A 57,338-nucleotide genomic window follows, 5' to 3' on the forward strand; every position below is an offset into this window, starting at 1 on the left:
TACTATTTTTACTATTAAGCAGTTTAGTTGAAAAAGAAGGAATCTAAATGTTTTTGTATAAACTGTCAGCTATAAGGAGGGAGTAAAATGTCAGAAACAACATTACTGTCTAAGACTATTGTAGAACTTGATGAACTAAAGTTAGTAGGTTTTCGAGTTTTGTGTTCTGATGACCAATATATAATTGAAATACCTAAAGCATCATTGCGTTTGAGTGAGCATATTAGTGAAATTAAACAGGTTGTCAATCCATCACAACATTATGGTGCATTTGTTGTTGAAGTTGAAACTGCCGAGAAAGATGGTTATTGGGTTTGTGTTGAAGTAAAAGAGTTTGAGGATATTCCATCTGGTATGATAACACTTACAGTCCCTTCTCAATGCTATGCTGTAACAAGACATAAAGGTGCAAATTATAAAATAATGAACTCATATAATGATTTACATAAATGGATTGAAGATAACAACTATTCAAGACTAAAAGATAAATGGCATTTAGAAAGGTATTATAGTTGGAATGATACAGAAAATGTAGATATAGAGCTTTTTGATACCATAAATAAATAACCTTACTCAACTAAGGGTGCATTAAAATACGGAATTTCAAACTTATTGCCGAATATGTATTTATAACCAATTAGTGGAGAGGTTTTATGTGGCTCTTATTTGGTTTTTGGTTTTTATCTTGAATGTCTATCAGGGTATACAAAAAACTCCAGAAAACCTGATAGTTAAACAAGAGTGAAATCATAGTGGACTAAAACCTTTGAAACCAACTCCATATATTGGGATTGCAGATTATATGGGTAGTGTCTACTCCCAGTAAATTCTAATTTAAAGTTTGAATTGGGTTGGGAGGAAAAAGGAATGAAGCATCATAGTGAAACTGTTTTCAGAATAACACCTCAATAATTCTTGGACAATAATTCTTAAATAATTCACCAATACTTGGCTTTTTGTTCAACAACGGGTGTGTTAGTTGCAGCAGATTATCTGAGGTAGTCTCATATTAAAACATCAGAAAAGTACGGACATAAAGGACAAACATGAATAAACAGCTAAATTAAGAGTCGCAATGGCAAGCTTATTTTGTGCATCAGGAGTTATAAAAACACCCGTATGCTACTAAGACAGGTTTAAACTTCAACGTTATAGATCGGCAAATCAATAACTTCGCCCAATAATTTTATTTGTTCAATAATGTCCCGTTTAACATCCTCATTATTACACCTTGTATATTCTGAGAACAGATAGCCAAGTTCATTTAAAAATATAAAATACTCCTGATGATCTTTCATACCATTCCACGCTCTCTAAGCAAAAATTTAATACATTATACCCATTACACATTAAATAAAACAGGGAAAAATTAACCAGTAAGTATTGAACACAAGGGGTTCTTACTACTTTCTTAACCTAACGGGTGCGTTCGTATTATTATAGTTCATCCAGAACTTTCTAGTTGAACTTTTTTTATTTCAATTTAAGCTATCAGTAGCCAGGGTAGAACGTACGGGGGCGTGGGACATAGATCTCGTCAGCTAAACTGTTCACCCCCTACTTGTAGAAATATGTTTGAGGCTGGTTGTGACTTAGATCTCGTATAACAAGCGAAGCTATAATACTACTTGGAGGAAAAAGGGGTTACTGGTAAATATGCAAAGAGGAGGAGAAAGAATGAACCCAGTTGTGGGTATAGATATTGCTAAAGGAGAAAGTGAAGTTTAGGCTTTTTTAGATAAAGGAAAGCCCTATGGAAAGAATTTTTCAATTAAGCATACTCATGAAGAATTAGATAGGTTTGTCAAAGGATGAGAAAATCATTTGTTGCGTGATATTGTTGATGGTGATGTAAGAAACCACAGGTATAATCCCTGTGGGTTTTTTGCATTGTTTAAACATCCATATCGTTTAGAAAAAACTAAAAGGATTATTTACTTTTTTCACTAACCTATTGTTAAATGCTCAAGTCAATTATAAAGGAGGGCCTTTGTTGGAAGAGGTTTACGTTTTGAAGGAGATAAATATTTTAGATTCTGGTGAAAAAGAGTTTTTTGTAGATGTGTATCACAGTTTACTCGCAGCAGAGAATGACCTTGAAATGCAAATTCTTGAAAGGATTTCAGACTATCAAGCAAGAATAGAGTGGCGTGATGGAAATGAAGTGAAACTTGTCGACCAGGAGAAAAATATTTACTTGTTTGACATTCAATACAAAGTAATTAGATAAATAATTGTAATCACTTGAAGTCGGGTGACCGCATGTTCCCTGGTAGGGGTATTATACGACTTCCGGCACCAAGGTAGCAAAAGAATCTGGCTTAGTAGACCCAAATTACGGCAATAAATAAACTTATTTTTATGGGGTAAAAATGACAGATCTAGTTGGAAATTTTGAAGGAGTTAAGGTATTTCCTGTTTGGCACACATCTATTGTAGGCATATTCATTTTAGGTTTTGAATTCGGCATCTCCAGTTAATAAGAACTAAGAATTTAATCTTTGTGTATTTTATTAACAAATATGATAGAATTTAACTATTAATTTAATTTTTAATTTAAACTAAGGAGAATGTCTATGAGATTGTGCTGCGGGTTTTGTCATGTTGAATTGGAGGATGATGACGTTGTAGTTTTGGATGAATTCAACTTTGTACGGCATGAAGAGTGTTTTGATTTACCCAATCATTTAATTAAAGGAATAGATACACTTGATAATATTAGGAGCCGGTTTGGCCTGTTTGAAAAGGAATATCTTCATTGAATTCATTTTTTCTCAAATAGAAAAACGCACAAAAATAAATAATATGCCAGCCAGCACGTATTGAACTCCAATTTAAAGGCATTAATTTGGTTTATTAGCTAAACTGATTTGAAAGTACAAATGGCTGTTATAATTTACGTACTAATTCTGTTATGTCATTCTCACCGTCATAAATAACTTTAACAAGTTCAGCATCATAAAAATACCCAGATTTCCTCCTCAATAATTTAATCCACGTAAAAGCTGCTAAAGCCGCTTCCTTATCAGGATTTTCATTGAATTTTCTTTTATGTATAGGAAACGGTCCTCTTTGCAATGAGATTGATCCATTCACCCTTAAAGTAACTTCAATATTAATTGTCATTAAACATCATCCTAAAATCATAATTAATATCTCATCATTATAACATTATACGAAAGTATGTTCTTATTTATAAAGTTTTTTACTAAGAAAACCGGGGTTATTTAGATTTAAATACATAAGGCATAAAGAAACCCCTTCCTCCTGAAGGGGTTAAAAAGTATATGATAAAAGTTAATCTTCCCAAACATCGGCCATAAGATCGTCAATCTCTTTTCTCAGTTGCATTGTTTCTTCTTTAAGAACTTTTACGTTCTCACCTGTTATTTCAACTACATCACCAACTGCAGCTTCATCAGGGAACATATCCTTAGGGAAATCGAATGTTTCCCCGCTGATCTCAACCACAACAATATCACCCTCAAATCGGTCAATGACTCCCTTACGCTTTTTACTCATATTATTTCACCGTCTTTACTGTAATTGTCTTGCCATTCGAGGTAAAAATAATATTTCCGCTTTTATCCGTTCTATAAATTTTAGTCTTAACAGCATTCAGCCTTTTGATGGTTTCCGCTGTTGGGTGCCCATATGAATTTTTGCCTACACTGATAGCCGTGTAAGTAGGCCTGGCAATGCTTAAAAACTTGGCACTGGTTGAAGTATTTGCTCCATGATGTCCAACTTTTAACACATCTACTTTGGATATTAACTTTTTAGCCATCATGTCATTTTCCGATTTGAATTCGGCATCTCCTGTTAATAAGAACTTTTTAGCTCCATGCTTAACCATTAGTACGCCACTCCAGTCGTTTAAATCAGACTGTGCGTATGTTTTTACAGGAGCAATAAATTTTATTTCTGTATTCTTATCTTTATCAGGAATAATGACACCGTTTTGTGCCGTTTTTATGGTCAGCTTTTTACTCTTAACTGCAGTAAGAAAGTTTTTAAATGCTTGTGTGGTATGAGACACCTTTGGTGCATAAACAGATTTAACATTAAATGCTTTAATTACCTCATCTAAACCACCAATATGATCAGTTATCTAGACGTAGCCTTATATAATCATTGATATCTCAATGTTTTCACTCTGTATACATATGTACAAAGTTAATGCACCCATTAGTTTAAGTGTAATTATTCACAATCAATAAGTTATCAAATTGTATGCCAAGAAAAAAGCCGAAGTTCCTATAGGAAGTCGACTTTTTTGTCCATGTGGATACAAAGCATTAAATATCAAGTTTACGGGTACCAATCCATTTAACCATTTCAGGATCTCTATGAGAAAAGAATAAACTCTCTTTGGTGTCTAACGTTGTGATTCGTTCCATATCCTCTTGGCTTAAATCAAAGTCAAAGATATTGAAGTTTTCGATGATTCTTTCCTTACGGACAGACTTTGGAATTGAAACAACTCCTCTTTGTGTCAGCCAGCGTAAAACCACTTGAGCAACGGATTTATTATACTTTTCAGCTATGGACACTAGAGTTTCATTCTGGAACATGTTATTTTTTCCTTCAGCGAATGGTCCCCAAGACTCTATCTGAACATTGTTGTCTTTCATGAATTGAGCACTTTCTTTTTGTTGGTTGAAAACGTGTGTTTCAACCTGGTTAACCGCAGGAACCACTTCATTATGAATGATTAAATCAATTAGGCGGTCTGAATGGAAGTTACTTACTCCAATAGACTTGATTTTTCCTTCACGATATAACTCCTCCATCGCACGCCATGATCCAAAAACGTCGCCATAGGGCTGATGAATTAAATACAAATCCAAATAATCCAGTTGAAGTCTTTCCAGTGATTTTACGAATGCTTTCTTTGTGCTCTCATAACCTGCATCCTGAACCCAGAGTTTGGTAGTAATAAACAATTCTTCTCTCGGAACACCACTACGTTTGATTGCTCTTCCCACTGCTTCTTCATTTTGGTAAGAGGCAGCAGTATCTATCAGACGATATCCTGCCATGATAGCGTCATAAACAGCTTGTTCACATTCATTTTGATCTTGAATTTGAAAAACCCCAAAACCTAAAATAGGCATCTCAACACCATTATTTAAAGTGACTTTTTGCATATAATATCCTCCTATTTATCAATATAGAATGTCTGTTATTTACCTACCCTTTTTGCGTATTCCGCCGGATAGCGATCTCCCAAAATCTTAATCTTCGAGAGGGCTTGGTTCAAATTAGTTAGCTCCTCCGTTGTCAGTTCTACTTTCACTGCACCAAGATTTTCTTCCAAACGCTCTAATTTAGTGGTTCCAGGAATTGGACAAATCCATGGTTTTTGTGCGAGGACCCATCCAAGTGCAATTTGAGCAGGCGATGCATTTTTCTCTTCCGCAATAGTTTTTATCAAATTAACCAAACCTTGATTTGCTTCAAGATTCTCCGACTTGAAGCGAGGAACAATGCTGCGGAAGTCAGAAGCGGAGAATGTTGTATTTTTATCCATTTTCCCGGTAAGAAAACCTTTTCCTAACGGTGCAAATGGAACAAAGCCAATACCTAGCTCCTCAAGCGTAGGCAAAAGTTCTAGATCGGGAACTCTCCACATCATAGAGTATTCACTTTGAATAGCTGTCAGCGGCTGAATCGCGTGTGCACGACGAATCGTATCGACCCCAGCTTCAGAAAGCCCCCAGCACTTTACTTTCCCTTCCTTTATCAGCTCTTGTACTAGTCCCGCTACTTCCTCGATAGGAACATTGGGATCCACCCGGTGCTGATAGTATAAGTCAATGCAATCTACTCTGAGACGTTTAAGTGAACCCTCCACTGATTGCCTAATATGCTCGGGCTTACTGTCTAGCACTTGCTTGCCGTTTTCCATTTTAATACCGAATTTAGTAGCTATAGCCACATTTCCCTTAAATGGTTCAAGTGCTTCACCTACCAACTCTTCGTTTATATATGGACCATATACTTCAGCTGTATCGAAGAAAGTAACGCCACGGTCAACCGCCGCATGAATTAGAGAAATCATCTCTTTCTTATCGTGAGTCTGACCATAACCGTAGCTCATTCCCATGCAACCTAGTCCGATTGCAGAGACCTCAAGACCAGTATTACCTAATTTCCGTTTTTGCATGACGTATCTTCCTTTCTCACTCCCTTGAATCGTAGGGATCCGGATTCTAGTACACCCATAATAAAGAATAGCTTGGGTATCCTTATTATGAAACAACCAAAAAAACATGTGATATCTCAATCTTCTCAAATGATTGCCTATTTTTATCATATCTATTATACAAGTTAGAAATATGCTTTATAATAAACTAACTACAATAAGGATAGGGGAGATTTTATGTCTCAACTTATTTATAAACAACAGGAAGAGCTTGCCGATTTAATTAAGGTATATTCCATAGATGATGGTTCTCGACAAACAGCTATTCCCGGTCTATTTTTCTCCCGTTTTTCTAATGCGATAGGACCAAGTCATGGAGTTCACAATACTTCTTTATGTATTGTGGCACAAGGAAAAAAGGAGATATGGTTAGCACAGGAGCGATATGAGTACAGTCCTACGGATTACCTCATCACTTCTGTTAATTTGCCGATTACTGGTCAAGTAATGGAGGCTTCATCTGATATTCCATATTTAGGTCTTAAACTTGAATTTTCACACGAACAAATCTTGGAGGTTCTTCGCAACTCTGATTTAGCATCTGTATCAAAAGAAAAGACCGAACGTGCTATGTATGTGAACAGTATAAATTCTTCCATGCTCGATGCGGTAATCAGGTTAGTTCGTCTACTGGACAGCCCAGAAGATATCCCGGTAATTGCTCCTTTATTCATAAAGGAAATCCTATACAGGGTTCTGCAGGGGAAACATGGAGGAATGCTTAAACAAGCTGCGGTACAAGGCAGTTCTACCTATCGAATTAGAGATGTTATTGAGTACATCATTAACCATTATGATGACTCCTTTCGATCAGAAAAACTTGCGAATCTAGCCAATATGAGTGTTCCTTCGTTTTATAGGTACTTCAAAGAGGTTACCGGTATGAGTCCTATTCAGTTCCAAAAACAACTTAGACTACAGGAAGCCCGCCGCTTGCTATTGTCTGAATCAACAGACGCTGCTGATGTTTCATTTCGTGTGGGATATGAAAGTCCGTCCCAATTCAGCCGTGAGTATTCACGTATGTTTGGATTTCCACCTATAGAGGATATAAAACGCTTCAGGGTAAAAACATGAATTTATGTATAAAAAGTGCATTAAATCATACCTATGGATTAATGCATTTTTTCATTCTGCCCTCTGTATAGACCTTTTCCAATGCCTTTAGGCAAACAGTAAAAAAGCTGCCGAAGCAGCCATACGTTCTTCAACTAACGCACCCATTAGCCATCCATGAATCGCACAGATCAGCGATTCACCACAGAGAATGAAAATAGGTTGTGCAGACTATACTGTTTAATGCTGGAGAAGAAGGTCTTTGAACTATGGTGCCTTAGAGCCCATCCGTTAGTCTGACTCCAACGACCACGGTGTACCACCGACTGTCGCACCCTTGATGGGTAGCACTCATGGGAGATTAATCCTAATTCTGGTTGTTGCTCCAGCTGCACTTATTTTACTCCAACGAGAAGGGCCAGAATATTCAAGTCATGTACGACCAATTTTATATCTAACTTTCATGAGGCCCAGCCTCTTTTTAAAAACTTGTTTTTCTGGGTCTATTTTTGTATGCCTTTTTCCAGTTTTTATTTTCATGGGAGTTTAAGTGTAATTTTTCACAAAGAGATCCAGTCATCTAGTTGACGACAATACAAATAAGTCCTTTTCCATATATAACTGATTTAAGCTATTTCTAAAATATTTAATTATGTACAACGTATTATGTAATGAAGAAGAAGCCTCAAAAAAATGAGGCTGCCTCAGTACACCATTCTTTTATTAGAGTTCCTGAATGGTTGGACGAATTATCATCTCATTAATCGCTACATCTGATGGTTGTTCAATAGCAAATGATACGGCACGAGCAATGCTTGCAGGCTCGATACCAATTTTACTATCCTCAACGATTGCAGATTTTAATTCTGGGTCTGAAATGGCTTCTAGTAATTCTGTAGAAATAGTTCCAGGAGAGATAATGGTTGTACGAATATTGTTGCTAGCCTCTTCTATACGAAGACCTTCTGTAATGGCTCGTACAGCAAATTTTGTGCCACTATAAACTGCACTAGCAGGGAATACTAAGTGACCAGCAATCGAGGAAACGTTAATGATATGTCCTTCTTTTCTTTCTCTCATAGACGGAAGAACAGCGGCAATACCATAAAGTACACCCCTGATGTTCACATCAATCATCGTATCCCATTCATTAATTTTTCTCTTATGAACAGGTGATAGCGGCATTACTCCTGCATTATTGACCATTACATCAATGTTTCCCAACTCTCTAAGAGTATATTCCGCTAACTCCTCCATTTGTTCATGGGAGGCAACATCCGTCACTTTATAAATAGCTTGACCGCCATTATTTTGAATCTCTTCTTGTAATTTCATTAATCGTTCTTCTCGACGAGCCGCCAATACCAACTTCGCACCTTTAGATGCAAGTTCTTTTGCAGTAGCTTCTCCAATCCCACTAGAGGCACCTGTAATAATGACCACCTTATCTAGAATATTAGACATATTAAATAACATCCTTTCTTAATAAAAAAGTTGTAAAATTATTCTTCGATTTTAAACCATGGACCTGATGCTTGAATTACATTCCAAAGTTTTTCCGGAAGTTCAAGCTCACTAGCCTTAGAAGCCTTTATAGTTGTATGAATCTCAGATTCTTGTCCGCTTTGAACCTTTTCAACCCAGTCGGGATTCATGATCAACCCATGACCAACCGCTGCTAAGGATAGACCCTTAGCTAAAGCTGTTGCAACATCATCTGGAGTAACCATAGAACCAGCAGCCATTACAGGAACTCTGCCGTTTACATGTTCAACAATTAATTCAAGGTACGTTTTTTCATCTTGACCGTCGACTGGTTTTGAAAAAAGAGCATCAGCCAATGAAGCATGTACATAATCAACATCTGCTTCAATAAGACGATTAATTAACTCATAGGTATCTTTCATTCTCAAACCGCCTTCTTCATGTTCGTCAGGAGATATTCTGTATCCTAAAATAAACGGTTTTGTTGCATGTTTTTTAATGACATTTTTCATTTCTTGAATGACTGCAAGTGGGAAACGTAAGCGATTTTCTAGAGAGCCACCCCATTCATCCTCACGTCTATTGAAGAAAGGAGAGAAGAAGTTCTGAAGTAAAAATCCGTGTGCACCATGAATTTCAACCCCATCAAAACCAGCTTCAATGGCTCGTCTTGTTGTTTCTCCAAACTCATGAATTACTTCCAATATTTCATCGTGTGAAAGTTCCCTAGGTAATACGGGAGGAGCAAATGCAGTAGCTTCAGTCTCTACAGCACTAGAACTAACCACTTCACCATCTGGAGTTAAAGCCGGCAGTGCTTTGTTACCTGCATGGAAAATCTGTAGTAACACAGGTGCTCCTCCGCTTTTCGCTGCATTAGCCAATTTACGTAGACTCGGAATAAATGTATCGTCATAAGCTGCGAATTCATTCGTAAAACCTATACCGTTTGGTTGTACATGCGTACACCCTGTTATAACTAGACCTACGCCATTCACTCGCTTTTTGTAATAGTTCACTTCATCATCTGAAATAGTGTAATCGTCATTACTGGACCAAGTGGTCATAGGTGCCATAACGACTCTATTTTTAAGGGTGATTCCATTTTTTAATGTGAAGGATTCAAGTATGTTGCTATATTTTACATTCATTTTTTAACCTCTTTCTAAAAAATAGTATTCATCTATCTAATTTCTCTTTGTAAAGGATTTATAACCTTCATGGGTGCAAGAACAGACTACTCCTTATAGTGCACTCTAAAGCAAGTATTTTTTTATTTCGACCGGTGTCTGTAAACGGTGGATTAAAGAAACGCAAATAAAAAAAACAACTGGCAGCTTAATTTTCAGAGAAACAGTCTCCTAATTCATTTTCATAAAAATTTATTTTATTATCCAGATGTTCTAAACTTTGACGAAGCTCCTCCAAATCTTCCAATACTTTTTTGCGATGATTTTTAAGTAATGTTAACCTGTCTTCCATTGTTTCATCCCCACCATGTCCCCACATGGCAAATTTTTTCATATCTTTTAGTGACATCCCTGTATTTTTTAGATGGAGCAATGATTCAATCCATAATTTATTTTCATCCGAATAGATTCTGACATTGTTCTCGTCTCTGTTTACTTTTATTAATCCTTCTTTTTCATAAAACCTTAATGTATAACCGCTTAACCCAACCATTTTAGAAAATTCTCCAATAGAATATGCCAACATACTTACCTCCATTAACTCTGATCTGGCTGTTTTCACTTCTTTTACTTTGTGACTGTGACACAAAGTAAGATTAATACTTAGAGTTTACTCTAAGTCAAGAGAATTTAATCCCTGCATATAACGAGTTAACTATCTTTTAAAAACTATTTCGTTCTTCGTATTGGCGAATAAAAAGGAAAACTCACCAATACTACGAATTTCCCTTTTTGAAATTAGCCTATCCCTTCTTCAAAAACTCATCTGCTCTGTTAGTAAAAAAAAAAGCCACCCTATGGCAGCCATGATCTTAAAGTAATGCACCCGTTTAGTACAATATGTACAGTCGGTATTTTAATAGCTCTACAGAACAGTTTTATATATAAACAATTTACTTCTCAACTTTAATTATTAATTGAGAGATATAAGCACAGACCATAAAAGTTACGAAATAATAGATTGCAGCAATTATAGGATGTTCCCAGTGAATAAAAAAATCCGATATAGTGGTAATAGTTGCACCTAAAAATGCTGTTAATATCATTTGTGACCATTTCATTTTTGATTTAAACTTCCTCATAGTCTTCCCCCCGGGTTCTTATGAGATCACTATATATTAGGTTATACATAGGTGTTATTGCATTTATTATCATAAACTTTCCTTACATAGTTTTAATTCCAATTATACAATAAATACTGAATGTTCTGATATCTAATTAAACAAACCTATCCGTTAGTAAAACAACAAAAAAGGGCTGCCGAAGCAGCCATCCAATCTTAATTACGGACCTATTGTTCAATGCCGTTAATCCGTAAACGATTTATTGTTCCAAACCCTTCTCATAAATTAGTCCCCGTAATTCTTTAATTCTTCTTTTATCGAAAGGAGTTCTTCTTCTAATTGCTTTATTTTTTTGTTTTTTGCAGCCATTAAAATATCTTTGCTCTTATTGGTCATTTCAGTTTTCATCTGTTTGGGGGAGGGAAGTCCTTCTTGCTGCTCTCTTAATTGTACTATCCGCTCCCGAACATCTTCATTTTTATATAGATAAGATTTTGACACACCTGACGCATCAGCAACAGCATTAAAATTGATTTTTTCCTTATTTTTAATCATTTTTTGAACGGCTTGTTCAACCTTTTCTAGTGAAAGCCGCTTCTTGATTTCAGCATGTTGCTTTAAACCATTTGTATTTCGTTTTACGTCAGTTGCCACTTTTTCTCTCCTCTCTGGTATATTCCCTGTTTTTCTTTCCGCCCAGTTGATGTACAGACCCTTTTTTAATTGACTCGTATATAGGCTCCAACCGTTTTAATTTCTCTTCGTTTTTATCAACCCAATGAGGTCGATTAAGTGTTTTGCCTTTTTCTATAATTTGCTTCGTATCATTGATTTGTTTTTCGAACTCGCTGGCAAAATCAGGTGTTGTGCAGAAGCTCCGGCAGGTCAAACATGGATTGATTTGAGTAGGGCAGGGCTGCTTAAGCGGCTTCGTACAATAACCCAGATCCATTCGCACGGCGTCTAAATTATGCCTGATATATTCCCATTCAATGATATCTTCTCTTTCAACATCCGAAGGGTTTATTTCTGCAGCCGTCCCGGATTCGTTGATGCGAAACAGACCTTTTTTTGTCACTTTTTCCCAGGATTCCCTTAGTGTCGTATCTAGGATTCTTGCATAAGCCAAGGTCATTTCGGGTGAGCTATGGGCAAGCCATTTTTGAAGATGGATAATATTCATGCCATTGTTTATCATTTCAACGGCTTTGGTATGGCGAAACGCATGATTACCAAAACGAAAGAGATTGCCTTCGTTATCCACAATGTTATGCTTTTTTGCCAGGACATTTAATGCCGCTGAAACATCTCGGCTAGATGGCGGTCTTCCCATACGCGTGCCGGAGAAACGAACAAAAAGATACTTTTCAGGGTTATTTGTTTCGTCACTCTTGCTTTTCGTTTCTTGAATAACGGTTGCAACCACTGCCGCCACTTCTTCAGTAATAGGTACTCTATGATTCAAATTTCCGGTCTTAACGATATCCCCGCATAAATACCAGCCGTCATTTATTTTCTCTAAACATTTATCGTACCGGAGGTTAGAGATATCCGATATTCTCCAGCCGGTGGCTCTTAGAAGCATAACCATAGGAATATAATTAGTTGGTTGTAAATTTTGCAAGTTCGCTTCTAATTGAAGTAAAACGTCTTCCGGTATATATTTAATATCATCTTCCTTTTTGTTGTAAATTCTTGGCATGTCTTCTGGGAAAATCAATGTGTACGCAGGCTTTATGGGTGCCTCAGTGTATTCTGCACGTTGAATGTATTCAAGCATCGCCCGGACTGCATTTAGCTGAGAATTTTTTGTTCGATTTGATAGACTTTGTCCAACAAGATGAGAGACGAATTGCTCAATATCAGCACGAGATAGCTGTTGCAAATCAGACCAATTCGGATGAATCTTATGAATGAATAACATAAAGCGGCGAACTGCTCTTAAATCGTGAGAGCAGGTACCTTGAACAAATCTCGATAATCTTATTTTGAGGTATCTTTTCACCATTGGCTTAAATGGTTTGGGAATCTCTTCAAAGTTCAGTAAATGGTCCGAGTGATTAGCCGCTATTTTTGCACCAGGAATATTGCGGCAATCCCATATATCTTTTTCGAATTCATCTCTGTCATCATAAAATTTAAAGATGAAATTATAGAGCTGGAATAATACCGTCAGGTATGCGTTTCTTTGTTTACCACTACCGGCTTTAATGCGGTAATCTTTTTCAATAAGGTAGGTGCTGTATTGGAAGGTTGCTTTTTCGAGGTCAATTGAATTTATACTCTTTAAACCGGGGTAGTACTGTTCGATAAAACCAGAGAATTGAACGAGACTTGTACCATATGTGAAAACACTGTCGATTTTCAGCAGCTTATTTGTCAGTGCATACGCATAATAAGCCTTCAGTTCTTGCCTGATATAAACGTTTTGTACCACCAAAAATTTGCATTGTTTTCTACGAGATAGTTCAGGATCTTTCTCCAGAAATTCACCGAAAAATGGGTCGTTAATATCCCACTCATCTTTTTTAAAACTACCAACAAGAAGTGCCGAAAATTTATTAACTCTTTTTTGCTCGTTTTCTGCAAACAAAAACTTTTCAATCATCTTTACACTCCTTATTTTTGTTTAGTCTTAAGTTCGCTTCAGTTTTTTCCCATTCTTCTTTAAGCTCTTCATCATCCACATGCATATAGAAATTCATCGTAGTTTGAATATTTTTATGCCCAGCCCGCTTCATTAGGTGTTCGTTTTTCCAGCCGGCTTTTCTTAATTCGTTTAGGGAAGTATGCCTCAGCATATGGGGAGTGATCTGAACACCGGTTTTTACTTCTAGGCGTTTGAATAACGCAATGACCGAATCATAATCCAAAGGCTGGTTCTTTTCATTTCCGGACAGTTTGATAAATACATGATTCGTATCCACTTCATCATCGTGAATCTCGGCTATGTATTCAAAATACAGATTCATTAAATCATCAGAAACATCTACTTTTCTTTCGCTTCCAATAGTTTTAATGCTCGCACCGTTTGCTAACTCTCCGCGATTATTAATGACAATCCGCTTACTATCAATTTCAAAATCCTCAAGCCATAAAGACAATGCTTCTCCTATTCGTATACCACTTTCCCACAAAAGCTGTATTAAGAACCGATCTCTTACATTCGAGCAAGCATCAATGATTTTGACGACATCATCTTTTTTTATGGTTTTAGGTCGAGATTTCGGCACCTTAACTTTGAAAACGTTGGCAGTATAAGTTTTGCTTTTGTTTATGTGGTATAAGAAATCACGAAACCCCCGTTTGGAACCTGAAATTTGAGTTTTCAAATTCTTAGATAAGCTGAGATTGAATTCTTCATGCCTCATCAGATAATCATAAAAATTAGTTACGGTGTTTAAGATAGTATTAATGGTTCTTGGTTTTCTGGGCTGTGATTGGGCAACCAACGACGTGACTTTATTATCTCCATACGGATTTTTCAACCAGCTCATGAACTGAGCCATATCATCTATGTTCACTTTTTGAAATTCAATTTTTTCTTACTCCATGAATTCAAAAAACAACTTTAAATGGTAAGAATAAGCACGTAGGGTGTTCCGAGCTGAATTAGTCATGTCCTTAAACTGAAGAAATCTTAATACGATTTCTACCGGATGACCTTCTGTGTTAACGAGCATATATCGGATTTTGCCATTGGGCAAAACAACTTCTTCCACTCTCACCAAACTCCCCCTTATCAAGTTACAGCCAAACAAAGAAACATCGATATACGTTGTTTACTGTGTTCACTATGTATAATTGATAAAGTTATTAAAATATCCTTTATTAAAAGACAAAAAAAATAAACATATTTTTTCTATGTTTACGTTGTGGATAATGAAATTAGAGAGTCCAGTTATGATCAGCATCTGGATGAGTAGAAACAACCGCTGTGAGTGTGGAAACCTTTTGTTTTTTTAAGTAATTTACTACAGCAGTTCCAGACTTTCCGGCATCAACTAATACAGTCTCCCCAGTAGGTGCCTTTATGAAAATGGAATCCCCTTGCCCTACGTTTATGACATGAACCGAAAGGGTGCTAGTAGCTGCTTTGGTATATGACAGCCCTCCAAGCAGGGACACAAATAGGATAAAACTTAGAATAATATTTATTTTTTTCATTTTTCTTCCAACCTCCCGAAATAAAGTTACCACGCTTGATTAGAACAGGCTATACAAAAGTTGTGAAAATGTTTAGTAATTTTTTACATTTTAAAAAATATACTAATAGTCATGCTGCTAAACTAGTAAAATAGTATTGGTAAAATAATTACAGATAGGGGATTAATGGATGAGAAAGATTATTTCATTCTGTGCAGTCATTCTTATTTTTTTTCTAGCTCAAAACACTACATACGCCCATCCAGGTCGGACTGATGCAAAAGGTGGTCATACATGCCATACGAACTGTGCAAAATGGGGGCTGCAAAATGGGGAGTATCATTATCATAATGGTGCAAGTTCCAGTTCGAGTAGTTCATCTTCTGATGATTCAAGTTCTGGTAACTCAAGTTCAAGCTCCAATTACTCCTTCGATAAAGATTGTTCAGATTTCTCCAGCTATGATGAAGTAGTGGAATACTGGAATTCTAAGGGATACTCTGCAACCAATGATCCAGAACGCTTGGATGGATGGGGAAATACGGTGGATGATGGAATACCCTGTGAAGTCCCCAGTGATTACGATACGAGTAAGATAAACAATAGTCCTGCTCAAATGGCTGCCAAAGAAGAAGCACAGGCAGAGAAAATAGCTGAGCAAGATAAAGCCAAAGGACAAAATGCAGGGTATGCAGCTGGATTAGCATCTGGTAAAAAAGGTGCTTCCAGCAATTCTACAACAAACGGTTCAGACGCTTATCAAGATGGTTTCACTGAGGGATATGACAAAGGATATAAGGAAGGAAGCGAACTACTTTCGACACAGAAAATAGCAGCTACCGATGAAGGATACAAGCTGGGGATGAAACAGGAGAAGATCTCAATACCTCAAAAATATACCTCTATCCAACCTCTAAAGTCTTCCTTTCAAGATGGTTTTAACCGAGCAAGAGCAGCAAAGGATGAAGAAAAGAAAAAAGAATATGCGGCTCAAGGATTGAAGGATGGGAAAGCTGATAAATTAAATGTCCCTAAAAATCTAAAATTTATAAATGCTTATGAACAAGGATACAACAAAGGACAACAAGAATTAAAAGCTATTTATGTTAAACAAGGATACAATGGAGCCTTTCAAATGATTACATATAAAAAGCCTAATTTTAGTGTTCAAAAGTATGTGGATTGGTATAAAGCGGGCTTTAAGTCTAATACAAAAGTAAACACAATCGCAGATGCTGCTTATCAAGCTGGATTAAACGGTGATGCTTATAAGGTCCCAGTAAAGTACTCGAATGCAAAGCCAATTTATAAATACAATTATGAAAAAGGTGCAAAGGATCGAAAACATAACCATCAGACGGCTGGCGGGGTGATTGGTCTTGGTTTGTTCGGGTGGCTTGGAAGACGTTTCTATGTTGCAAGCAAAATGATTAAATAAGGGGGCTTAAAAGATGGGCGTTTATCAGAAGGTATGCTTCGCAGTGGAGGATATCTTTGTTAGAATCCTCTCAGGAAAACAAGATAGAGAATCAGTGAAAAACAAGGTACGGACTTATCGAGGTAATAAAGCCGCATATAAAATCCAGAAAAAACAGGATCGCCATTCGCGGGTTCAGGAAAGAAACCAGGCAGTCGAAGCACAAAAAGAACAGGAGAAACAGCGGGTATTAGCTATGCTCTCTCATGTAGTGGATGTCCAAAGATTAAATTACACCCAATACGAGTTCAACGAAGTGAAACGAAAACCTGCGTTCTTTAACTCATTGCGAACCAACATCTTTGAACAAGGAGAACAGGGCCTCACCTTTGTACATTGTGAATTCGATAAATCCAAGAACAAGGAAATTAAGGGTTATCTTATTATTACCAATAAAAGGGTATTGTTTCTTGATGACAGGCAAACTACGGTTCAAAAATATCGGTACCAAACCATTCGTGATATCACATGGTTTAAAGATGGAGTATTAGAAAGAGGGCTTTATATTCAGTATGGGGTAAAGCGGCTGGAGTTTGATGAAATTTACGATTCTGCTCAAATGAAAAGAGTCGGGAATCTAATAAAGCAATTATCTACTCAAACAGCGTAATGGGCTCGCTAGTTATAACCTTAAGGTATGAAAATATGTATTAATTAAGCAGCCATCAGGCTACTCTACTTTGTCTACAGAAAACATTTACTTGGTTATTTCCACACACATGCTTTTTCCAGCCCTTCCCACTGGTTGGATATTTTTGGACAATATGTTAATAAAAAGCACTAAAGAGAAGAGGAAGAGGAAGAGGAAGAGGAAGAGGAAGAGGAAGAGGAAGAGGAAGGGATTTAGGAATATTCCTAAATCCCTTTCCATTTGAAAACGGTGCATAGTTAGAGAAAGTATGGCTAGTTAGGCAGCCTTTTGTCCATGAGTCAAAAAACGAACCGTTCGGACTATTTGCCATGTTAGCCATCAATTAGCATGAAAAAGAAATTTATTAATTGGATAAGAGTGATCTTAGCAATACCACCAGACTGAAAGACTGGTTTAGATTACATTTCAATAATTATCTTTAAGTGGAAGTAATAAATATAAGGATTTTAAGTCAAAAAAAGAGAGCCTCTAGGACTCGTAAAGGCCATACTTCAAAAAGTGTTCAATTCCTCTTTCAAAAGTACTAAGAATAAAATCCGCTGCTTCTGGATTAGAATAATCTAATTTCCGGTACAGATGTTGTAATCTTTCAAAGCGTAAAGATAGGTTGTCTGTACTGCTTTCTGTTAGGGCTAAAGGGAATATGACCAATTTCTCTTGAAGTTTTTCCAACGTAGGAAGGTCAATAGTGTCTTTTTTGCCAGTCTCGAACTGACTAAGCCAGCCTGCCGATACCCCTAATTCTTTTGCAAAGTCATTTAATGATATTCCTTTACTTTCTCGAAGAGATCTTATGCGGTGTCCCATATCTTGAAACATTCTTTTCCTCCACTCCGGTAATTAAATGGTTGGGATGTCTAGAATGTCTATTTCTATATGTACAAACTGTTCTCCTTCACGCAGACAGAATTTTTGCCTCATTTATTCAGATGCTTTGACACTAGGGGACCTTGCCCTTTAGGGTCTCTATCCCATGTTCCATAAGTAACCTAGACTTCCTGGATGAACATATTCATTTGTAATAAGAATTCACTTCAGGCTTTGCATATTTAAAGAGTCAGTTTTCTATATGTATTGAACCATAAAACAAAGAGGAAAGGGATGGATGCTTAATGCAGTACTATGAAAACAGATGTAGCCCATATTGAAGTAGAGATAATTATACCAAATTTAAAAAGGATCGGCTTTTTCTTAGGTAATTATACTGGCTCTAGGATTGTCCCAAAAGAAATTACTTTGGCTAGTATAGAGCAAAATGTATTTTGGTTTATTAACGGGAAGTGAAATTACCGTGTGTATATTCCTAATAAGGAAATATGATCTTTATCGACCATAAATCAGATGTCTACCATTAGTAAGCATTTTTAAGGGCCGCTTGTGAGCAGCCCTTTTATAAATCCAACAGCTCAATGTTAAACCCAACTTTATATCTTGAATCATTTAAGAATATAGGTAATCAACAATAAGTTTTTGATATTTGTGGTACTCAAATGGCAAACAATCACTATAATTACTCAGTCCTTTATACTTTTATCCGCTGTGTTTCGTTTCTTGTGTAACTTTTTCAGATAACCATCGATTTAAGATAATAAATACAATATTATTATTGAATAAATAATCAATCTCTTGTATTAACCAATGAGGACCTAAAAATGGACGAATTTCTAACCCACTTATATCAGATGCATCGAAGTAACCTTGGTGAAAATGGGCAGATCTAATTGAATCATACAACTCACCAATTTTCTTTCCTTGTCCCTGTGAATAGAACGCGTCTGTTAATGTCATTATAGCGTTTTTATTATTGCTTTTTTGTCTATATGGCTTTGAAAGTGCGTCAAGAGCAGCAAGTTGGTAAGAAGCTCTTACAGTCCTCGACTTTCGACCTGCGGTTAAAGAAATTTGAAACATTCGTGAAGCGTTTAAAAATGCTTCTTGTTCATCTGTTGGAAGACTATAATATGCTCTAAACAACTTTCTAATGGATCTCGGAAAGCGGAGCGTTTTTTGATTTAGTGTACTCTCAATATATTCTTTGAGGTCTTCACTAAAGGTTCCAGCTTTTTTGGGGTCTTTAATTGGCATCGATTTTGGGTACGGCTCGTTATCGTGAAATCCAAGTTGGAAGCGACCATGCTCCTTCTCAGAAAGAAGAACCCATCGGTTATCATACTCAATTTTATAAAACCCAGTGTTCAAAATAACTGATAAAATTGATGTTACTTCCTTTGCGAAAACTTGCAATCTTGAATGGGCATGGGAGTAATTGATTCCGTCTATATCCATATCTAGGTAAATATAATTTTCACCCATAAAAGAACCTTGTCCTTGAGTAGCGGGTGAAATTCTAAAATTTGAAATATAATACGCACCATCAAGAGGTAGACCGATATATCCAAAACGAACTCTAAAGAAATGTTTTTCTTTTTTCTGACCCGTTAACATAGCAAACGATTTAGATATTGCTTTGTTTAAGTATTGAATCAAAAGATTCCATTTCGTTTCACTAATATTAGTAGAAACCTCCAAATCCAATAGACTACCTTTGATCCAGTTTGTTGTAAACTTCACGGGCACCTTAAAACCCTCTGGTAAACTTAATGTCATCTCATCTATGTTTACAAAATGATCTAAAGAATGAACTTCATCATCTATAAAATGGCCACTTCCACTCCATCCGTTTGTTGTAAAATCTTCAAGGTTTTTGTGAAGGTAGGATAAGAATAAATATTTCATATCTTCATCCAAATACTCTAGCTCCTCTTTAATTAAAACAGTCTTCATAATTATTATTTCCTTCCTTTTGTACTTTATAATTGCAAGATCTTTTGGGTATATTCGTCATGAATTAATCCAATTACCTTTAATATGTAGTTATACTTCATTAACCCTCCTCGTTAAAGGTATAGTAAAGTGATTACTATGCGTAAAAATATAACCTCGCTACTGTCTAGGTAGCGTGAGCAAACACGGAACTTTTCGACGATTAGTTTTGGGCTTATTAAAGTACAATTTCCTAGATCCTGAGCAAGGGAGAAGCTTATTCCACATAGGGAGATTGATTTAATTCGCTAACGTTGAATTTTTGCAATTAAGGTTAAATTAAATAGTAAGTTGCAAAGCTAACAAAATATAATGACTTCAAAGAGGTCCTAAGGTGTTGATTGTTCTTATTCGTTATCCCTTGGGGCAATTTATTCAGGAAGTTGGCCATTTAACAGCCATGATTTCCTCAATCATTTTATTAACCGTCACAGGTAATAGGACAAACTCCCATATTCATACCTTGTTTTGAGGTGATGAAGATGGCTAAGGAAATAAAGTTCATTTATCAACCCACCCCAGGTAAAGAAACTAATGAGACCGATGTTAAGAGTGTTCACTTGATCTTAGCAACTTTCCTCGTTAAGAAAGCCTTGGAAAAAGCCGCCACCAGTAAGTGAGCGGTTTTTTTCATGGTAATTTATTCTCCCCATATGTAAAAATCTATAGTTCCCCTATACTTTTAATATCGAAGTCAGTATTGAATATAATTGAGTAATCTTTTTTCTAAGGAGCTTTTTATTATGATAGGTATCTATATACGCGTAAGTACGTTAAACCAGGCTGAGGAAGGATACAGCTTAGATACACAGGAAGATTTATGTCGGAGACGTGTGAAAGAAATGGGATATCGACCATCAGACATAAAAGTATATAGAGAAGAAGGGAGAAGTGGTGAGGACATTGATCGGCCTATGATGAATGAGTTACGTAATGATACAGCTAATGGCGTGATTAACATGGTCGTCATCACTGATCCAGACCGTTTAACCAGGGATTTGACCGATAAATTAATAGTCTGCAAGGAATGGGACCGACAAGGTGTTGAAATTGTCTTTATTGACACAGATTATCAAAATACACCTGAAGGACAAATGTTCTTCAACATGCGTTCTGTATTTGCTCAGTATGAACTGGCTCAAATTCGTAAACGTACAACGCGTGGACGCCTTCGAGCAGTTGAAAAGGATAAAAAGATAATGCCAATGAGAGTCGCCCCTTATGGCTATTATTACAAAGAGAGTGAGCTTTTCATCAATGAGGAAGAAGCGAGGTTCGTGAAGAAGATTTACAAATGGTACCTTGAAGGTAAAACGTTAAGAGAAATAGGCGAGCTACTTTCAAAAGAAGGTGCTATTCCAAAGAGAGCGGAGAGTAAAAACTTCAGTGCTTCCTCCATTCGAAGGGTACTTACATCAGAAATTTATATTGGAAAATATGTCTATAACAAACGTGAGACAAAGAAAGTATGGGGAGAAAGAACAGCTGCAGGTAAACAGAAGAAAACATACAAAATTAGAGATGAGACTGATTGGATTACGGTAAATGTTCCTTCCATCGTCGATGAGAAAACTTTTGCATTGGCCCAACAACAAAGAAACAAAAATATTAAGAAACGTGGAAATGTAAAGTTTGACTATTTATTCAAAGGAATGATTCGTTGTAAACACTGTGGACGTATATGGGAATGCACAACTTATAATGGAAGGGAAAATAAAAAAACAGGTGAGAAAAAAAAGTACGGAGTCTATAGGTGTCCCAACCTGAATCCTAAGAGATATGGTGATGGTATTGAAAAATGTCCATCTAAGAGTATTAGAACCGATGTAATGGAAGAATTTATTATGCATTTAGTTTTATCCACTTTATCCAACCGGGACGTATTTATTGAAGCAATCAAGATGCAAGTATACAAAAAAGACGAAACTCTAGACCGAACTATTGAGGATCTCAATAAGCAATTAAAAAAGAAAGAAGATGAACGGGATCGTATTAAGAGAATGTTTGTCGTAGCCCAGGTCATTTCTGAAGAAGAAATGTTAAAAGACATGAAGAAGATAAATGGGGAAATAAAAGTAATTCAAGATGAATTAGAGATGTTAAATTTTAAAAAAGAGAAACAAGAATCAACCGAGATAACCGAAGGATTTATTAATGACGTTTTATCAACCATTAGCAAGTTGGTTACAGAGGGAGAAATGACATTTGAGGAAAAGCGTGAACTTATAGAGCTTCTAATTGAGGAAATTAAAATTGATGCAACAAACGAGGTGGTGGAAATCGGGATAGCAGGAGGATTAAATGACATTGTTTCAAGTTCACAATATCTTGACAATGTGTGCCACGAGGCGCAGATTGTGTTCGATCAGGATATTCCTTGCCTCACTGTTGCCTTCAGCCATCAGCATCAAATATTTCCGTTCGTCCTTAGAAGAGAGGGGCTGGGGAAATGCATTATTTTTGACGTAAGAGACTAGGACAAAAAACTCCTTTACCATATAACTGATTGCAGTAAAGATTCCCGGCATTGTAACACCTCCGTTGATTTGGGCAAGGGCCTATGAAACATGTGTATGTTTTGCCTGCCTTGTTCGTGTCTGTACGTATTGTTTTATTTTATATAAGGGAGCTTGACAGGAAAGAGTGAATTAAACTGGTACCTGTAGGTAGGACACTCAAAAAAAGTGTTCAACCTACTGGTGTTTTTATATACTTGAATATCAGAATACGGGAATTAGGGGACAACATCAGTAAAATAACTTTTTCACCTCAAGAGATACACGCACTTAAAAAAAAATTCAAATGTATAACGTATCAGCGAAAAAATCTATTATACAGACAAATTTAAAAATTGATTTATAGACGAATACGAAGCCGGCAAACTCCCTCGCCAGATCTTCGAGGAGAATGGCTTTGATGTGGATGTTATAGGAATAAGACGAATTGAAACGGCAGCCCACAGGTGGAAAACAGCTTACAAAAAGAATAGGCTTGGCTGGGCTTACGGATACAAGGAAATCTGCTTCGGGCAGACCCTTAAAACGGGGAAGTAATAGAGAAGCAACAGGCAAGGATTGAGCTTCTAGTATGACCTTGGACATCGCTACCCGGACGATCCATAAATTAATAAACAACAAGAAAGTTATGCTTCATGAAGAAGCCTTTATTCACTCGGATCAGGGAAGCCACTTACACTAGCCCCCGTTTCCAGAAGCTTTTAAAGGAATATGGCCTGGGTCAGTCCATGTAGCGGAGAGGAAACTGTTGGGAAAATGCAACTCAGGAAACCTTCTTTGGCCACCTGAAGGATGAGGTAGATTATAAATCGGCAAGAGCGTTGAATGGATGAGATTATGTTGCGGTCATTGTCATGTTGAATTGGAAGATGATGATGTAGTGGTATTGGACGAATTTAATTTTGTTCGGCACGAAGAAGGTTACGATTTACCCGACCACCTAATTCAGGGGATCGATACGCTTGATAACATTCTAGAGCGTTTTGGCCTCTTTGAGAAGGAATATCTCCATTAACCTAAAATAGTTTAAACAGACGGTAATTTAAATAAGATCTAATGAAAGAAGAGGGACTACAAAAAGTCCCTCAAGTTTCATATTGTTTGGTCCACACTATTTTGCAATAAATATCAGTTCAGTTACTCTGAGTGATACAATGAATTTTTTGCTCTATATAATCATTTGGCTAATTTTTATTATTTAAAATCAGGTATTTTGTTGATAATCTGGTCTGCTTCCGCAGTCTTTTTTTTATTGGGCAGAAATATGATGATATCGGCTTGGAACCTGAAAAGGACTAACGAAACACTACTGTTTCTCTAAGACTTGCTGAACACTGCTATATGCTTCAATATCTGAAATATTGATTCCTAACTGTACAGCTGTTTGAGCCAACGCTGGTCTAATACCAGAAATGACAGGAGATATTCCTAATAATTTTAATATATCCCTAATTTGAAAAATGTGCTGAGCAACGAAGGTATCAAATACATTTATTCCTGACAAGTCGATAATTAACGTGTGGATGTTTGATTTCGATATTTTTGGTATCACATTCTCCGTAATGTAGGTTGCCCTGGTTTCATGAAAATCGCCAATTAGGGGTAAGACCGCCATTCCTTTTTTGATGGGTACAATGGGTGCAGCAATTTCCAACATTTCCTTTTCAATGGCCTTTACTGATTTTTCAGTGATTATTTTAGTGATTTTAGTGAAATCACGGATGAGCTCATCAAAAATATAAACAATCTGGTCGTTTACAAAATATAAATCCTCTAACGGAAAGTCATTAGATTCACACCTTTTCCGAATTTCTTGTAACAATCCTATTCGAAAACCAAATAACAGATCTATCAGTTCAGTTTGGGTGGTCCCGTCTTCCAACGAGTAGTGAGTTATTGCAAAGTCAAAGTTTTTGTTTTTTTGTTCTGATTTTCTAAGCCTGAAGTACTTTGAAATATGGTTGATAAGTGCGACTAAAAAGTCTTCATATTTATTGATATCTCCAACTTTCTTATCTAATTGTTTTTCAAGACTGGGTTTATCAATAAGAGAAGAAGCGATCTTTTTTTGATCGGCGTATAAACAATTCATGACCTTTTCTAAAGTGCTGACCATGATATCTCTCCTTTAAATGGACCAAAAAGTTAAGCAAATATCAGAGAATGACTTTTGAATAAAAAAGTTAATTTGTTGTGTTATAGCTTCTGGAATAAACGATAATTGATAGGTATAATTCCATTTACCCATGTTCTAAAGCCTAAAACTTCTCTTGGAGTACCTGGTGTAAAACGGTTAATGGATGATTTTTTTATTGATTCTACTGTCGGGGTTGGAACGACCGTTATAGGAAATAATCGTTATGTTTGAAAAAAGGATCAGACAATGAGACACCCTGTCTGATCTTTTTTATATCCGCAATAGAAGTGTTAGGGTTTATACAGGGATATCCGCTGAATTACAATGACTTTCGTTTACCATTACTTTACAGAGGAGATTAGAACCTTTTAGTAGAATTAATTAAAGTTCAGTTTATAAATTAAAAATGAAATACAGGTAACTGATTGCAGTGTAAGGGCTAAAATTATCACCAAATTGAATTAAAGGAGAACTAATATGATAACCCTTGCCGAAAGAAACGATATGATTACCTACGTCACTCAAAACAAATCCCTTTTTGAAGAGAGATTATTATCAAAAGCCGTTAATGTCGCGGGTAAAATTAAAGAAATTCTCGATAAAGGAAATATTGATTTACTCCATAATGCTGGGAAACTAGTAGTGTATATAATTGAACAAAACGGTGATGACTTAATTGCTTTAGGTAAAAAGCAAGGAATCGCCTGGGCTAAACATGCACTAACACTACATTTAAAGCTAGAATGGGTACAAGCAATCCGACGTACCCTATGGAGTTTCCTTGAACAATATTATAGTGATAATGATAAAAATTTAGACTTTTTCATACTAGAAAAAGAATTTAATGATCAGGTGGATAAGTTCCTAAACACATTGGTTATCAGTTATTCCAACTATAAAGACGAATTGATCAAATCCCAAAGACAAATAGTTGAGCATTTATCCGTTCCGATTATCCCGATAAGCCAAAGTATTGCTGTCTTGCCTCTCATAGGCTTTATGGATTCCTACCGTATGCACATCATTGAAGAAAAAGTGTTAAACGAAATATCCCGTTTAAAGATCCAAACCCTTGTCATGGATTTATCTGGTATTGCAGAAATGGATTTAGAGGAAATCGTTCATTTCCAAAAAATCTTACAAGGAATTTCAATGATGGGTTGTAAAGCGGTCATTACAGGATTACGTGCGGACCTTGTAAGGAAAATGATCCATGCTGGTGTTTCTTTTGAAAACAAGGCGGAGACGAAAAGTACTTTACAGCAGACCTTACAGGACTACTTATCAATAGAACACTTAGTATAAGAATGAATCTTTATTAAATAGATTTGAATTCCAACAACACAGAATGAAAGAAGGGACTAGTAAAGATCCCTTCTTTTTTTGGTGAGATATTTTTCATGATTATTGGGTCATCCTTAATTCTTCATAGGCATCTATAAAGCTTTTATAGGTATATTCTCGTCTCTGGATTGATTGAGGTAACAGGCGCGAGCAGACGAAACAAGTCGTATGAAACAGGCGAATAAGCTTTATTGTATTGGTTAGGTAAAGGGGAATAATTATTTTAATAAGTCTTTTTGGATCATAGTTAAGGCATATTAAGAGAAATCTATGCCATATAGATAGAATTTCAAGTGCGATTTGACTTTGGGAACCGACTCCGACTATGATTATTTAAAAAGCTTATTTTCTCAAAAAAGTGTGGGAGGGACTAATATCACCATGGTTTTAACTGTTTCAAACCACATAGCCGAAAACGCGGAATCGTTAGCATTAGAAATCGTTAACGGTGTTCTGGATAGGATGAAATTAGAAATACCTAAAACGGAAAAAGAACAAGCGATAAAGATGTATGTTGATTTTATAAATTCTTTTAGTGATTCACTTTTTAACGAGAATGAGGGAGTGCCACAATCACTGATTGATTGGAGTAAGAAGAACGCAGCAGGTCAGGTATTTCCAGGAGGGAAAATTTCAGAGATCATGGTACGTTATCCCCCGACCAGGGAAGTCATTACAGATTTGTTTACAAATCTGAGTATAGACTTTGGTCTTACAGTAAAAGAATTTGGATTTATCATAAAACAAATAAACCGAATATTAGACATTAGTCTGAACGAAACGGTTTTTACTTTCGAACGCCTATCCGAAGAATATAAGGAATCCACACAAAGAGAAATGGCTGAACTTTCAGCACCGATTGTATTGGTTAAACAAGGTGTAGCCATTGTTCCATTAATTGGTTTTATAGATTCTTATAGGGCGGATTATATTATGGAGAAAGTCATTCCTAAAATTGCTGAACAACAACTGCATACGGTTATTGCCGATTTTTCTGGCATATTGAGACTCGATACAGAAATCGCGCGCCATCTCCATCAGATTGGACAAATGCTTGGTCTGCTAGGGATTAAAACATTAACAACAGGTCTGCGTCCGGACTTAGCCCAAACGGCTGTAAATAGCGGCATAAATTTGTCTGTACTCCATACATTCGCAAATGTTAAGCAAGCACTGGAAAGTATTAAATAACCGCATTTTTACTAAGCATCACTTGAAAAAGTGATGCTTGTTCATGTTTCCAGACAGTCTGAAACGGTCAATTAATGAATGAAAGAAGGGGCGAGTTATAGTCCCTTCTTTTCAAGTTGCCGTGTTCTCTTTCCTGATTATTGGGTCATCCTTAATTCCTCATAGGCATCTAGAAAGCTTTTATACGTATAATCTCCATACAGGTTCTTATTGTTTTTAAAAAATAATTCCATCGTCAGGTCTCTGGCTTGATCGAGGCAGCAGGCGCGAGCAGACCAAACAAGTCGTATGTAGGATAAGAAGTACTCTTTTTTTAGGGCTCCCCCATGATTAACGGTCATCATTCATACCTCTCTTTTTTAAGCACATTTTAAGCAAGGTTCCTTTATGGTTTGAATAAGATGGGACACTTCACTTTTATTTGTAAGAGCTTGATTCTCATCATATTTCCAGGTATCCTTACGGCCCTTTTCACTCTCATACTGACGAAATTTAGGCATTTCAAAAAGTACATATCCATTCACCATCATGATTTCTCCTTAAACCAATAAAGTTGATCCATAAATCAAGAAAAATTGATTTAATGCTGAAAAAAATTAGCAGGAAGGTGGCTTGAATACACAACAGAGTTCATGGGAAAGAAGATGGTCAACTTCCTCTTGGTTGATTTGGTAATAACTCCATGTTCCTCTTGTTTCTTTGATAAGGATGTTGGCATCAAGCAATATCCTTAGGTGGTACGATAACTTGGATTGAGCCATATTATCCATTAGAGGGGCTAAATCACATACACACATTTCTCCCTTTTGTGTGAGAATATGCATGATTTCGAGTCGCTTAAGATCTGCCAGTGCTTTAAATTTCGCTTCGTATTTCGTAAAAAACGTTTTCATTGAGACGTCTTGAAGTGGAATTTCTTGATTCATTTTTTCACCTTTTCTTCATCAAAACTTCTTGATGAACTCATCTTATATCCATTATTTTCATATGTCAATCTTAATATCTTATGAAAATGATTTGTACATTATGTCCTCCATCCTCTATTTTTTATAATCAAATTTTTTTGATAAAGCAGTTGCATTTAGAAAATACTGCTAATATACTTAATTCATCAAAAAAAATTGATTTATAGGTTTTTACCCAAAAGCTTGTGAACGAAGGAGAAATCGAAAAGTATTTGTTCAAACCAGATGAGAAATCATTCGTGGAATAGAACCAGTCAAAATGAAGGCTCATGCAGGGAAGAATCGGCTACCGTCGGGCAGCTAACCTAGAATAAACGATTGAAGGTATATAGGAGATGCTTTAAAAATGGATCACATAAATATTCGGAATGCTTCTCAACGTGACATTGAAGAAATCTTAGCCATATACAATGAAGGCATAAGCGATCGAATTGCCACACTGGAAAAAGAAACGAAAGATTATCCCTATATGATGGACTGGTTTAACAAGCATCAGGATCGATACAAAGCCATTGTGGCGGAGAACGACGGAGAAGTAGTCGGATGGGCAAGTTTGAACGTCTACAATGCACGTGCGGCTTATAAGGGAGTGGCAGACTTGTCCGTCTATATAAAAAGAGGATACCGCGGAAAAGGAATAGGAGGTAGACTGCTCACCTCCATTGAAAACCTGGCGCGGGAGAATGAATTTCATAAGATCGTCCTCTCTACGTTTCCCTTTAATGAATTAGGGCAGGGCCTATACAAGAAAAAGGGATTTCGTATCGTAGGAGTGTATGAGAATCAAGGGATGTTAGATGGGCACTATGTCGATGTAATGGCCATGGAAAAATCTTTAATCTAGGAGGGAAAAAGTAATGAACGAAAGCAGACAGCAAACACTTCCAGTCGCTATTATCGGAGGAGGTCCCGTAGGGCTTGCGGCAGCGGCCCAATTACTCACAAAGGGGGAGGAGTTTATCCTTTTTGAATCAGGAAGCTCCATTGGTTCAAGCGTGCTTGAATGGGGACACGTCCGTATGTTTTCACCATGGCATTACAACATAGATCGAGCAGCAAAGGAGTTTCTGTTAAAGTCAGGATGGTCTCCGCCGAATGAAGAAGAACCGCCGACAGGACGTGAACTCGTAAACGACTATCTTCTGCCTCTAAGCCATCTCCCAGAGATGAAAACAAAGATCTACCTCAATGCGAAAGTCGTAGGGGTCGCGAGAAAAGGACTGGATAAACTGAAAACGGCCCAAAGGGAAAATGCTCCTTTTCAGGTGTATGTGGAAATAGACGGAGAGACAAAAGTGTTTGAGGCAAGAGCCGTTATTGACTCGTCTGGAACCTGGAGACATCCAAATCCGATCCTTTCCAATGGGCTTTGGACTAAAGCAGAAAAAATGCTGGAAAACCGTATCTATTATGGTATTCCGAATGTAAAGGAACTGGAATCCCGATATAAAGATAAAGCCGTCATGGTAATCGGCAGCGGTCATTCCGCCATAAACGCTCTTCTCGAATTGGCGGATCTAAAAGGAAAGTTCCCTGAAACTCAAATTTACTGGGCGATGAGAAAAAAACGGGTCCAAGAGGTATATGGCGGTCAGGAAAACGACGGCCTTCCAGCCCGTGGGGAACTCGGAATCAAAATTCAAAAACTGGTGGATACACATCAAATTAACATTCTTACCCCTTTTTATATCCATGGAGTGAGTGAGACTGACGGAAAAATCATTGTAACAGGGGACCTTAAAGGAGAGGAAGTATCCATAAACGGAATTGACGAAGTGGTCGTAAGTACGGGTTTCAGACCAGACACACGTTTTTTACAGGAAGTAAGGCTGAGTACCGATCCTGCGGTTGAAAGCGTAGAGGCTCTTGCGCCGCTGATCGACCCGAACATTCATAGCTGCGGTACGGTTCGGCCGCATGGGGAGGCTGAACTTCGGCAGCCTGAAAAGAATTTCTATATCGTGGGTATGAAAAGCTACGGCCGTGCCCCGACCTTCCTTCTCGCAACTGGATATGAACAGGTCCGTTCTGTGGTGGCCTATTTGACAGGAGACTTCGAGGGGGCAAAAGAAGTTCAATTGGAGCTTCCTGAAACAGGCGTTTGCAGGACCAATCTTGCAAGCTGCTGTGAGCCTAGTAGTCCTGCCCAGCAACCAACAAGCTCCTGCTGCGGAGGGCCCGTTAAGATTGAAATAACCCGTTCTTCCTGCTGCGGATAACAAAAGAGACCAGTCTGTTTGAACTGTGCCCCAGTTTACGGACAGTTTAAAAAAAGCACCTAAGCTGCTAATAAATGGCCTCGGTATTGTACCGGGGTCAACTTTTTCACCTCAAGAGATACACGCACTTAAAAAAATCCAAATGTACAAACGTATCACAGCCAAATTTAAACGTTGATTTACTATAAAGTTTTTATACGTATATTCTCCATACAGATCCTTATTGTTTTTAAAAAATAACTCCATCGTCAAATCTTTGGCTTGATCGAGGCAGCAGGAGCAATCAGACCAAACAAGTCGTATGTGTGCTGGCAGCGGCTGAAACTGTAACCCTCTATATTTTTGGATGATTTTCCTATAAAATGAAATAAAACTTAATGAATGATAAGAAATAGAGATAGACCGAACTCGGGGTGGCAGAATGAATATCAGACAGAAAAAGATGTTGGAACTATTAGCGGGGAAACAGCAAAATGAATACCTAACCATCCAAGAGATGGCATCTGTGCTGGGTTGTTCCGAAAAAACCATCCGAAATGATTTTAAACAGATCGATGACTGGGTGAAAGACGAATATCAAGCGACTATTATAAGGAGGCCGAATATAGGAGTTAAGATCGATATGTCTGCGGAAGGAAGAAAAAAACTGTTGAGCTACCAGGAACAGGGACACTCCCATCAGGCAGAGGATGATATCAACCGAAAAGCAGAGATTGTCGTGCAGTTGATGGGAACCAAAAGCTGGACCATCCACGAGCTAAGCGAAAAGTTTTACGTGAGCAGACATGTGATCAAACAGGACCTGAACGAAATTGAATCCTGGCTTGAGCCGTTCGGCCTGACGATCGAGTCGAGAAAAAAAGTGGGGATTCGGCTGCTGGGCACCGAAAAAGACAAGAGAACGGCGCTTATGCGGATTCGTCCATGGATACAAGGAGAAAAAGAATCCTGGTTTACAAGGTATGAAGTCGAAAAAGCGGAGCAGCAGGTAAAAAAGATTGAAAAAGAATTGAAAAGGGAGTTTTCAAGAGAGTCGGCAGAAAATTTAAGATTTCATCTTTTGATCATGGTGAAAAGGATTAAGGAAAAACAGAGAATCATCCTGTCGCCCGATCAAATGGAGAAGGTGAAGAGGAAAAAAGAATATGAAGTGGTGAAGACGGTTATATGCGAACTGGAAAAACCCTTTGTGATCAAGTTTCAGGAAGAAGAAATCATGTACTTCTTTTTGCATGTCTTGGGAGCCAAAACAAAGAATGCAACTGTCTTGAACCACAAGGAAATCCCTCCTAAAATCCATTCCTTTTTAACAGACCTGATTATGAATATGTCAGAGCTGACCCAAATCCAGCACAAAGAAGACGAATCGCTTGTTCATAGCCTGGCGGTGCATATGGAGTCGGCGTTTGAGCGGATTGAACATGCTCTGTATTATCATAACCCGCTCTTATCTGACATTAAGAAAACATACCCCTATACATTTGATTCCCTTTTTCATGTCGTGAAGGAGTTAGAGGAAAGTGTTGGTTTTGAGTTTCCTGAAGATGAAATCGGCTATCTCGTTCTCCACTTTGAAGCTTCAAAGGAACGTCTAAAGAAGATTGACGGGAAAAACAAGAGGGCAGTTGTGGTCTGTTCCCTGGGAATTGGGATGTCCCAGCTCCTCACCACAAAAATGGAAAGGAAGTTCCACTCCCTGGATATCATCAAATGTGTCGGGGCGGAAGATCTGCAGGAAGTGGTAAAAAAAGAACATCCCGACTTTATCATCAGCACCATTCCATTGCCTCATCCAAAGATTCCAGCGGTCACCGTTTCCCCTTTATTGCCGCACCATGATGAAGAGAAACTGAAAAAATTCATCTCAGAACTGGAAAGTGTGCATATTTCCGAGTTTTCCACCTTGAAAAAGCTTGTGGATCAAAATATGTTTGTGTTTAAAGAAAGTGTAGAAAGTCCCCGTGACATCATCGAGTGCCTGTATAAGAAACTCAAAGAAAACGGGTATGTGAACAGTGAATACTTGTCTGATGTCGTCGAAAGAGAAAAAGTGGCTCCTACCACTATTGGGGGAGAAATAGCGATTCCCCATGGCCATCCGAAAAATGTCCTGAAAAAAGGAGTGGCCGTGGCTGTATTGAAACAACCGATTCAATGGAAGCGCGAGATGGTTTCGATGGTCTTTATGCTGGCGATTAAAGAGTCGGATGAGGAAACCAGAGGATTATTCGAAGAGATCAGTTTCCTTGGGGAGAACAAAGACATTCGGGAAGAATGGAAAGCATGTGATACAAAAGACGACTTTTTCCGCAATTTGCGGTAAAAAGTCGTCTCTTTTTATGCCGTTTTATGCCGTAGTATACATACAAGGACATTACAACAATCATCAAAGTTGAACTGGGAGGTGATGGAACATGCTTCGATCTAGGCTGACGGGCGAAATGGTCCAATTTATACCACGTGCAAAAAACTGGGAAGAAGCCATACGAATGGCTTCAGAACCCCTGTTAAAACACGGATATATCGAAGCGGGATATGTGGATGCCATGATTTCGAATGTGAAGGAGCTTGGACCGTATATTGTACTCATGCCGAGAGTGGCCATGCCGCATGCACGGCCTGAAGATGGGGTCCGTAAAATGGGAATTTCCCTTCTGATTACAGAAGATGCGGTTTTGTTTGAGGGAGGGAAGTCTGCCAATGCATTCTTTGTTGTAGCGGCAGAAGATGCAACCTCCCACTTAACTCTATTACAGGAAATATCCGATCTATTGTCTGACGAAGAAAAAATAACAAAACTTTTAGGGGCTGGAACCTACGAGGATCTGCTCAACTTACTTTAGGAGGAACAAAAGATGAAATTATTAGCGGTATGTGGAAATGGGTTAGGAACGAGCTTTATGCTTTCACTCAATGTCAACAAGGCCATGAAAGAACTAGGAATCGACGGAGACTGCAAAAATATGGACCTTGCAAGCGCCAAAACAGAGAGTGCAGATTATTACATCGGTTCCCCTGAAATCATGGAACAATTGGAGGATGGCCGTAAAAAAGTGATCCCTGTCGTCAATATGGTGAGCCTAAACGAAATCAAGGAACAGTTAAGGAAGCATATTTTGGAGGTGGAATAATATGTTTGACTTAATAATGAAAGACATTCTGGGAACTCCAGCCATCCTGGTCGGGCTATTTGCCTTGATTGGGTTGCTTCTCCAGAAAAAAGGAATTGCGGATGTGGTATCTGGAACATTGAAGACCGTCATGGGATTCATCATATTAGGGGCGGGTGCCACGGTCATCGTGGGGGCTCTTGATGTATTCGGAAAGATGTTCGAAAAAGCGTTCCATATCAGAGGGATTATCCCGAATAACGAAGCCATTGTTGCCCTTGCCCAGAACAGTTTTGGGGCGGAAACGGCCATGATTATGCTGATCGGGATGATTGTGAACATCCTTCTTGCCAGATTCACGAAATTCAAATACATATTCTTAACAGGTCATCACACCCTGTTTATGGCGTGCCTTCTTGCGGCGGTATTGTCCACTTCAGGGCTAAGCGGGTTTGGACTTGTGATTGTAGGTTCCATCATCCTTGGGGCACTCATGGTTCTTCTTCCTGCCCTATTGCAGCCGACGGTGCGGGAAATTACAGGTTCCGATGATATAGCGGTGGGGCATTTCGGTTCCATCGGGTACTTTGCAGCAGCTAAAATCGGAAAACTAACAGGAAACAAATCTAAATCAACAGAAGAAGTGAAGGTGCCGAAGTCCCTTGGTTTCCTACGTGATTCCTCCGTCGCCCTCGCCTTAACCATGGCCATTATGTTCTTTGTGGTGGCGCTTGCGGCAGGTCCGTCTTTCATTGAAAAGGAATTGAGCGGCGGGACAAACTTCCTTGTATTCTCTTTATTGCAGGCCATTACCTTTGCGGGTGGTGTGTTCATCATCCTGGCTGGGGTTCGGATGCTGATTGCAGAAATCGTCCCAGCATTTAAAGGGGTAGCAGACAAAGTGGTTCCAAATGCAAAACCAGCCCTTGACTGCCCGATTGTATTCCCATTCGCCCCTAATGCCGTTATTATCGGTTTCTTATCAAGTTTTGTAGCAGGACTCATCAGCATGCTGCTGCTTCCTCTCTTTGGGCTATCCATCATCGTCCCAGGATTGGTTCCACACTTTTTCACTGGTGCAGCGGCAGGTGTATTCGGAAACGCTACTGGCGGACGCAGAGGGTCTATGATCGGGGCATTTGTAAACGGTCTCATCATCAGTTTCCTTCCAGCCCTCCTTCTGCCTGTTCTTGGTTCTCTTGGATTTAAGGGAACCACATTCGGAGACTCCGACTTTGGTGTGGTTGGTATACTGATCGGCTATATTATCAAGTTGTTTTCATGAGATTAGCGCCCCATTTTGGGGTGTTTTTTGTTTAAAGAGAAACGTTTAGTTTTGAGTATTTCTTTTCTTAAAGTAATCCGTTTCTCTAGAATAGAATAAAAGGTTTTATATTCTTCGGTTAGTTGTTGCCTATCGTATCCCTTGGCAATTGTACCAACCAAAAGGTTTGCGAGTTGAAGGGGAATATCGGATTTACTATTATTAAAACCGAACGTAGAGTAGTTAAAAGAATTCGTCCTTCCTACTGACTTTTTATTTTATAATAAGTGTATTAATTTGGTTCAAGTTCTCTGACTAAATTCCGTAAACTCCGTCTTCCAGATGAGGGTTAATTAGATCTGCTTAAAGAAAAATCAGTTGAAATTGCATTAGAGAAAGGAATCATTAAAAGTAAAACCATCATCTTGGATTCCACTCATACAAAATCACGCTATAATCAAAAAACACCAAAAGAATTTTTACAAGAAAAATCAAAAAACGTTTGGAAAGGAGAAGAGGAGTATGAAAAGACAAAGAAATTCTCGAAATAAACTACTTATTTTTACGACTCTACTTTTAATAGTTGTAATAATTATTGGCGTTTATTATGCAACCAAACTAATTCATAGCGAACAGGCGCCAGCTAATGAAAGCCCAATTATAACTAATCCTTCCGGTAAAAAAATAATGGATTCGAAGAAGAATCAGATTTCAAGTCCTGAGAAATTAGTAGAAGAAACTTTTTCCTTATCTAAGGAAGGTAAGGTTCCGAATATTCCCTTTGTTTCCGGTAAAACAGAATGGAAGGAAGTAAACAAAGAGTGGGGAAAATCAGACCATATTTCGAAAACTGCTAAAGGCAGGTATGAGGAATACAAAAATCATCATTCTACAATCGGCTATGCCGATCAGACTGTAAATGATATACGGTCATATGATGCCGAACTACAAAATATCTCTTTAAATGAAATTAAGAAAACGGGTGGAGAACCCGATGTAATTCGATACTATAAAGATTCAACGCATGACCAAATAATCCTTGTCTATCATGAAAACACTTCTACTGATTTATTATGGGTTTTACCAGTAAAAACAGAACAGGAGCCAAATCCTAAAGTTGACCATATCTCACTCTATACACAGATTGAAAAGAAACCAAATCAACAAGCACAAGTTGAAAAAAAACCGAATCAACTAGAAAGTAAAACCATTTCAGAAGTGACTTCTAAAATGAGCTTAGAAGATAAAATTGGGCAAATGATTCTTGCTGGGATTTCCGGGACTACAATGGATGCAAACGCAAAACAATTAATAGGCCAATTCCATGTCGGGGGGATTATTTTTTACAAGTATAATTTTGAAACCCCTGCACAAGTGATTCAACTTGTGAACCAACTGAAAGCTGGAAATAGTTCGAGTCTACCGCTATTATTAGGCGTTGACCAAGAGGGGGGACGTGTGACAAGATTGCCGGGTGGACTTGTTAACTTTCCTCCAAATAAACAGATTGGGCAGGTAAATAATCCAGAGTTTTCTTATAAAGTGGGAACACTTTTAGGGCATGAATTAAAAGAATTTGGTTTAAATCTCGATTTTGCACCTGTTCTTGATATTAACAGCAATCCAAATAACCCCGTAATCGGGGATCGATCATTTGGGAACAATCCGGAAATCGTAAGTAAACTTGGGATTCAAACGATGAAAGGGATTCAGTCTCAAAACGTCATCACAACCATTAAGCATTTTCCTGGTCACGGAGATACATCGGTTGATTCCCATCAGGAACTTCCAATTGTAAATAAAAGCCTTAAGGAACTTAAAGAACTAGAGCTATTTCCGTTTGATCGTGCGATTAATCAAGGCGCAGATGTTGTGATGGTGGCCCATATCTTATTGCCTCAATTAGATAAAACGAATCCAGGGACCATCTCAAAAGCTGTCATGACGGAACTACTAAGAAAACACCTTGGTTTTACAGGAGTCATCATAACGGACGATATGACAATGGGAGCTATAACAGGACATTATGATATTGGTAAAGCAGCGGTAGAATCAGTTAAGGCAGGAAGCGATATTATTTTAGTAGGGCATGGCTATAATAATGTTGTAAAGATTATTTCCTCTATAAAAACTGCTGTTGAAAATGGGGAAATTTCCGAAAAAAGACTAAATGAAAGCATAGGTCGAATTATTCAACTAAAAAGGAAATATAGCATTAACGATACGAAAGTGGGAAATCCTGACATAAATGGAATAAATAACTCTATCAATAGTCTTCTGAATGATTATTTACAGTAATTATTAAATAGATTCGCTAGTTAAAAGATTACTTATCCCGTATTGGAGTGTACTGGAGAAAGAGATGTTGAAAAAATACTATCGGTGCCTTGAGGCAAAATAAAAGATAAATGTGCTCTAGTTGAATAAGCTAACAACCGAAGATAAATAGAAAAAATAGGCTCGATTCCACTATAATAGGAACCGGGCCTATATATAATTAAACTAATTATCGTATCAGAATAGTTATTACATCGTACATAGAAAAAATCCACTCTAAGTTATTAGAGTGTTTTTTTCTATTGCATCTATTTCTCAGCTGACCCATCCAGCTGATGTAAAAGGTGCATGATTCTTTCGTTTATTTCATCCAATTCCTTTTTATTCAATCCAGTTGCGTCGAATAAGGATTGCGGAACACACGATGCCTTCTCCTGTAGTGCTTTGCCAGCCTGTGTAATAAGTATGTTCATGACTCGTTCGTCCACTGTGTCACGGCGGCGCTCAATGAGACCGGCAGCTTCCATACGTTTGAGTGGAGGAGCTGTACTAGCAGGGGCAGTACCTCCGTATCTTTACAAAACTGAGGATAATCCGGACGGTGGATTTGACGATGCAATAATCAAAGGCTTACAAGATGGAGTAAAGGCAGATCGAATTGCATTCCTCGATAACTTTACGACGAACTTCTTCGCATCTGGGGACAGAACGGATCTAGTGAGCGAAGAATTCCGATTATACAATCGTGACATTGCAGCATTTGCTTCACCAAAGGGCACACTTGACTGTATCGCAGCGTTTAGTAAAACAGACTTCCGTGGTGATTTAGATAAGTTCAACGTACCAACACTAGTTATTCACGGTGATTCAGATGCCATCGTTCCATTGGAAGTCAGCGGGCAAAAGGCGCATGAACGTATTCCGAACAGTCAGCTTGTGGTAATTAAAGGTGGTCCTCATGGGTTTAATGTGACGCACGCTGAGGAGTTCAACGCGGAACTGATTCAATTTTTGAATACTACTGAATCAGATTCTATATTATAAATTTTATAATAAATAATGAAGGCATCAAATAGATAACCTCTGTAGATCTCGAGAGAAATTTAGTAAATTGAAATTTAATAATTCTATTCATTTAATTGAATTTGACAAAGGATATAGCCCTAGAAAACAAAGATATATACATCTTTGTTTTCTAGGGCTTTTGGCGTTTTTATATGTATTAAGCTTTCCTATTCAATATGGGCTTTTGGATATGAAATTTTAGTTGATAGAAGCAATAACCAACGGAATGAGAGCCGTCATATTGAGCTGAAACAAGTTATCTGATCCTCCTGCATGCACATAATAGTAGTTAGTCAGAATCTAAGTGAAATCTGCTGAAATGAACCTAAGTTGCTCACATAGAATATGTTACACGATAGCCCGGCCATATCAGCACTTGTGTGAACGATTAATGATTGAATAAGATTTTCCAAATTCCACATTTTTTAAGATTTTCTGGTTTGTAAGCCTTGAGTTAAGGGTAAGTTATTTCGTGGAGGTGTTTAATTTGGCAGAGAATAAAGATACCAATTCTTCAAATGGACAAGAGCAGGAACGCGAAAGTCTTACAACACGTCAAGGGCATCCCGTTACGGATAATCAGAACATCCGTACAATTGGCAATAGGGGCCCGGCCACACTTGAGAATTACCATTTTATCGAAAAAATATCCCACTTTGACCGGGAAGAGGTGCCGGAGCGCGTCGTGCATGCGCGGGGATCTGGAGCTTTTGGCTATTTTGAGACATATGGCAAAGTGGGAGATGAACCTGTAGAAAAATATACCCGTGCGAAGGTATTCTCGGGTGCAGGCAAAAAAACACCGCTTATGGTCCGCTTTTCAACAGTGGCAGGAGCGAAGGATTCTCCGGAAACAGCCCGTGACCCCCGTGGATTTGCCGTAAAAATGTATACGGAAGATGGAAACTGGGATCTGGTTGGCAATAACCTGAAAATTTTCTTTATCCGCGATGCGATGAAATTCCCTGATATGATTCATGCATTTAAAGCCGATCCTGCTTCAAACGTACCAAATCCTCAGCGGATGTTTGACTTCGTTTCCCGTACTCCCGAGGCAACACATATGATTACTTTCTTATTTTCTCCATGGGGCATTCCGGCTACATACCGCCACATGCAGGGTTCTGGAGTCAATACCTATAAATGGGTGAATGATCAAGGGGAAGCTGTATTGGTGAAATATCACTGGGAGCCTAAGCAGGGAATCCGCAACCTGACACAGGAAGACGCGGACAAAATACAAGCGAAGAACACAGGCCATGCGACACAGGATCTATATGAGGCAATCGAGCGGGGAGAATATCCTGAATGGGAGCTCTATGTGCAGATTATGGAAGATGACTACCATCCTGAGCTGGATTTTGATCCGCTTGATGATACAAAACTATGGCCGGAGGATCAATTCCCATGGCTGCCTGTCGGACGTATGGTGCTTGACCGTAATCCGGTAGATTTCCATGCAGAGATTGAGCAGGCTGCCTTCGGTACAGGGGTCCTTGTCGATGGTATGGACTTTTCAGATGATAAGATGCTCCAGGGCCGTACCTTCTCCTATTCCGATACACAGAGATATCGTGTAGGTTCGAACTATCTCAAGCTTCCGGTTAATGCCCCGAAGACTGCGGTGCATACGAACCAGCAGCGCGGCCAAATGGATACCCGCGATCCGAAAGAATCAGGAGAGAATCCTCATATTAACTATGAGCCATCCATGATAGGGGGCTTTAAGGAAGCAAGCAGGGAAGCACGCCCGCAGCACCGGCCAATGTATAATGCGGCCGCAATGACTGAACCGATCGACCGTCCTAACAACTATGGACAGGCTGGCCATACGTACCGCAGTTTTGAAGATTGGGAGCGGGATGAATTAATCAAGAATTTGTCCGAAGCGCTTGCCATCTGTGATAAACGAATTCAGGATGCCATGATTGAACATTTCACACAGGCAGACGAGGAATATGGACGCCGTGTACAAGAAGGTATCGAGAAGAAAATGCAAGAACTAAAGGAAATGAATATGGAAAACCAGGTACCTGGCCGGGAATCCGGTAAAACGAGATTTGGCCAAGGAACCTCGGCAGCCAAAGCAGCGGTTGAAGACGCTGTGGAGAAAAGCCGCGAAACGGATCCATATTAATACCCAGCTAAAACCGATGAAAGGCTGTCCAGAAAGCCAGTAATATTGGCTTACGGGCAGCCTGTTTTTATAATCATGTTTATGTGAAGATGTCCCGGTCTGTGTCTGTACGACGAAGAGTTTTGGAAAATCGGGCTTGGCTGTACAGAAGTCTAAGGAGACCAACCCTAAATGAACCGAATATAGTAGGAGCAGAAAGACAAAAAGGGGTGATCATATGTACGGTTTCAACAGCTATTATGGCAGCTGCTATCCGGCGCCTTTCGCGGGAGGGCCATATCCGTACCCTTATCCTGGAGGAGCAGGGGCAGCCTATGCTCTATTGGTCGTCTTGTTTATCCTGCTTCTTATATTTGGTTTCTGGTGGTATGCAGGCTGGTGCGCCAGGGCTTACTAGGGCTTATGCAGAAGGCATAGCCCTTTTAAAGTTTTTAAATAGAAATATTTTCTTTTACCGCCTATAATATAGGTAGAAAAGGGGGGGGAGTATGAATTATTCAATTAATTGGGATTTAGACACTTTTTTTAAAGGAGGCAGCCATTCACCTGAGTTCGCCGATCATTTAAAAGAAACTGAACAGAAATTATTGCGTTTTAGCGAGTACATAAACACTTGGAATGTAAAATCAGAAGATGGAGATAAAGATATTATTCTACATATTATTGAGCAATTTGCTTCGACAGGTGCCAGGCTGCGGCAGGCAGGGGCATTTGTTGGCTGTCTGGAGGCACAGGATACGACCGATGTGAAGGCCAGGGAGCTAAGAGGCAGAATTACAGGCTTCAGTGCGGAGTTTTCCAGCGCTCTAAATCAGTTTGACCAGAAGCTCGCTCAGCTTGATGAACAGTTTTTCCAGTCCATCCTGAGAGATGAGGTGCTGAGCCAGCTGAGGTACGTCCTTGAGGAAAGGCGCGAGCGTGTGCTTGATAAGTTATCCTTGAAGGAAGAAACATTGATCAATCAGCTGTCCATTGATGGCTACCATGGCTGGGAAGAAATGTACGACGTTTTAGTAAGCTCTGTCAAAGTGCCTTTTGAAGGGAAGGAGCTTTCAGTCGGACAGGCATCCAATAAGTTTTCAGATCCAGACCGGATAGTAAGAGAGAATGTATTCAGAGCCTGGGAAAAAGCATGGGGAGAAAAAGCTGAATTATTTGCAAGCACCCTGAATCACCTGGCAGGCTTCCGGCTGAATGTATATAATCAGAGAAAATGGGATTCTGTCTTGAAGGAGCCTTTGGATTATAACCGGATGACAGGGGAAACCTTAAACAGCATGTGGCAGGCCATTTCCGATCAAAAAGAGCCGCTGGTACGATATTTAAATAGAAAAGCTGAACTTCTTGGTGTGGATCAATTAAGCTGGTATGACTTAGATGCTCCCTTATCTGAAACAGGGGAAGTAAAATCCTATCAGGAAGGTGCTGAATTTATTACAAAGCAGTTTGGCAAGTTCGGTAAGAAGCTGGCTTCTTTTACTCAAAAAGCTTTTGAAGAATCCTGGATTGAAGCGGAAGACCGGGATAATAAGGCACCGGGAGGGTTTTGTACTGGATTTCCGCAGAGCAGCCAGTCCAGAATTTTCATGACTTACTCGGGGACACCGTCCAATGTCTCTACTCTTGCCCATGAATTAGGACATGCGTTCCATTCCTATGTGTTAAAGGACAGTCATTATTTAAACCGAGGCTATGCCATGAATGTGGCAGAGACTGCTTCTACCTTTGCTGAGCTCATCGTTTCAGATGCAGCTGTCAGGGAGGCGGATTCAGAGGAGGAGAGACTGGCGCTTCTTGAGGAGAAGGTCCAGCGGAGTGTTGCCCTGTTAATGAATATCCATGCACGATTTATTTTTGAAACGAACTTTTATGAAGAACGGAAGCAGGGAGTTGTCAGTGCTGCACGACTTAGCGAGTTAATGGAACAGGCTCAGCAAGAAGCTTATGGCGGCGGTCTGGCAGAGTATCATCCATTATTCTGGGCATCCAAGCTTCACTTCTTTATTACAGATGTACCTTTCTATAATTTCCCATACACATTCGGCTTCCTGTTTTCTCTTGGGATTTATAAGAAGGCAGTCGAAGAGGGAGAAAGCTTTGAAGAGAAATATATCGCTTTATTAAAGGATACAGGATCCATGAAAGTGGAGGACCTTGCCAAGAAGCATTTAGATGCAGACCTGACTCAGCGTGAATTCTGGGATGACGCGGTATCTATGTGTGTCAAGGATATAGAGGAGTTCCTCAGCCTTACTGACGCAAAAGTAAAATAAGCAGCAACGAAAACAGGCGCAGCTGTTACAGCTGTGCCTGTTTCTGCTTTGGATGGCTACATTTTCTTAAGTTTAATGGGACTGACCATAAAGAGAGATAATACAATCATCAAGAATAAAAAGTACATACCAGGCATGCCAGGAGCGGTCAGATAGCTGAGGGCCAGCAGGCAGCCGGCTGCGGTAATCGGAAGACCCGTAAAATAATCCGAGTTTTTGTTGATATTGAACCTCGCAAGCCTGAAGACTCCGCACACTATATAAAAAATAAAGAAAAAGGCAGCCGGGGCCTCAAAATCAGCCGCTACACCCTGATAAATGACAAGAGCCGGTGCTGCACCGAAGGAAAGAATGTCTCCAAGTGAATCCAGCTGTCTTCCAAATTCCGATCCGCAATTAAATTTCCTGGCAACTTTTCCATCCAGACAGTCAGCCAGTGCGGCAAGGAAAATACATAAAACTGAAGTATGCAAACTGTTATTCATGGCTGCTATTATCGAGTATCCGCCCAGACAAACATTTATCATAGTTACTCCATTGGCAGCCTGTGATTTCAATTTCTTGATCGTCTGGTCCAATACTTCCTGAAAAATCATTGCGTTCACTCCTTCAGGCAAAAGGGATGATGGAAAGACTCCTGTGTATGTTATATAATAATATTTTATTTAAATGCTTTTATGCTAAGATGCATCCGTAAAAGAGCGGCGGCAAGGAGGAGAATTCCTATGATTAGGCAGTCCTTATACCGGACACTGATTGAACTGACAAACGGCAGGATTACTTCCGGGGCATTGAGGAGGTTTTCCCAGTCTAAGCTGAGTAAATTTTTAATTCCTTCTTATGCAAGGCTGTATAAGCTGAATCTTAATGAGGTGGAACAGGATATAAAGGAGTTTGAAACTCTGCATGATTTATTTACCCGCCGCCTGAAACTCAAAGCAAGGCCGGTCCATCCGGGCCGCGAATCGATTGTGAGTCCCGTGGATGGGGTTCTTGAGGACATTGGGGAAATCGGCCATGATAGTATAATTACAGTCAAAGGAAAGGACTATTCCATTGATGAAATGCTGAATGACAGTGCGGTGCTTGATAAATATATCGGCGGCAGATACATGGTCATTTATTTGAGCCCCAGCCATTATCACAGAATTCATAGTCCTGTTGAAGGCGAGGTTGTGAGGCGCTGGCTCCTGGGGAAGAAATCGTATCCTGTCAATGCATGGGGAATGAAATTCGGAAGAGAGCCGCTTTCTAAAAACTATCGGATTATTACAGAAATAAAATATCACGGAGGCTATCTGTCTCTGGTTAAAGTCGGAGCGATGTTTGTAAACTCCATTGTCGTGACACACTCAGATCAAAAAGTCGAAAAGGGCGAGGAACTGGCCTATTTCAGCTTTGGATCGACCGTAGTCCTTCTATTTGAAAAAGGGACCGTTTCACCCGCGGATATCCCGAGCCTTCCGCTTCCAGTACATGTGGGGCAGGAAATTGGGTATATAAAAAAAGAGGCAGAAAGCACCTCTGGGCAGGTGTAAGGAAACAAAAAGCCCTGCATAGGCAGGGCGTAAAATCATTATGAAAGATAATGGAGTCTGTGGCTTAATGTCCTTCGGTTGATTTCTGATTCGATAAGGCGGATGAATTCCGGGCTGAGCTTTAATTCCCTAGCTTTAAAGTAAGATTCAATCAATAGGTCATCTGACATCTTGTTCATAGATCGGGCCTGGAGCCTTTTCACCTCCCATAGAATGGTAAAATCAGGGTTCGTTTTATCAGCAGATTCGTATCATTTGTTTATCCGGACTTGATGTAACTTTACTCTATCAGATAAAAACTGCAAGAACAATCGTTCTCTTATCCACAGTTAAAAGTGGATAATCTGTGGGTAAAATGTTAACAAGTAAACCACTTCTGCCTGATTCAAGGGGGAGTTTGTGAATAATATTATCCACAGTTCTAACGTTTGTAGAAAATTGTCGAAAACTTTTCGGAATGAATAAATAAGATGGAAGTGAAATTCTTCTGTATACACCTGACAGTTTAGGGGGCCCTGCAAATTTCTTTTGAGCGCAATTGAAACTTAGGTTATGATGGATTAGGTTAATTTAATGGAATATTACAGAGGTGCATAAATATTGTTAAAATTATTTCTGCCTAGCGAGCATTCAAAGAGCATATTTGACATAACTCCTGAAAAATTAAAGGAACAGGGAATTAAAGGGATCATAACAGATCTGGATAATACGCTTGTGGAATGGGACAGGCCATCTGCCACGCCGGAACTGATAAAATGGTTTGATAATATGCGCGAGCATGGGATTTTGATCACCATCGTCTCAAATAATAAAGAACAGAGGGTTCACAGCTTTGCAGACCCTCTTAAAATTCCCTTTATTTTTCAAGCGAGAAAGCCTATGGGAAAAGCATTCCGCCGGGCCGTAAGCCAAATGGGTATCAAAAGGGAAGAAACTGTAGTGATCGGCGATCAGCTCTTGACAGACGTCCTGGGAGGCAATAGGAGTGGTTTTAAAACCATCCTCGTCGTACCTGTGGCCCAGACGGATGGTTTTGTAACACGATTTAACCGGAAAATTGAACGCCAGATCCTTTCGTGGTTTAGACGGAAGGGCATGATTAAATGGGAGGATTGAATTTGAACGAAGAAAATATGATCTGTGTCGGCTGCGGTGTCAAGGTACAGACGGAAGATCCCGCAGGCCTTGGCTACGCGCCTAAATCAGCATTGGATAAGGAAACATTGATCTGCCAGCGCTGTTTCAAATTGAAGCATTATAATGAAGTGCAGGATGTTTCTCTGACGGATGATGATTTCTTGAAAATTTTAAATGGAGTGGGAAGCAAGGATGCCCTGATCGTCAAAATCGTGGATATCTTTGATTTTAACGGCAGCTGGCTTCCGGGACTGCAGCGTTTTGCAGGCGGGAATGACGTATTGCTGATTGCCAATAAAGCCGATCTTCTTCCGAAGTCTGTTAAGCATAATAAATTGATAAACTGGCTTCAGGCATCCTCAAAGGAGCTTGGCCTTAAACCGATCGATATATTATTAGTAAGTGCTTCCAAAGGCTATAATATGAAGGAAGCGGCAGCTGCGATTGACCATTACCGCAATGGGAAAGATGTCTATGTTGTCGGATGTACAAATGTGGGGAAATCCACGTTCATCAATAGGATGATCAAGGAAGTGACAGGAGAAGGAGACATCATCACCACCTCCCATTTTCCTGGTACTACCCTGGATACAATCGAAATTCCGCTTGATGATGGAAGAGCTTTGATTGATACTCCAGGAATCATCAATCATCATCAGATGGCCCATTATATTGATAAAAAAGACTTGAAATTTATCACGCCTAAAAAGGAAATCAAGTCCAGGGTGTATCAATTAAATGAGAGCCAGACACTTTTCTTTGGCGGATTAGCCCGTTTTGACTATATAAGCGGACCAAAGACAGGGTTTACCTGTTATTTGTCCAACGACTTGGAAATCCATCGCACGAAACTGGAAAAAGCAGATGAATTATATAAAAGCCATAAAGGCGGAATGCTGACTCCGCCGAGGGGAAAAGCGGCGGAAGAGTTTCCGGAGCTTGTGCCTCATGAGTTTTCAATTAAAGATGCAAAAACGGATGTGGTTTTTTCAGGGCTTGGATGGGTTACCATCAATGAGCCGGGAACCAAAATAGTCGCCCATGTTCCAAGAGGAGTCAATGTTATCCTAAGAAAATCCCTGATTTAATGGAGGGCGTATGAAAAAATATGGTGTAATGGGAGATCCAATCAAGCATTCCATGTCCCCGCTGATGCATAACGATGCTTTTAGGAGAAATCGAATTGAAGCGGATTATCAATTGATCCATGTTAAGCCGGAAGATCTTGGAGAAGCGGTAAATGCCTTAAAAGCTGAGGGGGCCGGCGGATTTAACGTCACGGTACCCCATAAGACTGCCATTATCCCTTTTCTGGATGAAATGGATGACCTTGCCCGGACCATTGGTGCTGTCAATACAGTAGTAAATGAAGGCGGCAGGCTGAAAGGCTATAATACGGACGGGCCAGGGTTCGTTCAGGGGATAAAAGAAAAGCTTGCCGATCTTGCATCAAAGAAGGCTCTGATTATTGGAGCCGGAGGCGCGGCAAGAGGCATTTACTTTGCCCTTGTAAGGGAAGGAATCCTGCAGGCGGACATCTGTAACAGGACAGTTGCAAAAGCTGAGGGTTTGATAGAGGATTGTCCTTATGATTGCAGTTCAAGGGCCATCAGCCTTGAAGAAGCAGAAGAGAATCTGGCCCAATATGATTTGATTGTACAGACCACTTCTGCGGGAATGAGCCCTCATATCACCGAGAGTCCAATAAGAATTCTTACAGAGTTAAAGCCTTCTGCTCTGGTAAGTGATATAATATATAATCCGCTTCAAACTGAATTTCTTAAACAGGCTGAAGCGAAGGGGGCATCCACCCAGAATGGAATAGATATGTTCGTATACCAGGGAGCGCTTGCCTTCAAGCTATGGACGGGCATTTACCCGGATACGGACTACATGAGAGAAATAGTTTTACAGCAGCTAGGAGGAAAAACATGTTAACTGGTAAGCAAAAGCGTTTCCTTCGCTCTAAAGCCCACCACTTGAATCCAATCTTTCAAGTAGGAAAAGGCGGAGTGAATGAAAATATGGTAAAACAGATTACTGAAGCACTTGAAGCAAGAGAACTGATTAAAATCAGCATCCTGCAGAATAGTGATGAGGATAAAGACACTGCAGCGGCAAGCTTCGTTAAAGGGACAGGTGCAGAACTTGTCCAGATTATCGGCAGCACGATTGTTCTGTATAAAGAGTCCAGGGAAAATAAACAGCTGCAGCTGCCGAACTGAGCGATGAAAAAAGTGGGGATACTCGGGGGGACTTTTGACCCTCCGCATATGGGCCATTTAATTGTCGCTAATGAGGTCGCCGAAGCATTGATGCTTGATGAAGTGAGGCTGATGCCTAATCATATTCCTCCTCATAAGAAGCTGAATGTAAAGGTCACAGCTGAGAACAGGCTGGAAATGGTTATGCTTGCTGTAGAGTCCAACCCGCGATTAAAGCCAGAGCCTTTTGAAATTGGCCAGGAAGGGACTTCTTATACGTACGAAACCATAAAGGCGCTTCGGGAAAGGGAGCCTGATGTCGAATTTTATTTTATTATAGGTGCTGATATGATTGAATATCTTCCTAAATGGCATAAAGTAGACGAGCTGGCACAGCTTATCCAATTTGTAGGAGTCAAAAGGCCGGAGTATAACGAAGAAACTGAATATCCTGTTTTACTGGTGGACATTCCCCAGATTGATTTATCTTCGTCTTTAATCAGGGAAAAGCTGAAATCCGGGAAGTCTATAAAATATCTCGTACCGGAAAAAGTGGAGAAATATATAGAGGAGAATACGCTGTATGAATCGTGAACAGGCATTGGAGCTGGTTAAAGCTCAGATTACGGATAAAAGATACCAGCATACTCTTGGTGTAGCAGAATCTGCCCTTGCGCTGGCACGTAAATATGGAGCCGATCCGCATAAGGCTGAACTGGCAGCGATCTTCCATGATTATGCCAAATTCCGCCCGAAAGAGGAAATGAAGCAGATCATCATTGACCAGGAAATGCCCAGCGATCTTTTGTCTTTCCATTCCGAGCTTTGGCATGCGCCAGTAGGAGCTTATCTGGTTCAAAAAGAGACTGGAGTGGAGGACCCTGAAGTTCTGGATGCAATAAAATACCATACTTCTGGAAGACCGGGGATGGGACTGCTTGAGAAGATTATTTATCTGGCTGATTATATTGAGCCGGGAAGGAATTTTCCAGGCGTGGATGAAGTAAGGGAATTGGCGGAAAAGGATTTGGACGCGGCCCTGCTGAAAGCCATGAAAAATACGATATCCTTTTTGTTATCAAAAAGCTCGGCTGTCTATCCGGAAACATTCTTCGCATATAACGATATGATCAGCCGATGATCAGTTGAAACAGTGTTACACATTTAAAGGAGGAATTCAGCTTAATGAATGAACGTGAGCTTCTTATAACTGTTGCCAAGGCGGCAGATGATAAAAGGGCAGAGGATATTCTTGCTCTCAATATGAAAGGTATTTCACTTGTCTCTGATTATTTCCTGATCTGCCACGGCGGGTCGGACAAGCAGGTACAGGCTATTGCAAGAGAAATGCGTGAAAAAGCCGAAGAAAAAGGATACTTCATCAAAAGGATGGAAGGATTTGATGAAGCCAAGTGGATCCTCGTTGACCTGGGTGATGTTGTTGCCCATGTGTTCCATCGTGATGAAAGAAGCTATTATAATCTTGAACGCCTATGGGGCGATGCACCTCGTGAAGATATCGGAAGTGAATTATCTCAATGAGCTACGGGCTGTTTGCCTATCTTTATGATGAACTGATGAAGGATGCTCCCTACTCGCAATGGGTGGAATTGCTGCAGCATAAAGCACAGCAATACGGCGTCGCTGGCAATAAGGTGCTTGATTTAGCATGCGGTACGGGTGAGATTTCGCTCAGGCTGGCCAAGGCAGGATATCATGTCACAGGAGTGGACCTTTCTGAGGAAATGCTGTCGGTCGCCTATGCAAAAGCTGATCAGGAAGGACTTCAGATCCCTTTTTACCAGCAGGACATGGCGCATCTTGATGGCGGAGAAGAATTTCAATTCATCACGATCTTCTGCGATTCACTGAATTATTTACGAACAGCGGAAGAAGTCTGGTCCACCTTTGAAGGCGTGCACAGGCAGCTTGAAGAAGGCGGACTATTTATGTTTGATGTGCATTCTCCCTTTAAGATGGAGCAGATCTTTCAATACTCTACTTTTGCAAGAGATGATGAGGATATTTCTTATATCTGGAACTGTTTCCCGGGAGACGAACCATTAAGTGTGGAGCATGAGCTCAGTTTTTTTGTTTTGGATGAAGCGACAGGGAAATACGACCGTTTTGATGAAACACATTTTCAAAGGACTTATCCTGTAGAAATGTATAAGAATATGCTGGATGAAGCTGGCTTTGAACTTCTGGAACTCGTGTATGATTTAGATGAGGATAAGGGATATGACCCTGAAGCTGAAAGAATCGCATTTATTGCTAAGAAAAAATAGATGGAGGCATTCCAGCTCCGCTCTAGACCACAGCAAACCACGGAAAAAAGGTTTGCCCGTGGTCTTTTTTATAGCGATTTGCCGCTCCGGAATGGCCGCTTTCCGATAGATGGCGTGAGCCCCACAGTTCTCTATAAAGAAAAAAAGGGCGCATTGCGGCCCTTAAAAGTGGTGTACGATAAAAGTAATTTTCTTCTCTCAAATGGGAAGGAATATGAAAAAGTTTGTGGAATTATTTAAAATAAGGCACCTCATATTGCTCTTCGGTTTTCTCAAGCTCATGACTGAACTTTGCATGGGTTGCTTCAAATAGGTGGTTAAAAACATCCCCGAGCTCCTGTTCCATGATCTTGATTCCTTCTCCTGTAATGCCTCCCTTCACACACACCTTTTCCTCAAGGGCAGGCAGGGTGTAAAACCCTTTTTTCAAAAGCTCACCAAGCCCGATCAGCATATTCTCAGTCAGCTCTGTGGCTGTTTCTTCATCGATCTTTGTAGCCGCGCATGCTCCTTCTATGAATCGTCTGGCCAGATAACTGAAAAAGGCTGGTCCGCAGCTCACAATATCTGAGGATACTCTTGTAATTCCATTCGATATGGGCACAGGCCTTGAAATGGAGGCGGCCAGACTTCTTACTTTTTCCTCCCACTCATCCGTACATGATTTTCCAAAGCTTAACAGACTTACACCTGCGAGAGCACGGTTCGTGATGCTTGGAATCATCCGGGCACAGGAGCAGGGTACCTGGGATTCCAGCTGATCAACAGAGATCGGGCTGGTAATCGAAACCAGGCACTTTTCTGGAGCCAGGTAAGGAGAGATGGACTGAATAATAGGAAACATGTCGAGAGGCTTTACACAGATAAAAAGCAAATCAGCTTTTATGGCTGTTTTCTCTGGAGAAGTCTCAACATGAATCTCGGGAAATGCCGCCTTTAAATGATCAGCTTTTGCCAGAGACCGGTTTGTAATGATGAAATTTCCTGGAGCCACAGCCCCTGAATCCAGGAGAGACTCAATCAGGATCGTCCCCATATTCCCAGTCCCGATAACCCCAATTCTCATTCTGTATCATCCTTCCTAGTCATGCATTCTCATAAAAAGGTATGTAAAAGAATTCCTGTCTATGACATTTTTAAAGGAGGCTTGTATGTGGAGAAATTGCTCTCTAATAAAAAAATATGGATAATAGGCTCTGTCGTTTTGCTTTTTTTGGCTCTGGCGGTATTTAAAGGGGGATTGCCGGGAGGAGAACAAAAGCATGCTGAATTGGAAAGCCTGGATGATAAGCCTCTTCAAATGGCGAAAGAAGACCTGCCCGCAGACAAACAGGAACAGGCTCCTCCTGGAGACATTATGGTGGATGTCAAAGGTGCCGTTCAAAAGACTGGTGTCTATAAGGCTCTGCCTGGGGAGCGGGTAATAGACATCATAACCAAAGCTGGGGGCTTCAAGCCGAAAGCTGATAAAGACAAAGTCAATTTAGCTCAGGCAGTCTCCGATCAAATGGTGATCTTTGTTCCTGAGATAGGGGCGGAGATTCCTGGGGGGATGGGCTCATCTGTGGCTGCTGCAGGCCCTGTATCAGACAGTCAGAGCGGCGGAGCCAAGGTGAATATAAATAGCGCTGATCTTGAGGAACTGCAGACACTGACCGGAATCGGACCCTCAAAGGCACAGGCCATCATGGATTACAGGAACAAAAATGGCAGTTTTAAAAGCCCGGAAGACCTAAAGAATATAAGTGGAATTGGCGAAAAGACCTTTGAAAAAATTAAAGACATGATTGCAGTGCAATAACTTATACTTTTTAGTTCTTAAAAGGTAAACTATATAAAAAACATCTTGGGGGATTCGATATGGCCAGGAAAAGCTGGGACGAATATTTTTTGGATATTGCCGATGTGGTGTCAACAAGATCGACCTGTCAGCGATTAAAGGTGGGCTGTGTGATTGTAAAAGATAAGCATATTCTCTCAACAGGATATAATGGTTCAATTCATGGCCATGAGCACTGCGAGGATGTTGGCTGCCTGAAGGATGACAATGGCCGGTGCATACGATGTGTGCATGCAGAGGAAAATGCCGTTCTTCATGCGGAGAGGGACGATTTAAAAGGTGCGACTGCCTATATCACTCATGAATCTTGTGAAAAATGCTCAAAAACCCTGGCGCAATCAGGAATCAGCCGGATCGTATACCGCCATTCTTATCCAAACAAATGGAATGCGCATTTCCTGAAGAATATGGATGTTCTTCATTTTCAGCCTGAGGTTCAGGGATAAACACAAAAAGGAGGAGGATCATGGGTCCGTCTCTGACAATCTCTGCCGTGACAGCAACTTTTGCGGTCACGGCTTTATCTTTACATAATGGGCTGCTGTTCATTCTGGTTTTTGCCTATTTCCTGCTTTTATTCCTGCTTAAAGGAGGTAAATTTCTCGCCCTGCAGATGCTCATCTTTCTCACATGGGGGACTGCCCAATATGAACAAAATGTTCATAATGCCACTTCCTTAAAGGAAACAGCTTCGGTTTTTCGCTTATCCTTTTCCGCGCTCCCTGTCATTGATGGAAACTCCTTCAGGACAGAAGCAAAGACGGAGGAAGGGGAAACCATCATTGTGCATAAAAGAATCAGTACCAAACAGGAGAAGGATTTCCTCTCAGCCGCTGCTATGGAAAATGTCACCTGCAGAGCTGCCGGCTCTCTTCAGTCCCCTGAATCTTCACGAAATCAAAATCTTTTCAATTACAATACTTATCTGTATCACAAGGAAATCCACTGGGTACTAAATGCCTCCATCATTGATCAATGCAGTGAAAATGCGTCCACTCCCCTCACGTTTATCCGAGAACTCCGCTCCAAGCTGCTGATCAAAATCAAAAAAGGCTTTCCGCCAGAGGCCGCCTCCGTTTCAGCTGCCCTGCTGTTAGGAGAATCAGGATGGCTGGATGATGAAGTCCAAAAGGATTATCAGGACCTCGGGATCATTCATCTTCTGTCTATTTCCGGCCTGCATGTTACGCTCGTATCCGGAGCCGCCTTCCTCTCCGGAATCAGGATGGGAGCCACCCGAAGAAAGATGCAAACAGCTTTGTTTATGCTGCTCCCTGTCTATGCCCTTCTTGCTGGTTTTTCACCCCCTGTTATCAGATCGTGCGGGATGACCATGCTGTACCTTGCCATGAATCTATTCAAAAAGAAAGCATCTGCGGCTGCTGCCATTGCCATGGTCTATCTTGCCTTGACCCTCAATAATCCTAATGTGGTGTTTGATATTGGTTTTCAACTGACGTTTGCCGTGACAGGAGGAATCATCCTTTCTGCTGACATTATTAAAAGGCAGAGAAGTTCATGGGGAAAAACATGGATCATCAGCCTCATCAGCCAGTTGTGCTCCATTCCGATTGTCCTCTATCATTTTTTTGAGGTTTCAGCCGCAGGGGTTTTTGTAAATCTTTTATATATCCCTTTATATTCCTTCGTGATTCTTCCTTTGAGTTTTTTAGCCTTTATCCTCCTTATTGCAATCCCGCCTATTTCCTGGCTGTTCATTTCCCTCTTACAGATCATCATCACTCTTTCCAATGCTATAACCTCTTTTTTGGCAGAGCTCCCGTTAGCCTCATTGGTTTTTGGCCGGCCTAATGAATATATACTGCTTCTTATGTTCCTTCTTCTCTTGGGAGTTTTCTTCTCCTGGGATTATAAAAAGCGCAGGGAATGTATGTGGATAGGCATGGCGTTAATTTGTCTGCTCTTCTGCCAGTATGAGATAGAGAATCTAACTCCTTACGGAGAGGTCACGTTCATTGATGTAGGACAGGGAGATTCAATTTTGATCCGGCTTCCCTATGGGAGAGGAACCTATTTAATTGATACAGGAGGATCTGTTGTTTTTGCCCAGGAGGATTGGGAGAAGAAAAGAAGGGAATTCGATCCAGGCAGGGATATTGTGGTTCCTTATTTGAAGAGCAGAGGAATTAGAAAGCTGGATAAATTAATCCTGACGCACCCGGATGCGGATCACATTGGAGGGGCGCCTTCCGTCCTGAAAGAAATCGATGCTAAAGAGGTGCTGATTTCAAAGGGAGCTGTGAGAGGATATCTAGAAAAGCGTACCTTGCAAAATAAGAGGAAAGCAGTGGCGGTCCCGGTAAAGGACGGCGATAAGTGGAGTACAGGAAAGGAGCGCTTTTATATACTCAATCCCTGGCAGCAGACCGAAAATACCAACGATGCTTCCATTGTTATTTATGCAGAGGCGGGAGGATTAAAGTGGATGTTTACTGGAGATTTGGGGAAAGAAGGGGAAGCTTCTCTAATTAAGCGCTATCCTGGGCTGAAGGCGGATATTCTTAAAGCCGGCCATCATGGCAGCAAGACCTCGAGCTCCGAGGGATTTGTGGCTGCCTTACAGCCCGGAACTGCGGTGATTTCTGCAGGCAGGAAGAACCGCTATGGCCATCCAAACGAAGAAACTCTGGAGGTTCTGGAACGTCATAATATCAAGATCTTCCGAACGGATCTAAATGGAGCCGTCACATACCGGTTCCACTCCTCCCATGGAACCTTTTCGAGCGTACTGCCATAAGATACAGCATGAAAGAAAACAAAAAAAGACTGCCGATTCGCAGTCTTCTCCTGTAAGGGCTATACCCCTTGCCCTTACAGAAAGTGTCTGGCAATTTTTAGCCGACGGATTTAAAAATGGTAGCAATGATAAACATGATTGCAAAAAAAGCAAACGATACCCCAAAGCCAACACCAGAATCAACAGCATCATTCCGCTTATTGCTGATGTTTTTCTCGAATTCGTTCATTTCTACCCCTCCCATTTCTGTAAATAGTATAAGCGAAATGTCCAAAAAAATCCACTTGGTCTATGGCTGTTTTCCTATACTGACAAGAGTTGTCACAAATATTTTGAAATTGGGGGGCAAAAATATTTACTATAAAGGATCTCTTACAAGCATCTCTTCTCTATCCGATCCCCGTTCTGGCAGAAAGGTTTCCTAGGCCCTTTCGTCAGGCGTTCACATAAATAGGGAATGGGCCCGCGCGGCCGATTCCCCTTTAGCTTGTCAAATTGTCTTCTCCAATATACCATTAAGATATGTATTATACATAAACGAGGCGAATTCATTTGGCATTTGAAATGTGGAAAAAGATTGAAAGGAAGGAATTTGCGCCTGTCTACCTGTTTTTTGGGACAGAATCCTTCCTCATTAATGAAACGAAGCAGGTATTGATACAGAATTTACTGGCAGAGGATGAATTGGATTTTAATCTGTCTGTCTTTGATATGGAAGAAACACCGGTTGAGGCAGCACTGGAAGATGCAGAGACGCTTCCCTTTATGGGGGAGAGGAGGCTGGTCTTTTTACAGAACGCGTACTTTTTGACCGCGGAAAAAAATAAGTCCAAGGTAGAGCATAATGTCTCAAAGCTTGAATCGTATTTGAATGATCCCGCTCCCTATTCAATCGTGGTCATTGTTGCTCCTTATGAAAAACTGGATGAGCGCAAAAAAATGACCAAAGAGCTGAAGAGAAAAGCTTCCGTTCTTGAAGCGAAAAAGCTGAGCGAACAGGAAATCAGGATCTGGATAAGAGAGAGAACAGCAGCAGCCGATGTTCAAATAGAAGAACCGGCCATTGATCTGCTCATGGAGATTTCTGGAACAAATTTAATGATGCTGGCCAATGAAATTGAAAAGCTTGCGTTATATTCTCATGATACAAGGCTGATTACTCCGGAAACAGTCGAAATGCTTACCGCCAAATCCTTTGAACAAAATATTTTTACCCTTATTGAAAGAGTGCTGCAGAGGAATATTCAGGAAGCATTGTCGATCTACTATGAGCTGTTACGGCAGAATGAAGAGCCAATCAAAATTTTGTCTGTCATGGCGGGCCAGATCCGCCTTCTTTATCAGGTCAAAGAGCTGACCAGGCAGGGATACGGCCAGCAGAAAATTGCTTCGGTGCTGAAGGTCCACCCGTACCGGGTCAAGCTGGCGACCGAAAAGACAAGGAGATTCAGTGAAAGAGAACTGATGGTTTTAATCCATCAGCTGGCAGAGGCGGATTATAAAATTAAAACGGGCCAGGCAGATAAAAAGCTCGCAATCGAATTGATTTTGCTTAAGCTTTCATAAATCTTCCAAAAAAAACAGGAAGGCAGCGGTGCTTTTATCCGCAGTCTTCCTGTTTTTTTGAGGAAAGCCAAAATAAAAAACGACCCATAAAGGATCGTTTAGGTTACGCGTTTAAAGAATTTAATTTCTTTGTCAGACGAGATTTTTTACGGGCTGCCGCATTTTTATGGATAAGTCCTTTAGATGCAGCTTTGTCTAACTTTTTAATAGCTGTTACAAGTGTTTCGTTAGCATTAGCATTGTTAGCCGTAATTGCAGTCTCAGCGTTTTTCACAGCTGTACGAGTTGCAGATTTAACTTGAATGTTTTGGGCTTTGCTAATCTCGCTAGTTTTCACACGTTTAATAGCAGATTTAATGTTTGGCATTCCGTTCACCTCCTAGAAAAACCGAGATTTTATATAAACTCGATTTAACAAATACATAACAATTCGCAACAAGTGATATTTTATCAAACTTATTTTTATAATGCAATACTCTATCGTAATTTTTAATTCTTTCTCCATGATGTTTCGGCAGGTCCATACATAATAGCGGCAAAAGCAGCAAAAATTATGGATAGGAATAAAGTTTTTCTTAAAAAGGCTGCTGCTTAATAACGGATACCTTTTCACTGGAATAGTTGGAAAACATCCTTGAAAAAAAGAAAGTGAAACAGTCGATGCCATATCGCAAAGGAGATACATATGGAGAAAAAATTGGATTTAAGCAAATACGAGGTAAGGACAGACCTTGCGATTGAAGCTGCGGAGCTTGCTGCGGCCCCTGCAGGGAAGAATCTTTCACATATTGAAGGAGTCGTGATTAAGGAAAGAGATGTGGACGGGATCCATATATCATATGTTGAGGTGAGTGAACAGGGACAAAAAATGATAGGTAAACCAAAGGGGAGCTATTTAACCTTAGAAATTCAGGGAATCCGCGAGCAGGATACAGATCTTCAGAAAGAAGTGAGCAGGGTATTCTCCCAGGAATTTGCCCAGTATATAAAAAATCATGGTATCTCCCCTGATGCAGGCTGCCTGGTGGTCGGACTCGGAAACTGGAATGTAACACCAGATGCCCTGGGGCCGTCTGTCGTGGAAAATTTGCTGGTTACCCGCCATTTATTTGAGCTCCAGCCGGAACAGGTTCAGGAAGGCTACCGCCCGGTCAGCGCTGTTTCGCCTGGAGTGATGGGCCTTACAGGAATTGAGACAAGTGATATTATTGACGGCATCATTAAAAAAACCAATCCGGACTTTATCATCGCAATCGATGCCCTGGCTGCAAGATCTGTGGAAAGAGTCAACACTACCATCCAGATTTCTGACACAGGAATTCATCCGGGCTCGGGGGTCGGCAACAAAAGGAAAGAACTGAGCCTAGAGACATTGGGGATTCCCGTTATCGCAATCGGCGTCCCGACG

The 57,338-nt window shown here is 39.9% G+C and carries 59 protein-coding genes and 5 pseudogenes (1 of these 64 only partly in view); 39 read left to right on the forward strand and 25 right to left on the reverse strand.

Annotated features, from left to right (window positions below; genetic code table 11):
• The first annotated feature begins 87 nt into the window (after positions 1-87).
• The 3 genes from H539_RS0113070 to H539_RS0113085 all read left to right on the forward strand — a co-directional run bounded on the left by H539_RS0113070 (position 88) and on the right by H539_RS0113085 (position 2,762).
• Complete coding sequence (locus H539_RS0113070) at positions 88-567, forward strand: GyrI-like domain-containing protein (RefSeq protein ID WP_026693886.1); 480 nt, start codon at positions 88-90, stop codon at positions 565-567.
• 1,426 nt (positions 568-1,993) lie between these two features.
• Entirely contained in the window at positions 1,994-2,230 is a 237-nt protein-coding gene (locus H539_RS0113080) for a hypothetical protein (RefSeq protein WP_026693887.1), read from the forward strand.
• Positions 2,231-2,576: 346 nt separating this feature from the next.
• Positions 2,577-2,762, forward strand: a complete 186-nt coding sequence (locus H539_RS0113085; protein WP_026693888.1) for a hypothetical protein — start codon at positions 2,577-2,579, stop codon at positions 2,760-2,762.
• Positions 2,763-2,889: 127 nt separating this feature from the next.
• Here the strand turns inward: H539_RS0113085 and H539_RS0113090 are convergent, their stop codons facing one another.
• The 5 genes from H539_RS0113090 to H539_RS0113110 form a co-directional block, all read right to left on the reverse strand.
• Entirely contained in the window at positions 2,890-3,126 is a 237-nt protein-coding gene (locus H539_RS0113090) for a hypothetical protein (RefSeq protein ID WP_026693889.1), read from the reverse strand.
• A gap of 171 nt (positions 3,127-3,297) precedes the next feature.
• Entirely contained in the window at positions 3,298-3,522 is a 225-nt protein-coding gene (locus H539_RS0113095; protein ID WP_026693890.1) for a DUF3006 domain-containing protein, read from the reverse strand.
• 1 nt (position 3,523) lies between these two features.
• A complete protein-coding gene (locus H539_RS28485; RefSeq protein WP_081415875.1) occupies positions 3,524-4,111 on the reverse strand; it encodes an MBL fold metallo-hydrolase in 588 nt (195 codons plus the stop codon).
• 187 nt (positions 4,112-4,298) lie between these two features.
• Positions 4,299-5,150, reverse strand: coding sequence for an aldo/keto reductase (locus H539_RS0113105; RefSeq protein WP_026693891.1), 852 nt, complete (start codon positions 5,148-5,150; stop codon positions 4,299-4,301).
• Between the two features lie 35 nt (positions 5,151-5,185).
• Positions 5,186-6,169, reverse strand: a complete 984-nt coding sequence (locus tag H539_RS0113110; RefSeq protein WP_026693892.1) for an aldo/keto reductase — start codon at positions 6,167-6,169, stop codon at positions 5,186-5,188.
• A gap of 216 nt (positions 6,170-6,385) precedes the next feature.
• Here H539_RS0113110 and H539_RS0113115 point away from each other — a divergent pair, with 216 nt between their 5' ends.
• Complete coding sequence (locus H539_RS0113115; RefSeq protein WP_026693893.1) at positions 6,386-7,285, forward strand: AraC family transcriptional regulator; 900 nt, start codon at positions 6,386-6,388, stop codon at positions 7,283-7,285.
• Between the two features lie 702 nt (positions 7,286-7,987).
• Here the strand turns inward: H539_RS0113115 and H539_RS0113120 are convergent.
• The 7 genes from H539_RS0113120 to H539_RS0113155 form a co-directional block, all read right to left on the reverse strand.
• Positions 7,988-8,728: an SDR family oxidoreductase gene (locus tag H539_RS0113120; protein WP_026693894.1), complete on the reverse strand. Its 741-nt coding sequence runs from the start codon at positions 8,726-8,728 to the stop codon at positions 7,988-7,990.
• A gap of 38 nt (positions 8,729-8,766) precedes the next feature.
• Positions 8,767-9,900 carry an NADH-dependent flavin oxidoreductase gene (locus tag H539_RS0113125; RefSeq protein WP_026693895.1) on the reverse strand — a complete coding sequence of 378 codons (1,134 nt, stop codon included), beginning with the start codon at positions 9,898-9,900 and terminating at the stop codon, positions 8,767-8,769.
• A 187-nt stretch (positions 9,901-10,087) separates the two neighbouring features.
• Positions 10,088-10,465 (reverse strand): MerR family transcriptional regulator, encoded by a 378-nt coding sequence (locus H539_RS0113130; protein ID WP_245602174.1) that lies wholly within the window; start codon positions 10,463-10,465, stop codon positions 10,088-10,090.
• A gap of 823 nt (positions 10,466-11,288) precedes the next feature.
• Positions 11,289-11,657 carry a DUF6262 family protein gene (locus H539_RS28490; RefSeq protein WP_035322547.1) on the reverse strand — a complete coding sequence of 123 codons (369 nt, stop codon included), beginning with the start codon at positions 11,655-11,657 and terminating at the stop codon, positions 11,289-11,291.
• The gene (locus tag H539_RS0113145; RefSeq protein WP_026693898.1) at positions 11,647-13,611 is read right to left on the reverse strand and encodes a tyrosine-type recombinase/integrase; all 1,965 of its coding nucleotides are present in this window, start codon (positions 13,609-13,611) and stop codon (positions 11,647-11,649) included. The genes H539_RS28490 and H539_RS0113145 overlap by 11 nt, the downstream gene beginning before the upstream one ends.
• The gene (locus tag H539_RS28495) at positions 13,604-14,500 is read right to left on the reverse strand and encodes a tyrosine-type recombinase/integrase (protein ID WP_342664012.1); all 897 of its coding nucleotides are present in this window, start codon (positions 14,498-14,500) and stop codon (positions 13,604-13,606) included. The genes H539_RS0113145 and H539_RS28495 overlap by 8 nt, the downstream gene beginning before the upstream one ends.
• Before the next feature lie 391 nt (positions 14,501-14,891).
• A complete protein-coding gene (locus tag H539_RS0113155; RefSeq protein WP_026693899.1) occupies positions 14,892-15,170 on the reverse strand; it encodes an MBL fold metallo-hydrolase in 279 nt (92 codons plus the stop codon).
• Positions 15,171-15,339: 169 nt separating this feature from the next.
• Between H539_RS0113155 and H539_RS0113165 the strand changes: the two genes are divergently transcribed.
• From H539_RS0113165 to H539_RS32605, 3 genes are all read left to right on the forward strand, one after another.
• A complete protein-coding gene (locus tag H539_RS0113165; protein WP_155890029.1) occupies positions 15,340-16,587 on the forward strand; it encodes a YHYH domain-containing protein in 1,248 nt (415 codons plus the stop codon).
• Between the two features lie 13 nt (positions 16,588-16,600).
• Positions 16,601-17,236 (forward strand): PH domain-containing protein, encoded by a 636-nt coding sequence (locus H539_RS0113170; protein ID WP_026693901.1) that lies wholly within the window; start codon positions 16,601-16,603, stop codon positions 17,234-17,236.
• Between the two features lie 70 nt (positions 17,237-17,306).
• On the forward strand, positions 17,307-17,501 hold the full coding sequence (locus tag H539_RS32605) for a hypothetical protein (protein WP_155890031.1): 195 nt from the start codon (positions 17,307-17,309) through the stop codon (positions 17,499-17,501).
• 245 nt (positions 17,502-17,746) lie between these two features.
• Here the strand turns inward: H539_RS32605 and H539_RS0113175 are convergent, their stop codons facing one another.
• Together H539_RS0113175 and H539_RS0113185 are read right to left on the reverse strand one after the other, a co-directional pair.
• Positions 17,747-18,097 (reverse strand): helix-turn-helix domain-containing protein, encoded by a 351-nt coding sequence (locus tag H539_RS0113175; RefSeq protein WP_026693902.1) that lies wholly within the window; start codon positions 18,095-18,097, stop codon positions 17,747-17,749.
• A gap of 711 nt (positions 18,098-18,808) precedes the next feature.
• Positions 18,809-20,062, reverse strand: coding sequence for a hypothetical protein (locus H539_RS0113185; protein ID WP_026693903.1), 1,254 nt, complete (start codon positions 20,060-20,062; stop codon positions 18,809-18,811).
• A gap of 521 nt (positions 20,063-20,583) precedes the next feature.
• On the opposite strand from H539_RS0113185, the gene H539_RS31515 reads away from it, so the two are divergent.
• Together H539_RS31515 and H539_RS32825 are read left to right on the forward strand one after the other, a co-directional pair.
• Complete coding sequence (locus tag H539_RS31515) at positions 20,584-20,721, forward strand: hypothetical protein (RefSeq protein WP_155890033.1); 138 nt, start codon at positions 20,584-20,586, stop codon at positions 20,719-20,721.
• Positions 20,722-20,844: 123 nt separating this feature from the next.
• Positions 20,845-21,942, forward strand: a pseudogene (locus H539_RS32825) (recombinase family protein); the annotation flags it as partial.
• 486 nt (positions 21,943-22,428) lie between these two features.
• On the opposite strand, the pseudogene H539_RS32830 reads toward H539_RS32825, so the two are convergent.
• Positions 22,429-22,670, reverse strand: a pseudogene (locus tag H539_RS32830) (RNA polymerase sporulation sigma factor SigK); the annotation flags it as partial.
• Between the two features lie 349 nt (positions 22,671-23,019).
• Here H539_RS32830 and H539_RS33110 point away from each other — a divergent pair.
• The gene (locus H539_RS33110) at positions 23,020-23,154 is read left to right on the forward strand and encodes a hypothetical protein (RefSeq protein ID WP_281171419.1); all 135 of its coding nucleotides are present in this window, start codon (positions 23,020-23,022) and stop codon (positions 23,152-23,154) included.
• Between the two features lie 37 nt (positions 23,155-23,191).
• A pseudogene (locus H539_RS32835) lies at positions 23,192-23,426 on the forward strand (DDE-type integrase/transposase/recombinase); the annotation flags it as partial.
• 497 nt (positions 23,427-23,923) lie between these two features.
• Here the strand turns inward: H539_RS32835 and H539_RS30175 are convergent.
• Entirely contained in the window at positions 23,924-24,733 is an 810-nt protein-coding gene (locus H539_RS30175; protein ID WP_051348567.1) for an STAS domain-containing protein, read from the reverse strand.
• 498 nt (positions 24,734-25,231) lie between these two features.
• On the opposite strand from H539_RS30175, the gene H539_RS0113215 reads away from it, so the two are divergent.
• Together H539_RS0113215 and H539_RS0113220 are read left to right on the forward strand one after the other, a co-directional pair.
• Positions 25,232-26,059: an STAS domain-containing protein gene (locus H539_RS0113215; protein ID WP_026693906.1), complete on the forward strand. Its 828-nt coding sequence runs from the start codon at positions 25,232-25,234 to the stop codon at positions 26,057-26,059.
• A 420-nt stretch (positions 26,060-26,479) separates the two neighbouring features.
• Entirely contained in the window at positions 26,480-27,289 is an 810-nt protein-coding gene (locus tag H539_RS0113220) for an STAS domain-containing protein (RefSeq protein ID WP_035322551.1), read from the forward strand.
• Positions 27,290-27,426: 137 nt separating this feature from the next.
• Here the strand turns inward: H539_RS0113220 and H539_RS0113225 are convergent, their stop codons facing one another.
• The 3 genes from H539_RS0113225 to H539_RS0113235 all read right to left on the reverse strand — a co-directional run bounded on the left by H539_RS0113225 (position 27,427) and on the right by H539_RS0113235 (position 28,215).
• Positions 27,427-27,633, reverse strand: a complete 207-nt coding sequence (locus H539_RS0113225; RefSeq protein WP_245602175.1) for a hypothetical protein — start codon at positions 27,631-27,633, stop codon at positions 27,427-27,429.
• 15 nt (positions 27,634-27,648) lie between these two features.
• Entirely contained in the window at positions 27,649-27,819 is a 171-nt protein-coding gene (locus H539_RS31520) for a hypothetical protein (RefSeq protein ID WP_155890035.1), read from the reverse strand.
• Positions 27,820-27,885: 66 nt separating this feature from the next.
• Positions 27,886-28,215, reverse strand: a complete 330-nt coding sequence (locus H539_RS0113235) for an ArsR/SmtB family transcription factor (RefSeq protein WP_180321052.1) — start codon at positions 28,213-28,215, stop codon at positions 27,886-27,888.
• 385 nt (positions 28,216-28,600) lie between these two features.
• Between H539_RS0113235 and H539_RS0113240 the strand changes: the two genes are divergently transcribed.
• The 8 genes and pseudogenes from H539_RS0113240 (at position 28,601) to nagZ (ending at position 37,145) form a co-directional block, all read left to right on the forward strand.
• Positions 28,601-29,098 (forward strand): arsinothricin resistance N-acetyltransferase ArsN1 family A, encoded by a 498-nt coding sequence (locus H539_RS0113240; RefSeq protein ID WP_026693910.1) that lies wholly within the window; start codon positions 28,601-28,603, stop codon positions 29,096-29,098.
• A 13-nt stretch (positions 29,099-29,111) separates the two neighbouring features.
• The gene (locus tag H539_RS0113245) at positions 29,112-30,473 is read left to right on the forward strand and encodes an NAD(P)-binding domain-containing protein (protein WP_026693911.1); all 1,362 of its coding nucleotides are present in this window, start codon (positions 29,112-29,114) and stop codon (positions 30,471-30,473) included.
• A gap of 421 nt (positions 30,474-30,894) precedes the next feature.
• On the forward strand, positions 30,895-32,796 hold the full coding sequence (locus H539_RS0113250; RefSeq protein WP_026693912.1) for a BglG family transcription antiterminator: 1,902 nt from the start codon (positions 30,895-30,897) through the stop codon (positions 32,794-32,796).
• A 91-nt stretch (positions 32,797-32,887) separates the two neighbouring features.
• Positions 32,888-33,316: a PTS sugar transporter subunit IIA gene (locus H539_RS0113255; protein WP_026693913.1), complete on the forward strand. Its 429-nt coding sequence runs from the start codon at positions 32,888-32,890 to the stop codon at positions 33,314-33,316.
• Between the two features lie 12 nt (positions 33,317-33,328).
• Positions 33,329-33,604, forward strand: coding sequence for a PTS sugar transporter subunit IIB (locus H539_RS0113260; protein WP_026693914.1), 276 nt, complete (start codon positions 33,329-33,331; stop codon positions 33,602-33,604).
• 1 nt (position 33,605) lies between these two features.
• On the forward strand, positions 33,606-34,868 hold the full coding sequence (locus H539_RS0113265) for a PTS ascorbate transporter subunit IIC (RefSeq protein WP_026693915.1): 1,263 nt from the start codon (positions 33,606-33,608) through the stop codon (positions 34,866-34,868).
• Between the two features lie 284 nt (positions 34,869-35,152).
• A pseudogene (locus H539_RS30820) lies at positions 35,153-35,386 on the forward strand (IS5/IS1182 family transposase); the annotation flags it as partial.
• Positions 35,370-37,145 (forward strand): beta-N-acetylhexosaminidase, encoded by a 1,776-nt coding sequence (nagZ, locus tag H539_RS0113270; RefSeq protein WP_026693916.1) that lies wholly within the window; start codon positions 35,370-35,372, stop codon positions 37,143-37,145. The pseudogene H539_RS30820 and the gene nagZ, both read left to right, overlap by 17 nt.
• Before the next feature lie 287 nt (positions 37,146-37,432).
• Here the strand turns inward: nagZ and H539_RS28510 are convergent, their stop codons facing one another.
• Positions 37,433-37,597, reverse strand: a complete 165-nt coding sequence (locus H539_RS28510; RefSeq protein WP_245602176.1) for a hypothetical protein — start codon at positions 37,595-37,597, stop codon at positions 37,433-37,435.
• 70 nt (positions 37,598-37,667) lie between these two features.
• Between H539_RS28510 and H539_RS28515 the strand changes: the two are divergent.
• From H539_RS28515 to H539_RS0113295, 4 genes and pseudogenes are all read left to right on the forward strand, one after another.
• A pseudogene (locus tag H539_RS28515) lies at positions 37,668-38,168 on the forward strand (alpha/beta fold hydrolase); the annotation flags it as partial.
• Positions 38,169-38,676: 508 nt separating this feature from the next.
• On the forward strand, positions 38,677-40,326 hold the full coding sequence (locus H539_RS0113285) for a catalase (RefSeq protein ID WP_026693917.1): 1,650 nt from the start codon (positions 38,677-38,679) through the stop codon (positions 40,324-40,326).
• A 217-nt stretch (positions 40,327-40,543) separates the two neighbouring features.
• Positions 40,544-40,723, forward strand: a complete 180-nt coding sequence (locus H539_RS0113290) for a YjcZ family sporulation protein (protein WP_026693918.1) — start codon at positions 40,544-40,546, stop codon at positions 40,721-40,723.
• Positions 40,724-40,814: 91 nt separating this feature from the next.
• Entirely contained in the window at positions 40,815-42,599 is a 1,785-nt protein-coding gene (locus H539_RS0113295) for a M3 family oligoendopeptidase (protein ID WP_026693919.1), read from the forward strand.
• A 56-nt stretch (positions 42,600-42,655) separates the two neighbouring features.
• On the opposite strand, the gene pssA is transcribed toward H539_RS0113295, so the two are convergent.
• Positions 42,656-43,195 (reverse strand): CDP-diacylglycerol--serine O-phosphatidyltransferase, encoded by a 540-nt coding sequence (gene pssA, locus H539_RS0113300; protein WP_026693920.1) that lies wholly within the window; start codon positions 43,193-43,195, stop codon positions 42,656-42,658.
• Between the two features lie 132 nt (positions 43,196-43,327).
• Between pssA and H539_RS0113305 the strand changes: the two genes are divergently transcribed.
• Positions 43,328-44,137 carry a phosphatidylserine decarboxylase gene (locus H539_RS0113305; RefSeq protein ID WP_026693921.1) on the forward strand — a complete coding sequence of 270 codons (810 nt, stop codon included), beginning with the start codon at positions 43,328-43,330 and terminating at the stop codon, positions 44,135-44,137.
• 38 nt (positions 44,138-44,175) lie between these two features.
• On the opposite strand, the gene H539_RS0113310 is transcribed toward H539_RS0113305, so the two are convergent.
• Positions 44,176-44,316, reverse strand: a complete 141-nt coding sequence (locus H539_RS0113310; protein ID WP_026693922.1) for a sporulation histidine kinase inhibitor Sda — start codon at positions 44,314-44,316, stop codon at positions 44,176-44,178.
• A 421-nt stretch (positions 44,317-44,737) separates the two neighbouring features.
• On the opposite strand from H539_RS0113310, the gene H539_RS0113315 reads away from it, so the two are divergent.
• Genes H539_RS0113315 through H539_RS0113350 form a run of 8 tightly spaced genes read left to right on the forward strand, consistent with a single transcriptional unit; the run spans position 44,738 to position 49,766 of the window.
• Positions 44,738-45,253 carry a YqeG family HAD IIIA-type phosphatase gene (locus H539_RS0113315; RefSeq protein WP_026693923.1) on the forward strand — a complete coding sequence of 172 codons (516 nt, stop codon included), beginning with the start codon at positions 44,738-44,740 and terminating at the stop codon, positions 45,251-45,253.
• A complete protein-coding gene (gene yqeH, locus H539_RS0113320; RefSeq protein WP_425414714.1) occupies positions 45,241-46,362 on the forward strand; it encodes a ribosome biogenesis GTPase YqeH in 1,122 nt (373 codons plus the stop codon). Before H539_RS0113315 ends, yqeH begins: the two co-directional genes overlap by 13 nt.
• 10 nt (positions 46,363-46,372) lie before the next feature.
• Positions 46,373-47,212 carry a shikimate dehydrogenase gene (gene aroE, locus H539_RS0113325; protein ID WP_026693925.1) on the forward strand — a complete coding sequence of 280 codons (840 nt, stop codon included), beginning with the start codon at positions 46,373-46,375 and terminating at the stop codon, positions 47,210-47,212.
• Positions 47,206-47,499 carry a ribosome assembly RNA-binding protein YhbY gene (gene yhbY, locus H539_RS0113330; protein ID WP_026693926.1) on the forward strand — a complete coding sequence of 98 codons (294 nt, stop codon included), beginning with the start codon at positions 47,206-47,208 and terminating at the stop codon, positions 47,497-47,499. Before aroE ends, yhbY begins: the two co-directional genes overlap by 7 nt.
• A gap of 3 nt (positions 47,500-47,502) precedes the next feature.
• On the forward strand, positions 47,503-48,072 hold the full coding sequence (locus H539_RS0113335) for a nicotinate-nucleotide adenylyltransferase (RefSeq protein WP_026693927.1): 570 nt from the start codon (positions 47,503-47,505) through the stop codon (positions 48,070-48,072).
• Positions 48,062-48,619 carry a bis(5'-nucleosyl)-tetraphosphatase (symmetrical) YqeK gene (yqeK, locus tag H539_RS0113340; RefSeq protein WP_026693928.1) on the forward strand — a complete coding sequence of 186 codons (558 nt, stop codon included), beginning with the start codon at positions 48,062-48,064 and terminating at the stop codon, positions 48,617-48,619. Before H539_RS0113335 ends, yqeK begins: the two co-directional genes overlap by 11 nt.
• Positions 48,620-48,663: 44 nt before the next feature.
• Complete coding sequence (gene rsfS, locus H539_RS0113345) at positions 48,664-49,020, forward strand: ribosome silencing factor (protein WP_026693929.1); 357 nt, start codon at positions 48,664-48,666, stop codon at positions 49,018-49,020.
• Positions 49,017-49,766 carry a class I SAM-dependent DNA methyltransferase gene (locus H539_RS0113350; RefSeq protein WP_026693930.1) on the forward strand — a complete coding sequence of 250 codons (750 nt, stop codon included), beginning with the start codon at positions 49,017-49,019 and terminating at the stop codon, positions 49,764-49,766. The genes rsfS and H539_RS0113350 overlap by 4 nt, the downstream gene beginning before the upstream one ends.
• Before the next feature lie 232 nt (positions 49,767-49,998).
• Here H539_RS0113350 and comER read toward each other — a convergent pair whose 3' ends face one another.
• Positions 49,999-50,832 (reverse strand): late competence protein ComER, encoded by an 834-nt coding sequence (comER, locus tag H539_RS0113360; RefSeq protein ID WP_026693932.1) that lies wholly within the window; start codon positions 50,830-50,832, stop codon positions 49,999-50,001.
• Positions 50,833-50,919: 87 nt separating this feature from the next.
• Between comER and H539_RS0113365 the strand changes: the two genes are divergently transcribed.
• The 3 genes from H539_RS0113365 to H539_RS0113375 are packed head-to-tail and all read left to right on the forward strand — an operon-like array spanning position 50,920 to position 54,364.
• Positions 50,920-51,567 carry a helix-hairpin-helix domain-containing protein gene (locus tag H539_RS0113365; protein ID WP_026693933.1) on the forward strand — a complete coding sequence of 216 codons (648 nt, stop codon included), beginning with the start codon at positions 50,920-50,922 and terminating at the stop codon, positions 51,565-51,567.
• A gap of 59 nt (positions 51,568-51,626) precedes the next feature.
• Complete coding sequence (locus H539_RS0113370) at positions 51,627-52,052, forward strand: deoxycytidylate deaminase (protein WP_026693934.1); 426 nt, start codon at positions 51,627-51,629, stop codon at positions 52,050-52,052.
• Positions 52,053-52,072: 20 nt separating this feature from the next.
• Positions 52,073-54,364 carry a DNA internalization-related competence protein ComEC/Rec2 gene (locus H539_RS0113375; protein ID WP_035322559.1) on the forward strand — a complete coding sequence of 764 codons (2,292 nt, stop codon included), beginning with the start codon at positions 52,073-52,075 and terminating at the stop codon, positions 54,362-54,364.
• 97 nt (positions 54,365-54,461) lie between these two features.
• Here the strand turns inward: H539_RS0113375 and H539_RS30825 are convergent, their stop codons facing one another.
• Positions 54,462-54,593: a YqzM family protein gene (locus H539_RS30825; RefSeq protein WP_026693936.1), complete on the reverse strand. Its 132-nt coding sequence runs from the start codon at positions 54,591-54,593 to the stop codon at positions 54,462-54,464.
• A gap of 323 nt (positions 54,594-54,916) precedes the next feature.
• On the opposite strand from H539_RS30825, the gene holA reads away from it, so the two are divergent.
• Positions 54,917-55,930, forward strand: a complete 1,014-nt coding sequence (holA, locus tag H539_RS0113385; RefSeq protein ID WP_026693937.1) for a DNA polymerase III subunit delta — start codon at positions 54,917-54,919, stop codon at positions 55,928-55,930.
• A 103-nt stretch (positions 55,931-56,033) separates the two neighbouring features.
• Here holA and rpsT read toward each other — a convergent pair whose 3' ends face one another.
• The gene (gene rpsT / locus H539_RS0113390) at positions 56,034-56,297 is read right to left on the reverse strand and encodes a 30S ribosomal protein S20 (RefSeq protein WP_026693938.1); all 264 of its coding nucleotides are present in this window, start codon (positions 56,295-56,297) and stop codon (positions 56,034-56,036) included.
• Between the two features lie 318 nt (positions 56,298-56,615).
• Here rpsT and gpr point away from each other — a divergent pair, with 318 nt between their 5' ends.
• Positions 56,616-57,338: the 5' portion of a GPR endopeptidase gene (gene gpr, locus H539_RS0113395; protein ID WP_026693939.1), read on the forward strand. The gene runs 384 nt beyond the window's last position; 723 of the gene's 1,107 nt are visible here — the first part of the coding sequence; the start codon lies at positions 56,616-56,618; its stop codon lies off the right edge, out of view.

The sequence above is a fragment of the Peribacillus kribbensis DSM 17871 genome, from assembly GCF_000430765.1.
Taxonomy (GTDB): Bacteria; Bacillota; Bacilli; order Bacillales; family DSM-1321; genus Paraperibacillus; species Paraperibacillus kribbensis.

What these genes read in the sequence shown, in the direction of transcription:
- H539_RS0113070 (WP_026693886.1), top strand. Translation starts at nt 88, where the DNA reads ATGTCAGAAACAACATTACTGTCTAAGACTATTGTAGAACTTGATGAA.
- H539_RS0113085 (WP_026693888.1), top strand. Translation starts at nt 2,577, where the DNA reads ATGAGATTGTGCTGCGGGTTTTGTCATGTTGAATTGGAGGATGATGAC.
- H539_RS0113090 (WP_026693889.1), bottom strand. Translation starts at nt 3,126, where the DNA reads ATGACAATTAATATTGAAGTTACTTTAAGGGTGAATGGATCAATCTCA.
- H539_RS0113095 (WP_026693890.1), bottom strand. Translation starts at nt 3,522, where the DNA reads ATGAGTAAAAAGCGTAAGGGAGTCATTGACCGATTTGAGGGTGATATT.
- H539_RS0113105 (WP_026693891.1), bottom strand. Translation starts at nt 5,150, where the DNA reads ATGCAAAAAGTCACTTTAAATAATGGTGTTGAGATGCCTATTTTAGGT.
- H539_RS0113110 (WP_026693892.1), bottom strand. Translation starts at nt 6,169, where the DNA reads ATGCAAAAACGGAAATTAGGTAATACTGGTCTTGAGGTCTCTGCAATC.
- H539_RS0113115 (WP_026693893.1), top strand. Translation starts at nt 6,386, where the DNA reads ATGTCTCAACTTATTTATAAACAACAGGAAGAGCTTGCCGATTTAATT.
- H539_RS0113120 (WP_026693894.1), bottom strand. Translation starts at nt 8,728, where the DNA reads ATGTCTAATATTCTAGATAAGGTGGTCATTATTACAGGTGCCTCTAGT.
- H539_RS0113125 (WP_026693895.1), bottom strand. Translation starts at nt 9,900, where the DNA reads ATGAATGTAAAATATAGCAACATACTTGAATCCTTCACATTAAAAAAT.
- H539_RS0113130 (WP_245602174.1), bottom strand. Translation starts at nt 10,465, where the DNA reads ATGTTGGCATATTCTATTGGAGAATTTTCTAAAATGGTTGGGTTAAGC.
- H539_RS0113145 (WP_026693898.1), bottom strand. Translation starts at nt 13,611, where the DNA reads ATGATTGAAAAGTTTTTGTTTGCAGAAAACGAGCAAAAAAGAGTTAAT.
- H539_RS28495 (WP_342664012.1), bottom strand. Translation starts at nt 14,500, where the DNA reads ATGAGCTGGTTGAAAAATCCGTATGGAGATAATAAAGTCACGTCGTTG.
- H539_RS0113155 (WP_026693899.1), bottom strand. Translation starts at nt 15,170, where the DNA reads ATGAAAAAAATAAATATTATTCTAAGTTTTATCCTATTTGTGTCCCTG.
- H539_RS0113165 (WP_155890029.1), top strand. Translation starts at nt 15,340, where the DNA reads ATGAGAAAGATTATTTCATTCTGTGCAGTCATTCTTATTTTTTTTCTA.
- H539_RS0113170 (WP_026693901.1), top strand. Translation starts at nt 16,601, where the DNA reads ATGGGCGTTTATCAGAAGGTATGCTTCGCAGTGGAGGATATCTTTGTT.
- H539_RS0113175 (WP_026693902.1), bottom strand. Translation starts at nt 18,097, where the DNA reads ATGTTTCAAGATATGGGACACCGCATAAGATCTCTTCGAGAAAGTAAA.
- H539_RS0113185 (WP_026693903.1), bottom strand. Translation starts at nt 20,062, where the DNA reads ATGAAGACTGTTTTAATTAAAGAGGAGCTAGAGTATTTGGATGAAGAT.
- H539_RS31515 (WP_155890033.1), top strand. Translation starts at nt 20,584, where the DNA reads ATGGCTAAGGAAATAAAGTTCATTTATCAACCCACCCCAGGTAAAGAA.
- H539_RS30175 (WP_051348567.1), bottom strand. Translation starts at nt 24,733, where the DNA reads ATGGTCAGCACTTTAGAAAAGGTCATGAATTGTTTATACGCCGATCAA.
- H539_RS0113215 (WP_026693906.1), top strand. Translation starts at nt 25,232, where the DNA reads ATGATAACCCTTGCCGAAAGAAACGATATGATTACCTACGTCACTCAA.
- H539_RS0113220 (WP_035322551.1), top strand. Translation starts at nt 26,480, where the DNA reads ATGGTTTTAACTGTTTCAAACCACATAGCCGAAAACGCGGAATCGTTA.
- H539_RS0113225 (WP_245602175.1), bottom strand. Translation starts at nt 27,633, where the DNA reads ATGATGACCGTTAATCATGGGGGAGCCCTAAAAAAAGAGTACTTCTTA.
- H539_RS31520 (WP_155890035.1), bottom strand. Translation starts at nt 27,819, where the DNA reads ATGATGGTGAATGGATATGTACTTTTTGAAATGCCTAAATTTCGTCAG.
- H539_RS0113235 (WP_180321052.1), bottom strand. Translation starts at nt 28,215, where the DNA reads ATGAATCAAGAAATTCCACTTCAAGACGTCTCAATGAAAACGTTTTTT.
- H539_RS0113240 (WP_026693910.1), top strand. Translation starts at nt 28,601, where the DNA reads ATGGATCACATAAATATTCGGAATGCTTCTCAACGTGACATTGAAGAA.
- H539_RS0113245 (WP_026693911.1), top strand. Translation starts at nt 29,112, where the DNA reads ATGAACGAAAGCAGACAGCAAACACTTCCAGTCGCTATTATCGGAGGA.
- H539_RS0113250 (WP_026693912.1), top strand. Translation starts at nt 30,895, where the DNA reads ATGAATATCAGACAGAAAAAGATGTTGGAACTATTAGCGGGGAAACAG.
- H539_RS0113255 (WP_026693913.1), top strand. Translation starts at nt 32,888, where the DNA reads ATGCTTCGATCTAGGCTGACGGGCGAAATGGTCCAATTTATACCACGT.
- H539_RS0113260 (WP_026693914.1), top strand. Translation starts at nt 33,329, where the DNA reads ATGAAATTATTAGCGGTATGTGGAAATGGGTTAGGAACGAGCTTTATG.
- H539_RS0113265 (WP_026693915.1), top strand. Translation starts at nt 33,606, where the DNA reads ATGTTTGACTTAATAATGAAAGACATTCTGGGAACTCCAGCCATCCTG.
- nagZ (WP_026693916.1), top strand. Translation starts at nt 35,370, where the DNA reads ATGAAAAGACAAAGAAATTCTCGAAATAAACTACTTATTTTTACGACT.
- H539_RS28510 (WP_245602176.1), bottom strand. Translation starts at nt 37,597, where the DNA reads ATGAACATACTTATTACACAGGCTGGCAAAGCACTACAGGAGAAGGCA.
- H539_RS0113290 (WP_026693918.1), top strand. Translation starts at nt 40,544, where the DNA reads ATGTACGGTTTCAACAGCTATTATGGCAGCTGCTATCCGGCGCCTTTC.
- H539_RS0113295 (WP_026693919.1), top strand. Translation starts at nt 40,815, where the DNA reads ATGAATTATTCAATTAATTGGGATTTAGACACTTTTTTTAAAGGAGGC.
- pssA (WP_026693920.1), bottom strand. Translation starts at nt 43,195, where the DNA reads ATGATTTTTCAGGAAGTATTGGACCAGACGATCAAGAAATTGAAATCA.
- H539_RS0113310 (WP_026693922.1), bottom strand. Translation starts at nt 44,316, where the DNA reads ATGAACAAGATGTCAGATGACCTATTGATTGAATCTTACTTTAAAGCT.
- yqeH (WP_425414714.1), top strand. Translation starts at nt 45,241, where the DNA reads ATGGGAGGATTGAATTTGAACGAAGAAAATATGATCTGTGTCGGCTGC.
- aroE (WP_026693925.1), top strand. Translation starts at nt 46,373, where the DNA reads ATGAAAAAATATGGTGTAATGGGAGATCCAATCAAGCATTCCATGTCC.
- yhbY (WP_026693926.1), top strand. Translation starts at nt 47,206, where the DNA reads ATGTTAACTGGTAAGCAAAAGCGTTTCCTTCGCTCTAAAGCCCACCAC.
- H539_RS0113335 (WP_026693927.1), top strand. Translation starts at nt 47,503, where the DNA reads ATGAAAAAAGTGGGGATACTCGGGGGGACTTTTGACCCTCCGCATATG.
- yqeK (WP_026693928.1), top strand. Translation starts at nt 48,062, where the DNA reads ATGAATCGTGAACAGGCATTGGAGCTGGTTAAAGCTCAGATTACGGAT.
- rsfS (WP_026693929.1), top strand. Translation starts at nt 48,664, where the DNA reads ATGAATGAACGTGAGCTTCTTATAACTGTTGCCAAGGCGGCAGATGAT.
- H539_RS0113350 (WP_026693930.1), top strand. Translation starts at nt 49,017, where the DNA reads ATGAGCTACGGGCTGTTTGCCTATCTTTATGATGAACTGATGAAGGAT.
- comER (WP_026693932.1), bottom strand. Translation starts at nt 50,832, where the DNA reads ATGAGAATTGGGGTTATCGGGACTGGGAATATGGGGACGATCCTGATT.
- H539_RS0113370 (WP_026693934.1), top strand. Translation starts at nt 51,627, where the DNA reads ATGGCCAGGAAAAGCTGGGACGAATATTTTTTGGATATTGCCGATGTG.
- H539_RS0113375 (WP_035322559.1), top strand. Translation starts at nt 52,073, where the DNA reads ATGGGTCCGTCTCTGACAATCTCTGCCGTGACAGCAACTTTTGCGGTC.
- H539_RS30825 (WP_026693936.1), bottom strand. Translation starts at nt 54,593, where the DNA reads ATGAACGAATTCGAGAAAAACATCAGCAATAAGCGGAATGATGCTGTT.
- rpsT (WP_026693938.1), bottom strand. Translation starts at nt 56,297, where the DNA reads ATGCCAAACATTAAATCTGCTATTAAACGTGTGAAAACTAGCGAGATT.